Here is a 49,890-nt window from a genome sequence, read left to right as displayed (position 1 = left end):
CTTGTTGGGGTGCACGGCATATCCAAATAGCAAAAAAGCACTGGAAAACCAGTGCTAATGTTTAAAAATTTTTGGGACATTTTCATTTACGGTTGACATAGATTTACAAGTTTTTATTTTTATTAAAAGTTTTTTACATAATATGAGAAGAGGTTTAGCCACTCATTATTATATAGTCAAATCCAAAAAATATATGTATAATTTAAATATTTTTTTATGCTAGATTTTATATATCCTGTTTTAACAAAAAAAATATAAAACCGGAAGATTATCATTTCTTCCGGTTTTATAAAATAAACCTATTTAATTTTATTTCATTTCTCTACATAATTTCAGAAGTTCATCATTTTTAAATTTTTTACTATGTGAAATTACTCCTACCAGTTTGTCCTTATATTCCCAATCTACCTGATTATCTTCAGACATAATAGCTTCATTTCCGTTTATATCAACTTTCTTGATATTTGCGGCACCACCATAATATCCATTTTCTTTGCTTGCAAATCTCTGTTGTACAAATATTTCTCCATCTCCATTATCATAAATTATATCTATAATCTCAGAAGATGGATTTTTATTTTCATCTTCATATAGATAGACTTTTTTTACTTTCATATTAGGTATAGTTAAAGGTTTGAATTTCAATTTATTAGATGCCTCTTCTACTGAATTGTATAAAATCATTCCTTCTTCCTCTTGACCTTCTACCTGCATTTCTACTTTGTCAGAACCTTCTATTGTCGTAAATCCGATTATTTTTTTTCCATTTTTATCATATATTTTCCCTTCTAATTCAGGAGTAAGCCTTTTCACAACATTTCCTTTTTCATCAAAAATCTGACCTTTTAAATTTTTTGGAATTTCCATAGATGTATTTTTATTATCACCATCATATTTTTCAGAAATCATTCCTATATTTTTTAAATTGATTTCTTTAATTACAGTAAACATATCTTTTCCGTATATACTATATGTTCCAATATTTCCTGCTATAAGTACAAAAGCTATACTTGCAGCTAGTATTTTCATTATTTTACTTCTTTTATTTTTTTTCATTTTTATCTCATCTCCTATATTTTCTATATCTGTATTTATATTATTATCTTTAAAGCGAATAGTATTATAGAAATCATTTAAACCGATATTTTCATTATTATTAATATTTTCGATAACTCTGTTTTTCACTCTATTTTTAACCTCTTCATCAGGTGCAAATTCATTATCGATGTTTTCTTGTAGGAATAGATCAAAATCCTTATCAAATAAATAGTCTACTATTTCATTATCACTTTTATACTTGTTCATATCTATCCCTCCAATCTTCATTTTTATTTTCAAAGTCACAAGCTAATTGTTTTTTTAATTTTTTCATACTCCTAAATAGAACTACTCCCACATTAGAACTTGAAATTCCCATCAATTTTCCTATTTCTTTATTTTTGAGACCTGCAGCGTATTTACATGAAATTACAAATCTCTCATTTTCATTGAGTATTTCAAGAGCCTGTTGTAATCTTTTATTTTCTATTTTTTTATTCAAAATATCTTCCGGTGAATTACTATTGTCACTTATTTCTCCTATACTATCCATGCTGATTGCTTGAATATTTTTTGATCTATAATATGAATTTATTTCATTTCTTGCTATTGAAAAAATCCATATATCCATACTACCTTTTTCTTCACAGAATCTATCAATATTTCTATATACATTTTCAAATACCTTAACTGCTATATCCTCTGACTCCTCACTATTAAGAGTTTTAACTCTTATAAATTTATATACTCTGCCAAAATATTTTTCATATATTTCGTCAAAATTCAAGTAATCACCTCCCTCTTATCGCCGGCAAATGAGATTTTAATTATTCAACTATAGTTTAATACCTTTTCACATATATATACGCTCAAAACACAAATCCATTAACAAACTCTCATAAATTTATAAATTTTTTTATTACTCAAAAGTAATTAATTATGTCAATGGTATAAGATTACTTCAAGCATTTAAAATCGCTATAACCATAAAAAATACTGCAATTTTATACAAAAATCACAGTATTTTTTATAGTTATAGCATTATTCTTCTTCTATCAATCCATTCTTGCATTTCTTCAGGTGAATTTTCAGTTAAAATTTCATCTATTTCTCTCAATAGACGCTCTGTTTCACGAGGTACTATTCCCTTAATATACATAGTATTAGAGTTATGGGCAGATGATATCAATGCAGTTTTTTCAGGTTTCAAATTTTCAATTATTTCTCTCAACTCTATAAGTCTATCATATTCAGTAGCTTCTTCATATTCGCCATTAACATATAAATCCCATAATTCTGTTCCAGGAACTAGTGTAACTGACATTGGAAAAATCCCTCTACAATTAACTTTACTCAACATTTTTCCAGTCAATTGACCATTCTCTATAGCTTTATCTATTCCTTTTCCCATCAGGCCTGTAAGTATCATAGCATAATAATTATAATCAAATTTATCAAGTCTTTTCATTTCTCTTATAGCTTCTTCCACTGTATTACCTTTATTAATAAACTCAAGAGCTTTTTGATTTCCTGATTCTATACCCAAATATAAATCATTATATCCTGCTTTTTTTAATAATTCCAACTCTTCATCCGTCTTCATTTCTATATCTTTAATAGAAGAATATGTAGTAATAACTTCTATCTTTGGTAAATGCTTATGAATTAATTCGGCTATTTTCAACAATCTTTCCGTTTTCAACACAAATGGATTTCCATTTAACAGAAATATTCTTTTTGAATTTTTATAAAAAGGATGCTGACTTGCCTCTATAATATCCTTTTCTATTTGTTCTAAACTTTCCATTTTAAAGGTTGTATATCTATACATTCCACAAAACTTACATTTATTATGAGTACACCCACTCGTAACTTGTAGTAGTATTGATTTATATTCCTTTGGCGGTCTATATATTTGTGCATCATATTTCATTTTTACTACCTCCATTTACTTCTCAAAGCAATTTGTAAATTTGCATATATTTAAGTATCTTGCTTACCTATTACTAATTTTAAATCATATTCACCTCCAAAACAACAAAAAGTGGGAAATTAATGATAAAACATATAATTTCCCACTTTTTGTTGTTAAAGTTTATATTATTAATAATTCTTTCTGTATAAAATAACTTCTTCTATTTATAATTTTAAATAAATATTCTCTTATAGTTTTTCTATCGCTTCTGTTAGAGCTTTTCCTAATCTCTTAACCCCTTCTACTATCTTATCTTCAGGCATACAAGAGTAATTCATTCTAAAGTGATTAGCATTTCCGCCATTTGGATAGAATGGTTCGCCTGGTACATATGCAACATTATTTGGAAGAACAACATCTTTCATCAACTGCGCTGCATCTATACCTTCTGGAAGAGTTACCCATGTGAATAATCCACCATCTGTTCTAGTGAATGTTACACCTTCTGGGAAATATTTATCCATTGCATCTAGCATTACTGTTCTTCTATGTCCATATACTTCTTTAATTTTTTCAACATGAGCGTCTAAATCAAACATTTCAATATATTTAGCAATTTCCATCTGAGAAATTGTAGATGCCTGTAAGTCAGAAGCTTGCTTAGAAATATTGAATTTTTCAAGTATTTTAGGTGAAGCAGAAACCCAACCTAATCTGTATCCTGGGCAAAGAATCTTAGAGAAAGTTCCAAAGAAGCAAACTAATCCCTTTGTATCATAAGATTTTAATGATGGGAATATTTCTCCTTCAAATCTTAATTCACCATATGGATTATCTTCTGCAACCGGAATTTCATATTTATTTATAATTTCCATAAATTTTTCACGTCTTTCGATTGGCCAAGTTCTTCCTGATGGATTTTGGAAATCAGGAATTACATATATAAATTTAACGTCAGGATTTTCTTCAAGAGCTTTTTCAAGTTCTGACATTATCATACCATCGCCATCTGTAGGTATTTCTATAAACTGTGGACCATAAGCCTTAAATGCATTTAATGCTCCAAGATAAGATGGACTTTCAACTATAACCTTGTCACCTTCGTCAAGAAATACTCTACCCATAAAGTCTAGACACTGCTGAGAACCGTTAGTTACAAGTATGCTATCAGCTGTCACATTAGTATATAACTTTCTATTCATTCTTTCTGCTATTGCTTCTCTTAGTGGTGGATAACCATCTGTAGCAGAATACTGCATAGCAGCTCTACCTTGTTCTTCCATTACTGCAACCGCTACTTTTTTCATTTCTTCAACTGGGAATAATTCAGGAGCTGGTAGTCCACCAGCGAAAGATATTACTTCCGGATTTGAAGCTAACTTAAGGATTTCACGAATTGCAGAACCTTCTGCTTTTTCTAGTCTTTTTGCAAATTTAATTGCCATAATAACGCACCTCCAATTAATTTAAACAAAATAATTATTTATTTTTAATTTAAAAATAGACGATATATTCATTATTAATTTATTGCAATAAAACATAATAATGAATCATTCCTAATTAAAAGTCTATTTCCAAATTATCGACATAATATTTGCTAATTAAAGCCCTTACTAATAATCATAATAAAGAAAATACATTCTTCTCTATTCTACTAGTATTTTCTTTACTCGCTTTTCGGCAGTCTCTCTATCCAACATTATAATTCTGCCACAATTATTACACTTAAACTTAACATCTGCACCTGTTCTAATTATTGTAAATTCTTTACTGCCACAAGCATGTTGTTTTTTGAGCTCAACAACCTTACCAACACTTAAGTCTAGAGGCATATTTGCCTTCCTCCTTGTAATTAATCTTGAATTTTTATTGCTTCTCTTTTAGATTCCTTTTTAAAAATATGATAAATTCCTCTTCTCTCAATAGAATTATCTTTCATAATACTATTAATCACTTCAATATCATTAAATTCGAACTTTATAGAAAGCCCACAACTAGCTGCTATTTCTCTCGGAGTAGGCAAGATCATAACACTTAACCCAGCCTCCACCAATAATTTTTCAGCCCTTATTGCATGATGAGTTGAATTAAATGAAATAATATAAAAATCATTCATAAAGCTACCTATCCTATTGTAATTAATTTTGAAGAAGATTTCATATTTTCGACTATAGTATACATATTTGTTATAGAACCTACTTTTAATTCCTCTTTAAGGCCATAATAATCTAAACATGTTCCACAAGAAAGAATTTCAACTCCTAATTCTTCAAGTTTTTTAACATGTTCTACTGTAGCTTCATTTTTAGTTGTCAATTCTACACCGCCATTTAGAAATAAAATAGCTTTTGGAAGCGGATTAGATTCAGTAAGTGCAAATAAAAATCCCTTTATTAAAACTCTCCCTAATTCATCGTTTCCATTTCCCATTTTATCACTCATTATAGCGATAACTTCATCCCCTATATTATTATCAAATGTATCACAAGTTATATCTTCATCAGGTATTGATACTTTATTATTTTTCACTTTTTCTATGGAGATAACGATTTCTCCCTCTTTATTTTTTAGTACTTCGGCTTTACAATTAATAGATTTTGCGAATTTTAAAATATTTTCTTTAGGAACATTATTGTCAACAACCACTTCAACAGTTCCTTCAACAATACTTTCTAACGCTTTTTTAGTTTTTATAACCGGCATAGGACAAGCCAATCCCTTTGCATCAACTTTTACACTCATCTAATTATTCCTCCATTTCAAGAATGTGAAATATACTTACATTTATATAATATCATATTATTAGGTTTAATAACACCTACTAATTTTAAAATTTTTAGGTAATATCTGTAAAAAACAAATTCTAATATTAATATTTATATGTTTAAAAATATATAATACATATTTTTTTTGTTTTTTCATATTATAATGCCAATAAAATTTAGGTTTTTCTATTTTTTTAACCTACTATATTTATTTTTTTATATACTATTAATTAAGGTAGTTATGGTATAATATTAAAAGAATTTTGTTTACGCATTTTATAATAATATATTCTTAATTGCTTAAAAATTAAAGGAGGAATAAATATGATAAAAAGAAAAATAATTGCTACAATAACTATAGGTTTATTAGTATCTTCATCTTTGATAGGTTGTTCAAAAATTGACAACAGTTCTTCTTCAAAAGATGATAAAAAACAAAATCAAAGTGTAGAAACTGATAATAAAAATTCCAATGATAATGAAGATAAGGACAAAGAATCTAAAGAAAGAAAATCTGAGGATAAAAATTCTCAAACAGATAAAAAAACGGTAGAAATAACATATTACACATATGATATAAATTCCGAAGAGCTTACTGAACACAAAAAAAAGGTTGATGATTTGAGTGTTGGAAACATTATAAAAGAATTAATTAAAGAAAATGTCCTTCAAGAGGGAACTGATGTAAATAAGGCAAAAGTGGAAGAAATAGATGGAGTCAGAACTCTTATAGTTGATGTAAATGGTAAATTTGTAAATTCTCAACTTGGTTCAACTGCTGAATCATTGATGTTACAATCATTTACAAACAGTGTGATAAAGACTTTCAAAGTAAAGCAGGTTAAACTTACTGTTGATGGAAAAAATTACTCAAGCGGGCATATATATATTGAAGATAATGAATACCTAACATATAAGTAAAAGATCGGAGGAGTTAGTGTGATTTATTTAGACAATGCGGCAACAACTTTTCCTAAGCCAGAATCTGTATATAATGCTATGGATTATTGCTCTAGAAATTATTGTGCTAATCCAGGCAGATCAGGACATAAGATGGCAATGGAATCTGCAAGAACGGTTGAAGAAACAAGAGATATAATAGCCAGGCTATTCAACATAAAAAATCCGATGGAAGTGGTCTATACTTTCAATGCTACCGATTCTTTAAATCTCGCAATAAAAGGATTTCTTAATTCTGGTGATCACGTAATTACAACAACAATGGAACATAATTCCGTATTAAGACCTATAATGGAATTAGAAAAAAACGGTGTCGAACACACATTTGTTCAAGCAAATAGTGAAGGAAAAATAAATCCATCAGATATAGAAAATTCTATAAGAGAAAATACTAAATTGATAGTTACTACTCATGCTTCGAATGTTACAGGTACTTTAGTAGACATAGATTCAATTGGGAAAATTGCAAAAAAACATAACGTAAAATATTTAGTAGATGCATCCCAATCGGCCGGTGTCTATTCCATCGATGTTCAAAAGAACAATATAGATATGCTTGCAATGCCTGGACACAAAGGTCTTCTTGGACCTCAGGGAACTGGTATTTTGTATGTTACAGATATTATTAGATTAAAAAGTCAAAGAGAAGGTGGAACCGGAAGTAAATCCGAAGAGATTACTCAACCGGATCTATATCCTGATAAATATGAATCCGGTACTCATAACACTCCGGGAATAGCCGGTTTAGGAGCTGGTATAAAATTTATTTTAAATACAGGAATAGATAATATCAGAAAACATGAAGAAGAACTTACTCAATATATGATAGACAGACTTTCAGAAATTCCAAAATTAAAATTATATGGACCAAAATCATCAAAGGAAAGATCTGCTGTTATACTAATAAATATAGATGATTTAGATTCCGGAGAAGTAACATTTAGATTGGATTCCGAATTTGATATTGCAACAAGATCAGGAATACATTGTGCACCTTTAGCACACAAAACAATTGGTACTATAAATCAAGGTGGAGTTAGATTCAGTCTTGGATATTTTAATACAAAAGACGATATTGATAAGGCTATTGAAGCATTAAAAATTATTGCAAAAGATGTTGAATAATAATATTAAAAATCCACTTTAAATTAATTTAAAGTGGATTTTTTGACGGTTTACCTGCTTTTCTAGGATATTTTTTAGTTGTTTTTTCCAGTTTTTTAAATACCAGTATATTATGTTTTAATTCTTCATCAGGAAGTTGTACATCTATTTTTTCAACCAGCTTTACACCTAATATTTTCATTGCATTTTTAGATTCTTCAATTTCATTTTCTACATTCGGACCTTTAAGACATATAAAAAAACCGCCTACTTTTATATATGGAACACATAATTCCAATAAGACAGGAAGACTTGCTACGGCTCTTGCTGTAGCAATGTCATGTTTTTCCCTGTAGTTTAAATTTTGTCCAAAATCTTCTGCTCTGCCATGTATATATTCTATATCTTCAAATCCAATTGAGCTTCCTACCTCTTTTAAAAAATTAATCCTTTTTTTCAGGGAATCTAAAAGTGTCAACTTTATATTCGGGTTACAAATTTTATATGGAATTCCCGGAAATCCTGCCCCTGTACCGACATCTATAATAGATATATCATCCATTATATATCCATTTTTAAAAATCGCTACCGAATCCAAAAAATGTTTTATATAAACATCTCTTTGTTCTGTTATGCCTGTTAAATTCATATATTTGTTATATTCAACAAGTACTTCTCTATATTTTTCAAATCTATCAAGCATATTGTCATCTACATCTATTTTAAAATCAATTAGACCTTTTCTCAGTAATTCTCTATTTTCTATCGACACGATTACCTCCTATTTAAAATTTCTTCTTTTTTGCTCCAAATATATCAAAAGAACAGATATGTCTGATGGAGATACCCCGGAAATTCTTGAAGCTTGCCCTATTGATGTAGGTTTAATCGCATTTAACTTTTGTCTCGCCTCTAATCTAAGTCCGTCTATATTATTATAATCTGTATCATCGGATAATTTTTTCTTCTCAAGCTTTCTAAACTGATCTATCTGTTTCATTTGCTTGTCTATATATCCTTCATATTTAATCATTATTACAGCTTGTTCCTTAACTACATCGGGAATACAATCCACTCCTGATTTTCCAATCCTTTCAAGAATTGAATAATCAATTTCGGGTCTTTTTAAAAACTCATAAAGAGAAAGTCCGTTATTTAAATTAGAAACCCCAAGCTCTTCAAGAATATAGTTTACTTCGTTAGGAGTTACCCGTTCATTTTTTAATCTATTTATTTCCTCTTGCACTTGATTTTTCTTCTTTATAAATCTATCATATCTCTCTTGAGTTACTAACCCTAAATCATATCCTTTCTGTGTAAGTCTCATATCTGCGTTATCTTGTCTTAAATATAGTCTATATTCGGCTCTTGAAGTCATCATTCTATAAGGCTCATTAGTTCCTTTCGTTACCAAATCATCTATCAATACTCCGATATATCCTTCAGATCTATCCATTATAAAAGGCTCTTTGCCTTGTATTTTTAAAACTGCATTTATACCTGCAATTAGTCCTTGAGCTGCTGCTTCTTCATATCCCGAAGTTCCATTAAACTGACCTGCAGAAAATAGATTTTCAACTCCTTTAATTTCAAGATTTTGTTTTAATTGGGTAGGATCTATACAATCATACTCAATTGCATATGCCGGTCTCATTATTTTAACATTTTCTAATCCCTTAATAGTTCTGTACATCTTTAGTTGCATATCAACGGGAAAACTTGTAGAAACTCCCTGCACATACATTTCCTTTGTATCAAGTCCCTCCGGCTCAATAAATAACTGATGCGTTTCTTTATCTGAAAATTTAACTATTTTATCTTCAATTGAAGGGCAGTATCTAGGACCCGTTCCCTCTATATTACCACTATACATGGCACTTCTGGTTATATTTTCCTGAATAAGAGTTTTAGTTTCCGGGGTAGTTCTTGTCAAATAACAAAGTATTTGTTCTTTTTCTATATTATCACTCATAAATGAAAATGGTTTTACTTTTTCATCCCCGGACTGTATTTCCATAACTGAAAAATCTATACTATCCTTATGAACTCTGGCAGGTGTTCCAGTTTTAAATCTTCTCATTGAAAGACCTATTTCTATTAAGCTCTTTGTAAGACTTTTAGCATATGCCATACCGTTTGGACCTTCTTTAAAGGTATCATGACCAATAAATATTGTAGATTCAAGGTAAACCCCTGTGCATAATATTGTCATTTTTGAATTATATATACTCCCAAGTCTTGTTGCTACGCCTTTAACTACTTTACCCTCATGTATAATTTCCTCTACTTCGTCCATTATTATATCTAAATTTTCTTGATTTTCAACAGTTTCTTTCATAACCCTATGATATAAATTTTTATCCGTTTGAGCTCTAGATGAATGAACTGCCGGCCCTTTTGCGGTATTGAGCATTTTACTTTGTATATAAGTTTTATCTATATTCAGTCCCATTTCTCCGCCAAGAGCATCTATTTCTCTCACAAGCTGACCTTTTCCAGTACCTCCAATCGATGGGTTACATGGCAATGCAGCTATTGCATCTAATGACAGGGTAATCATCAATGTTTTCATTCCCATTCTTGCTGAAGCAAGTGCCGCTTCACATCCTGCATGACCTGCGCCAACTACTATAACATCATAATTTCCGGCTTTAAATCTTTCCATAAAATTCCTTTCCGCTTATTAAATATTTTTTATCAAAATTAACCATTAAATTCATTTTTTATTACTTTATTTTCCTATACAGAAATTACTAAATATTGTATCTAACAAATCTTCTGAAACAGTGTCTCCATTAATGTATCCCAAACTACTCCAGGCATCTTTTAAATCAACTTCAATAAAATCATAAGACATTTGTTGCCCCAATGAATCCAGTGCATCATTTATAGATGTCATAGCTTTATAAATTGCATCTTTATGTCTGGAATTTGTTATCATAATATCTGATGTATTAGATATTTCGCCGCTAAATACCATATCTTCAATTCTATCGTGAATCAATTCAAGGCCTTGATTTTTAAGAGCTGAGATACTAATAATATTTTTTTCATCTATATACTTCTCAATAGTTTTTAAATCTACTTTTGATTTCAAATCTATTTTGTTAAGAATAGCTATTGTCTTTGATTTATCAACACTTTGAAGTATTTCAATATCTTCATCATCAAGTTCCCTGGATGTATCTATGACTACTAAATTTAAATCTGAAGATTTTAAATGCAATTTAGATTTTTCAACTCCTATTTTTTCTACAATATCATCTGTATCTCTAATTCCTGCAGTATCTACTATTTTCAATGGTATTCCTTTTATATTAACAAATTCTTCAATTACATCTCTTGTTGTTCCGGGTATATCAGTCACTATAGCTCTATTCTCTCCAAGTATGGAATTCATAAGAGATGATTTTCCTACATTTGGTTTTCCTAATATAGCTGTCTTTAATCCCTCTCTAAAAATTTTTCCTGTATCCGCTGTTTTATACATATTAATTATCTCTTTTTGTATGCATTCTGTTTTTTCTATAAGCTCTTTATATGTAATAAACTCAATATCTTCTTCAGGATAATCGATAGCAACCTCTACCTGTGTAAGTACTTCAGTCAATTTAAATCTCAATTCTTTTATTTTTTTAGAAAGATTTCCCTCCAGTTGATTTTGGGCTATAATATGAGACTGTTCCGTCTTTGCATTAATAATATCTATTACTGCTTCCGCTTGAGATAAATCTATTCTACCGTTTAAAAATGCTCTTTTTGTAAATTCCCCCGGTTCTGCTAATCTGGCCCCGTTTTTCAAAGTCAATTCAAGGATTTTCTTCACTGAAATAAAACCGCCATGACAATTTATCTCTATTACATCTTCAGCAGTATATGAATTTGGACCTTTCATAAATGCCAAAAGAACCTCATCTATTATACTATCACCATCAAAGATATTACCATAGATAAGAGTTCTATTGCTATAGTCATCAATAGAATTTTTATAAAATGGTTTAAATATCTTATTCGCAATTTCAATAGATTTATTTCCACTCAATCTTATTATACCTATTCCACCCTCACCAGGAGCTGTGGCAATGGCTGAAATTGTATCATCTATAAACATATATAATATAACACTCCTTTTTTATCTAAAATTTTCTTCATTAATCAATATACTATTATATCATAAAAACGGTCGTTATATTAGTATATTCCCCATGTTAATATACCTACACAAAAATATTATTTTATTAATTTTAAAATATGTTTACCAATAAACTATAACTTATCATAAATATGTAATATAATAATTATAGAAAATCATAATTTAAACATTAGATTACAAAAACATATCAAAAATTGGAGGACACTATGTTAAAAAATATTATAATTAATTTAGAAGTAATTGAATCTATGCTTTACTATTGGAGTTCAGTAGTAGATAGAGAAAAAGTTACAGAAAGCTTCTTTGTAGATGTAGCGAATATGGATGCTATGAAACTTATACAAACAAATGAATTTTCATCAGAATCTATTAGAAAAGTACTAAGTTCCATACAAAATAGAGAACTGCTATCAGGAGCTACAAAGCCTGAAAAAAGATTCTGGAGTAAAAACATGTGGATAGCAGAGGATGTGAATTTAGCCAATAAAATGGCCCAGCCTATTAAAATTCTAAATGTTGACGACCTTGTCAATCAGTTAAATGAAAAATATAGTGATATAAAGCAAGAAAGGATAGTTGTACACATTGCACCTCTTCACCTTGATCCATACTATATAAAAGATGGGAATTTAATAATAAACTTCTTTATGATATATTTTGATGAAAACGAAAATGTATTAATAGATGGAAAACCTATCAAAGAATATATTTTTGAAAGATTATGCGAATTAATAGAAGGGTAAGTGATAAAAATTAAAGTATTTATATTTGACATTGACGATACATTATATGATTTAGAATACCCATTTAAGCTAGCATTTTACTCCATGTTTAAAGTCATTCCCGACAATATACATTCAATATTTCTTGATTTCAGAAAATATAATAATGAAATATATGACAAGGCATTAAATGGAAAAATTACTATGGAGGAATTATGCATATATAGAAGCAAGAATGCTTTTAGGGATCATGGTATTTTTATTGATGATGATAAAGCTATAGAATTTCAATTAACTTACCTAAGAGAAAAGAAAAACATAACTCTTGAAAATAATGTAGAAAATATTTTAAAAATACTAAAGAAAAATAATTATACATTATCTATAATTTCAAACGGACCTCATAAAGAGCAGTTTGAAAAATTCAATTATTTAGGTTTAGAAAAATATATAGATAGTAATCTGGTTTTTATTTCGGAAGATATTGGTATACATAAACCTAATACAGGTATATTTGACTATGCTAAAGAAAAAATACTTGATTATTTAAATATATCCGATGAAAAATACGTTGATTTTTACTATATTGGAGATGCATATTTAAATGACGTTATAGGTTCAAAATCTTCAGGTATGAAATCAATATGGATTAATCATAGGGGATACAAACCTGAAAACAGTAAATATAAACCTGATTTTATAGCAAACAATTTTAAAGAATTATATGAAATAATAGAAAAAATTATAAAAAAATAAGGGCTAATTAAAAATTTGCCTCTGGAGATTAAATCTAAAATTTAACAAGTGTTTACCTTTTTTCTTTTGTGATATACTTATCTTGCATTAAACAATAAATTCCTTTCATTTTTGTTAGCACTTTAATGATACCATATTTATTGTTTGATGCTCTTTTATTTATACTGACACTTTATTTTACAATTTGTAACTCAGATAGTATAATTCAAACTCCCATAAATGAAATTGATGCAGTAAAAAATATATTTTATGATAATATCAATAGAAAACTTCACAAAAACTTAATATTATCATAAAATAACAACACTTTATACAGTGTTATATTGATTTTACAAACATTATGTTGTATAATATTTATAGCTTATTTTATAATATTTATATTGCATATTATCATGAGGTTTTAAGTTACCCTAATTAACTTATTATAGTCAGAATGAGAGGTATAATTATGAAAATGAAAAAGGGATTAATACTAGCCTTATCAATAGCAGCAAGTATGTTATTTACATGTATTTCAAATGCAGAAGACAAAGAATTTATTGATGTGACAGTTACATCAGAAGCAGAATTATTTGATGCTCCTATCACATTTAAAAGCAATAATATTAGTGAAATTAATATTAGCAACTTAAATAAAATGAGAGATGATTTTATAAGATCAAACTACAATATCTATTTGGAAAAATTAGAAACAGATGCATCAAGTTTTGAAGAATATTATAATGAAATGTTAAATTCACCTTATGGAATAAGTAAGTTTTTTGAAGAAAAATATGGAAATTTAAATGACGAAGATTTATTAAAAAAAGAAATTACCTTTATTAATTTTATGAATCAAAATGATATTTGTTTTATAAATGTACAAGGTTTTATACCTAATTATTATAATACTTATGAAGGGCTTATTTTTAGAAAAAAGCATAATAAGCAAAATTTAATAAAACAAACAAAACAAATGTCTGAAAATGAATTAAAAGAATTGTTTCAATTTTATTATGAAAATATAATTGAGTATCTAAATAATGCTGATTCAGATGTAGACTTAATATTTCAAATTGTATATCCTCAGGGTATAGACAATTTAGATGATGAATTTGAAAAACAAATTAGAGAAAAGTACGAAAAAAAGCTATTAATAACAAATTTGAAAAAACTAACCAAGATAGAAATGATAATAACAAAAAAATAGAATCTTTTTTCAACTTAGTTGAAATAGATAACAATAGAAATGAAAGTGTAGATACTACTTCCTATCAAAAAAGAGGAACTTCCATAAGAAGATATACTCTTAATTATGCAAGAAAATATGGTTATACTAATGATTATGCAGGAAGTTTTAATCCACCATACCATTATTTGAATTATTCAAATAATGGTGGAGACTGTGCTAACTTTGTTTCTCAATGTTTGGATCAGGGACATATTGATTATAAATATGGTCCCACATATGACAGTAAGAGTGTATAATATTTAGCGTTGATGAGAGAATTTTTTTCTCTCTCAACGCATATTTTTTTGCAAAAAAAGAACAGCATGTCAAATCTGTTATATAATTTAATCGTCCAAAAAAAAACAAACAAGGATATATGACATGTATTCAAAATATTAATGGATTAAAGGAATTGAGTATACAGTTTTAAATTGAAATATCAGTATACAAATGGTATGGTTGAGGGCAAGAACAACAAGATTAAAGTGATTAAAAGGATATCCTTCGGATATTCCAATTTTAGAAATTTTAGATTAAGAATTTTACTTATGGAAAAATATAAAGGCAACATCCATAACGCATCATTTGTTACGGATGCTACCACATAATTTTATTGATTTAAATTATCATCAACGTCATTTGACATAGAACCTTTATATATTATACTTTAACTAATATATAAATTGTGAATTTATAATCAATAAATTAAATTATCTATTAATCTTGTTTTTCCAATGTATACAGCCATTGCTATAAGAGTGTTTTTACTTAATTTTTCAATTCTGTCAAAAGTATCGAAATCTATTATTTCAACATAATCTATCTTTGCTAAAGGTTCTGAATTTATACTATCTACAATGACTTTTCTTATCTTTTCAACATTTTTCTCGCCATTATCCATAAATTCTTTGCCTTTTAAAATACTTTTTCTGAGAATTATTGCCGCTTTCCTTTCTTCTTCATTTAAATACGTATTTCTTGAACTTTTCGCCAATCCGTCCTCTTCTCTAATTATTGGACATCCGTTTATATTCACACCTAAATTAAGATCTTTTACCATTCTTCTAACTATAGCTAATTGCTGAATATCTTTTTCACCAAAATAGGCGTTATCCGGATTTATAATGCTAAATAATTTTGTTAAAACTGTACAGACCCCTCTAAAATGACCCGGTCTTGTAATTCCACATAAAATATTAGTCATCTTTTCACCGGGAATTACAAATGTAGAATAACCATCTGGATACATTTCATCAGGTTCCGGATGGAATATGTAATCTACTCCCTCCATCTGGCAAATCTTTGAATCATGTTCCAAATCCCTTGGATAACTTTCATAATCCTCATCAGGTCCAAATTGAGTCGGATTTACAAAAATACTTACAGTTACAATATCATTATTTTCTTTTGCACATTTTATTAAACTTTTATGTCCTTCATGAAGAAATCCCATAGTTGGAACCATTCCCAATGACATACCTTTACTTTTTATTTCTTTTGAAATAATTTTCATCTCTTCAATGTTTCTTATTATTTTCATATTTTCACCTGCATAAAATCTTTATTAATATAATTTTTCTATTACTTCTCTATCTATTTTAAAAGTATGTTTTTCCTCTGGGAAATTACCATTTTGAACTTCTTTTATATACTCTTTTATTCCACTTCTCATTACTTCGCCCACATTGGCAAATTGTTTTACAAACTTAGGTACAAAATCATTATACAAACCAAGCATATCTTGATAAACAAGCACCTGTCCATCACATCCTGCACCCGCACCTATACCAATTGTAGGAATATCCAACATATTGCTTACTTTTTCTGCCAATAATGCCGGAACACACTCAAGTACAACAGCAAATGCTCCAGCTTCTTGAACTGCTAAAGCATCTTCAATCAGCTTTTTTGCAGATTCTTCATCCTTACCTTGGACTTTAAATCCACCTAAAGAATTTACTGCTTGCGGCGTAAGACCTATATGGGCACACACCGGTATTTTAGCTTCAACTATTGCTTTTATAACATCGCTTATTTCTTTTCCACCTTCAAGCTTAACACAGTTAGCTCTTCCCTCACTCATAAGTCTTCCGGCATTTATAACCGCATCCCTGATTCCGGTATTATAAGACATAAAAGGCATATCTCCAACTACTAATGCATTTTTTGCACCTCTTGCAACAGCTGCAGTATGATGTATCATATCTTCCATAGTCACACTAAGGGTATCTTCATATCCGAGCATAACCATACCTAAAGAATCTCCAACTAATATGGAATTTACACCTGATTCATCTACTATTTTAGCCGTAGTATAATCATATGCAGTAAGCATAGTTAATTTTTCACCTTTAATCTTAGCATCTCTGAATGTTAAAACAGTATTTTTCATAATTAAATTCGACTTATTACTAAAGTCTCTCCTTCCTCAATAAACCTTTTAAATTTTTATAGTCTCTATCTTTATGCTTTTTTTCGGCAACTTTGATAATTTCTAAACTAAGAAGCCTATAAATTTTATCCACATCAATATAATTATCTGAAGATATTGATTTTAAGTGATTCTCAATAGTACCAATATCATTTCTTTCCACCGGACCTGTTATTGAATCTACAACACCTTTTTCAAAAAAATTCTTTAAATTACCAATGGCTAAACTAGAAAATGCATTCAATGCATCCTTTTCGTCAAACCCATATTCTTCAAGCAATCCTAAAGAAATATTCCCCAGTGAAAGGACTAAATTACTTAAAAAAACAGATGCTAAATGATATTTAATTTTATCCATTGTATGTATAATTTTATATTGATTATTTTTAGATATAAGTAGCTTTTCAATAACCTCTATTGCCTTTTTATCACCTTCTAAAGTGAAAAAAGTATTATTCATATCTTTATAAGAATTTTCTTTGCTACTTATAGCCATTAGTGGATGAAGAGAGCAACCATGTGCTCCTTTTGAAGATATATCGAAGAAAATTTCTGATGACAATGAGCCACTACAGTGGCATATTATCTTATTTTGAATATTAAAATGAGACACTTTCTCCCAAACTTCAGAAATACTATCATCGGGAGTAGTAATAATCAAAATATCACTTTTATTAACAAGCTTTTCTAAATTATTAAATTGAGCAGAATTAGTCATCTTTGAAGCATATTTTATACTATCAAGGGATTTACTATAATAACCGGATATCTCGAATTCATCTGTATTAAAAAAATATAGACCTACTGAAATTCCAACCTTACCTGCTCCTATTATACCAACTTTGTACATAGCATCACCTCACAAAACCAATTTGAATGACTCCTATGCAACCAGAAAATGTGTAGTTTCTTCGAATACCACCAATCTAAAATTATCACAATTTACTTAAAAATACAATATATATTTAGAAACTAAATTTTATTATTTTTTATACCATTATAAAATCAAAGTAAATGTTAGTTAATTTCAAAAATTCATAAGTTAAATAATATAATTGATAGTATTCATTTCAACAGCAAATCTGCAAAAGCATTAGCAAAAGCTATTGATTGTAAAATAAAAAAGATGAATGATATATAGATAACGTCATCCATCTTTTTATATTTTATTAATTATTTTTTATATTCTATTACTACTCTTCTATAAGGATCTGTTCCTTCACTATAAGTAATCACATATCTATCATTTTGAAGAGCAGAATGAATTATACGTCTTTCATAAGGATTCATATAATCAAGTTTTTTGGTTCTTTTAGTTCTAGCAACTTCTCTTGCAGCTTTATAGCAGTATCTTTTTAAAGACTCTTCTCTCTTACTTCTATAATTTTCTATGTCTACAAAAACCCTTGTATTTGAATCTTTATTTACTTTGTTTAACGCAAGACCTGTCAAAAATTGAATGGCATCAAGAGTATCGCCTCTTCTACCGATTAAACAACTGGCATCATCGCCCAATATTTTAACCTTTATCAGACCATCTTCAACTTTGACATTTACCTTTGCATCTACATCTGCATTTTTCAATAATTCTTCAACGAAATTTTTAGCAATTTCAATTTCTTCTTCCTCTGTTACGTTTACATCTTTACTATCAATTTGTTCACTTTCAATTTCATCGCTTTTATCAACGGATTTATTTTCTTCCACATTTGAATCGGAAGCTACTACTTCATCATTTTTTTCATCTTTTTTATCTAGTAAATTGTATTTAATTTCATAAACGCCATCTTTAGCGCCTATTCCTAAGAATCCCTTACTCGGTTTTTCTTTTACTGTTATTTGAATACTTTCTTTATCTGCATTTGTAGATTTAAGTAGTTGTTCAACAGCTTCATCTGAATTTTTGGCATACAATATTTTTGATTCCACTATACTAACCTCCTACAAACTTATTTTCCTTTTATATTTGATTTTTGTTTTTCTGCTTCCAATTTAGCTTTTAGAGGTTTCGTTATAACATAAAACTGGAATACAGAAAAAACATTACTTATTGTCCAATAAAGCGTAAGTGCTGCCGGAAAAGAGAACCCCCAAATAAGCGACATACCCGGTAATAAATATGTCATCATCTTCATAGGACCTTCCATCTGTTCCTTTGGTGTCATGACTATTTGCATAAAATAGGCACTTAAACCTGATAATACAGCTAATATATAATCCGGTTTAATTAAAGACTTTATCCATAAAAAGTTTCCATTTGCTGCCAAAAACTCTGCTTTTGTAGCAAATACACCGTGTGCAACCGGATCTCTAAATACATAGAATAATCCAAACAATATTGGCATTTGTATAAGTAACGGTAAACAACCTGCCATTGGATTGAATCCTGATTCTTTATACAATTTAGTAATTTCTTCGTTTTGTTTTTCCGGTTTATTTTTGTATTTTTCCTGTATTTCTTTAATTTTAGGGTTTATTTCAGACATAGCAAATGTAGACTTAGTCTGTTTAACCGCCAGCGGAGTAAGAATTACTTTGATTATAACGGTAAATACGATAATCGATAGACCATAGTTTCCTATTACTCCATATATTGATTTTAAAATCATCCCTAATGAACCTGTAATAAAACTCATTAATACCTCCTAAAAATAATATCTCAACTTTTGAGATAAACCTTCTACTTTAAAGGGTCGTAACCACCTGGGTGAAAAGGGTGACATTTACTTACTCTTCTTATAGTCAACCACAATCCCTTTAGAAAGCCATATTTCTTAAATGCCTGAATAGAATATTGAGAACAAGTTGGATAAAATCTACACCTAGGTCCTAAAAGCGGTGATATAAACTTTTGATAATATCTTATTAAAATAATACACATTTTTGCTAAGATAATGCTAAGTTTACAAAATATATTTTTAATAAAATTCACAGTTAATCACCTTCTTTATCTAACTTTACTTTTTATTACATCTATTAGATAAATTATTAGTTCTATTTTTTTTATCAGAATTTTCTTCCTTTGAAACATTGTTTAAAAGATTTGTTTTTCTTGATATATATTTAATAGAACGTTCTATATCTTTATACTCAGAGTTTTTGCTGTTAATTCTAGCTATAAACACAATATCATATCCACTTTTCACATGAGGATCTATATTTAATCTGTAAGCTTCCTTTATGTATCTTCTTATTTTATTTCTTACATTAGCTTTTCCAACCTTCTTAGATATAGAAATACCTATTCTAGATTTATTTCTATTATTCTTCAATAAGTATATCACTAAATTTCTATCCGCAAAAGATTTACCTTTCTGATAAACCTTTCTAAAATCAGAATCTTTCTTGATTCCGTCGGTGTTATTAAAATTCATCAATAACCTCCATTCTTTACAATGATTTTACAAAAAAAACCACTTGGAAAAGTGGCTTTTTATTATCATTAACTAAGCTCTTGTAAAAATATATTAGTGAGTTAATCTATTTCTACCTTTAGCTCTTCTTCTTTTTAAGACATTTCTTCCATTTGAAGTTTTCATTCTCTTTCTGAAGCCATGTTCTCTTTTTCTTTGTCTTTTCTTTGGCTGATAAGTTCTCTTCATACTTGAACACTCCTTTCATAATCATAATTGTAAACATAACAATAATATTATAAATACTTTCTGTATAAAAGTCAATTGATTTTTGATTATTTTTTGATTAGAAATCAAGTAATTACAATGTTCTATAGAACATTCATAAAATAAAAAAATGTAAATGTAACTTAATAAAAAAAATTTTGTATTTTTTTTTATTTTTTTCTAAAAAATGCACAAACGACATACAGATAATTTTTTGATATTTTTCCACAGGTTATACAATATATAGAACTGTTGAAAATTTTTTATAAAGTTATCCACAAAATGTGAATAACTTTGTGGACAAAAAAGAATAAATTCAATATATAATATCTCTATAACGTTAATTTTGTTGTGTTTTTTTGTATGGTTAATCTGTTGATAAAATAACGTAATTATAAACATTTTTTACACATATTTATTATAACACTATATTTACTAAGTTTTATGTACTTCAATTTTAAACATAAATATTAACATAAAATCAACATAATTAAAAAGAATGGAGGGAAGATAGATAAATGAACACAAATAATATAGACGCCCAAAAACTTTGGATTATGACGGAAAAAAAATTAAAGGGCATAGCATCCAGTCTAGATTACACAATTTACTTAAAAAAAATTATACCTCTAGAAATAAAAGACAATGTTTTTTATTTTAAAGGAGACGATATGACAAAACAATTTATAGAAAAAAGATCGAAAGATTCTATATTAGAGATTTTCAGCGATCTTGCCGCAAATATTAATGATGTGGTCGTACTTACAGATAAAGATAGTAATTTATTTGAGAATAATTCATCAAATAAAGAAGATGAAAAAAAATCACTTATTACAAAGGCAAAAAGTCTCTCAAATGCAAACTTAGTTCCTAAATACACATTTGATACTTTTGTCCAGGGCGATACAAACAGAGTTGCCGTAGCAGTATGTATGAGAGTCGCGGAATATGATGAAACATCTAATGATAATCCATTATTATTATACGGAGGTGTTGGTTTAGGAAAAACACATCTAATGAATGCTATTGGACATAGAATATTAGAAAGAGACCCTTCAAAGAAAATTCTTTACGTTTCTTCAGAAACTTTTACAAATGAGTTTATCACAGCTATAAAAGAAAAAACCAACGATGAATTCAGACAAAAATATAGAAATGTAGATGTTTTAATGGTAGATGATGTACAATTTTTCTCTAATAAAAACTCAGTTCAGGAAGAATTATTCCATACATTTAACCACCTTTATGCGGCTCAAAAAAAGATAATCCTTACAAGTGATAGAGCTCCAAAAGAAATTCCTCAATTAGAAGATAGATTAAGAAGCAGATTTGTATGGGGTATGATGGCAGATATACAACCTCCTGATTATGCAACAAAAATGGCTATACTACAATTTAAAGCCGAAAGTGAGAATGTGAATATTCCGCAAGAAGTATTCGATTATATAGCGGAAAATGTAGTTTCCAATATTAGAGAATTAGAAGGTGCTTTAAATAAAGTAATTATATTTGGAGATTTAACATCCAAGCCAATTACATTAGAAACAGCCAAAGAAGCCTTAAAAGATATCCTAATTTCATATACTACAAAAGAAATAAACGTACTTAGAATAAAAGAAATGGTAGCAGATGCATTTAATGTAAGTATTGATGAATTAGAATCTAAAAAAAGAAGTAAAAACATAGCTTTTGCAAGGCAAGTAGCAATGTATTTATCAAGAAATTTATTAGATATGTCCTATCCTAGTATAGGTAAAGAGTTTGGTGGAAAGGATCATAGTACTGTAATGCACGCTACAGGAAAAATAGAGGATGAAATTGAAAAGAATGAAATAATGAAGATAAAAATTGAAAAAATAATATCCGATTTAAATTCATAGTTATTAACAATACTCTTGTTGAAAAACTGTATATAAAATGTTAATAAAATAATGATTTAATTTATCCACATTTTATAAAGAAAGTGTGCATATACTTACCAACATTATTTTACACATATTAAATCTGTAGTTTTTTAATATTTCTGTATACTTTTCAACAATATAAACATATTCTACTACTAATACTACTACCTTATTTAATATATATTTATATATATTAGAAAAAAACTTATACACAGAAAGGAAAAAAATAATGAACATATTATGTAATCAGAAAAAATTAGCTAATGCAATTACTAATGCACAAAAAGCTATTAATAATAAAACAACTATAGAACTTTTAAAAGGTATTCTAATTACAGCTAAAAATAATAAATTGACCATTACCGGATATGATAACGAAATAAGTATTGAAACTTCTGTTGAGTCACAAATAAATAAAGAAGGAACTATTGTTGTTAATTCAAGACTTATGGGAGATATAATAAGAAAACTTCCTGATACTTTTGTATCTATAGAAACGGACGAAGATTACAACGTATTTATAAATTGCCTTAATTCAAGATTTAAAATTAAAGGACTTCCTGCTGATGAATTTCCAAAACAAGAAGAATTATCTATGGACAATATGATTAAATTTAATCAAGCCGAGTTGAAAAATATGATAAGACAGACAGTTTTTGCTACTGCCATAGAACCAATAAATCCTACATTAGCTGGTGAATTATTAGATTTAAATGGCGATAAAGTAAATTTAGTTGCACTTGATGGATATAGATTGGCAATTAGAAAATCAAATCTAGAAGAAAGTATTGATAGCGATATTAATGCTATTATTCCTGGGATAACTCTAAACCATATAAATAGTCTTCTTAGCGATGAAGGGAATTTGTTTGTTGGATTGGATTCTAAAAATATTATATTTATTATAGGGGATACTAAAATAGTTGCCAGATTAATAGATGGAAATTTCACTAAGTACGAAAGCCTTTTGCCTAAGGAATACATTACTAAAATTCAGGTTAATACAAGAAATCTTCAAGAGTGTATAGAGAGAGCAGCTCTTTTATTTACATCTGCTAAAAATAATTTAATAAAAATATCTATTACTGATGGATTAATGGTAATTACTTCAAATAATGAAAATGGAAATGCATATGAAGAAGTTTCTATTGAATTTGAAGGAGAAAATATCGATATAGCATTTAATTCAAAATATTTATTGGAAGGAATAAAAAATATCGATAGCGAGTTTATAAATATAGAATTTGGTGGTTCGGTAAATCCTGCCATAATAAAACCGGTAGATGGTCCAGAATATATTTATTTGCTTTTACCAGTGAGATTAGGCAATTAATATTAAAAAAAGCTTATAAAGCCTGTGAAATGCATTCACGGGCTTTATTTAACTGTTAAAATAAATGGATTTATGTTATAATAGAGTAGTTGGATTATGCAATTTTCATTTAGACTGAAATAGATGTCTAAATTTGACTATATTTTTGAGAGGGATTATATGGAATATATAGAAATAAGTTCCGATTTTATAAAATTGGATCAATTTTTAAAGTTGGCCAATATTGTTATGTCGGGAGGAGAAGCCAAAGTTATTATAATAAGTGAGGAAGTTCTTGTAAATGGAGAAGTTTGCACTCAAAGAGGAAAAAAATTAAGAAGTGGCGATATAGTGCAAGTAAATGGAAGAAAAATATCGATAAAATAAAGTAGGTGTTAGGTTGTATATTAAAAGTTTGAAATTAATGAATTACAGAAACTATGAAAATTTAGTGATTGATTTTAATGAAAATATAAATTTAATAGTTGGAAGTAACGGACAAGGTAAAACTAATATTGTAGAATCTATAACCCTTATGTCTATAGGTAGATCTTTTAGGACTAATAAAGATAGAGAATTGATTAAATTTGGAGAAAAGAACCTATATTCAAGTTGTTATTTTAATAGAAATGGGCTAGATAAAAAAATAGAAGTAGTCATTACTAAAGAAAAAAAAGGTATTAAAGTAAATGGTGTATCAATAAAATCAATACATGATTTATTGGGAAATCTTAATGTAGTTGTTTTTTCACCAGAAGATTTAAAACTTGTAAAAGATGGACCAAAAGAAAGAAGGGCTTTTCTTGATAAGGAAATAAGTCAAATAATGCCAAGATACTATAATTTGCTTACTAGTTATAATAAGATTATAAATCAAAGAAACAAATTACTTAAATCAGGAATAATAGATAAAAATTTGTTAGATGTATATGATGAAAATTTAATTAATTTTGGTAGTGAAATATATATTATTAGATGTGAGTTTATAGAAAAAATATCAAAAATAGCAAATAGACTTCATAGAAGTTTAACATCTAATAGAGAAAATTTAAAAATAACATATAAAAGTCAAATAGATTTATCTGAAAAAACAGATATTTTTAATATTAAAAAAGAATTATGGAACAAATATAAAGAAAATAGAGATAGTGATATTTTCAATAGAAATACCAAAATAGGTCCTCATAAAGATGATTTGGGAATATTTATAAATGATATTGATGTTCGATTTTATGGTTCTCAAGGTCAGCAGAGGACGGCTTCTATTTCTCTTAAATTATCTGAAATAGAGCTTATAAAACAAGAAATTGGAGATTATCCAGTATTGATATTGGATGATGTATTCAGTGAATTAGATCAGGATAGACAAAAAATGTTGGTTGAAAAATTAAAAGATATACAGATGTTTGTTACATCAGCAGATCCATTCCATATTAATATATTGGATAGTGATGACTACTCTGTATTTCATATAGATGCAGGCAAAGTAGTCGGCATAGAGAATGGAGGTAAATAGATGACAAAACACGAATATGGTGCAGATCAAATTCAAGTTTTAGAAGGGTTAGAAGCGGTTAGAAAAAGACCTGGTATGTATATAGGTTCAACAGGTCCTAGAGGATTACATCATTTAGTATATGAAGTAGTTGATAACAGTATAGATGAAGCGTTAGCAGGTAATTGTTCAGAGATATATGTATCTCTAAATAATGATGGTAGTGTAACTGTAAAAGATAATGGTAGAGGTATACCAGTAGAGGTTCATCCAAAGACAGGGCTTTCTACTCTTGAAACTGTATTAACAGTTCTTCATGCAGGTGGAAAATTTGGTGGAGGCGGATACAAGGTATCAGGAGGACTTCATGGAGTTGGTGTTTCAGTAGTAAATGCCCTTAGTGAATGGTTGATTGCAGAGGTAGCAAGAGATGGTAATGTATACAGACAAGAATATAAGAGAGGTATTCCAACTACTAAGTTAGAAGTTGTTAGAAAAGCTACTATAGAAAGTGGTACTTCTATTACATTTTTACCTGATGCTACTATATTTGATGAAGTTGAATTTAGTTATGATACTTTGGAATATAGATTTAGAGAACTGTCGTTTTTAAACAGAGTTATAAAAATTCAATTTCAGGATAAAAGAGAAGGAAGAGAAAAAGATAAAACATTCCATTACACAGGTGGTTTGAAAGAATATGTTAAATATCTAAATAAGTCTAAAAATACTATTCATGAACAAATAGTATATATAGATAAAATAGCTGAAGATTGTACTATAGAATTAGCACTGCAGTATACTGATAATATTAGAGAAAATATATATTCATTTGCAAATAATATAAATACTCATGAAGGTGGATCTCATTTAGCAGGATTTAAAAGTGCTCTTACAAAAGTTATGAATGAGTATTCAAGAAGAAATAACATCTTAAAAGATAAAGATGAGAATTTATCAGGAGAAGATGTAAGAGAAGGGCTTACAGCTATTGTATCTGTAAAACTTCCTGAACCGCAATTTGAAGGTCAGACAAAAACTAAACTTGGAAATACATTTATGAGAGGATTGGTAGATAGCATTACTTCAGAAGAAGTGGGAGCATTTATGGAAGAAAATCCTTCTGTGGCAAGGATAATTATTGATAAATGTTTAAGGGCACAAAGAGCAAGAGAAGCTGCTAAAAAGGCAAGGGAACTAACAAGAAGAAAAAGTGTATTGGAAAATACATCATTACCTGGAAAACTTGCAGATTGTTCAGAAAAATCTCCAGAAAAAAGTGAAATTTTCCTTGTTGAGGGAGATTCGGCAGGTGGTTCTGCAAAAGGTGGAAGAGATAGAAATATTCAAGCCATACTTCCGCTTAGAGGTAAAATTTTAAATGTTGAAAAATCAAGATTGGATAAAATATTATCTTCTGATGAAATAAAAAATATGATAACAGCATTTGGATGTGGTATAGGTGATGATTTTGATATTGAAAAATTAAGATATCATAAAATAATAATAATGACCGATGCAGATGTCGATGGGGCTCATATTAGAACTTTATTGCTAACATTTTTCTTTAGATATATGAGACCTTTAGTGGAGCAAGGATATGTATATGCAGCTCAACCTCCTTTATTTAAAATAAAAAAAGGTAAGAAAGAAGATTATGCTTTTTCAGATGATGAGCTTAATAATAAATTAAATGAAATGGGAAGAACGGGAACAGAAGTATCTCGTTACAAAGGTCTTGGTGAAATGAATGCTGAGCAGCTTTGGGAAACTACAATGGATCCTGAGTCTAGAACTCTATTACAGATAAATATAGATGATGCTATTATAGCCGATGAAGTATTTTCTATGCTAATGGGAGATAAAGTAGCTCCGAGAAGAGAATTTATTGAGGCTAATGCTCAATTTGTAAAAGATTTAGATATATAGGAGGTTGGCTGAATAAATGGAAAATAATATAAATAAAAAAATAATATCAAAAGAAATTTCTGAAGAAATGAAAAAATCATATATGGCCTACTCTATGAGTGTTATTGCTGGTAGAGCTTTGCCTGATGTAAGAGATGGACTTAAGCCTGTTCATAGAAGAATACTATATTCAATGAATGAGCAGGGAATAACACCGGATAAACCCTATAGAAAATCAGCACGTATAGTAGGTGATGTACTGGGTAAGTATCATCCACATGGAGATAGTTCTGTATATATGGCCATGGTTAAAATGGCACAGGATTTCTCTACAAGAGGTCTTTTAGTAGACGGGCAAGGTAACTTTGGTACTGTTGATGGAGATAATCCGGCAGCAATGCGTTATACTGAAGCAAGAATGAGTAAATTAGCTCTAGAATTATTAAGAGACATTGAAAAAGAAACTGTAGATTTTGGACCAAACTTTGATGAATCTTTACAGGAACCGAAAGTTCTTCCTTCCAGATATCCTAATTTACTGGTAAATGGTTCTAATGGTATAGCTGTTGGGATGGCTACGTCTATACCACCGCATAATTTAGGGGAAGTAATAGATGCTACTGTACATTATATAGATAACCAGGAATGTGAAGTTGACGAGCTTTTAAATTATATAAAGGGACCTGATTTCCCAACGGGAGCTACTATAGTAGGTACTGAAGGAATTAAAGAGGCATACAAAACCGGTAGAGGAAAAGTAAAGGTAAGAGCCAAAGCAGAAATAGAAGAATTACCAAAAGGAAAGCAACAGATAGTTATTACAGAAATTCCATATCAGGTGAATAAAGCCAGATTAGTAGAAAGAATAGCAGAACTTGTAAAGGAAAAAAGAATAGAAGGTATTTCTGATTTAAGAGATGAAAGTAATAGACATGGAATGAGAATTGTGGTTGAATTGAAAAAAGATACAAATGCCAATATAGTTCTTAATAATATGTATAAACATTCGCAATTAGAAGATACTTTTAGTATAATAATGCTTTCCCTTGTAAATGGAACACCTAAAATATTGAATTTAAAAGAAGTAATTTATCACTATGTTCAGCATCAAAAAGATGTTATAACAAGAAGAACACAGTTTGATCTAAAAAAAGCTGAAGCAAGAGCACACATACTAGAAGGATTAAAAATAGCGCTAGATAATATAGATAGAGTTATAACTATAATCAGAAGTTCTAGTAATGGTCAAATAGCTAAGGAAAGATTAATAGAAGAGTTTGATTTTACTGAAATTCAAGCTCAAGCTATATTGGACATGAGACTTCAGAGATTAACAGGTCTTGAAAGAGAAAAAATAGATAATGAATATAACGAATTGATGAAAAAAATAGAATATTTATCAAGTATTTTAGCAGATGAATTAAAACTATATGGTGTAATAAAAGATGAAATGTTAGCTATAAAGAATAAATATGCCGATGATAGAAGAACTGACATAGTTCCCGCTGAAGGAGAATTTGATGTAAGAGATCTATTTGAAGAAGAGGATATAGCAGTAACACTTACTCATTTAGGGTATATAAAAAGACTTCCGGCAGATACATACAGAAGCCAAAAAAGAGGTGGAAGAGGGATTTCTGCCCTTACGACAAGGGAAGAAGATTTTATAACAGATTTAATAACTACTACGACACATTCTATCATGTTGTTCTTTACAAATAGGGGTAGAGTATATAAATTAAATGCTTATGAAATTCCTGAAGGAAAAAGAACTGCAAAAGGAACTGCAATAGTAAATTTATTGCAACTTAATCCTGGTGAAAAAGTAGCTAGAATTATTACATTTAATCCTGCTGAAGATATAAATAGCGAATATAAATATCTACTAATGGCTACTAAAAATGGTATTGTTAAAAAGACATTGATTGAAGAGTTTAAGAATATAAATAAATCAGGGCTTATTGCGATAAATTTAAAAGATGGTGATGAACTTATCGGAGTTAAAATGACTGATGGAAATGAAGAAGTTATGTTAGTAACTCAAAATGCAATGTCAATAAGATTTGATGAAAAAGATGTTAGAGCTATGGGAAGATCAGCTACCGGTGTAAAAGGTATCTCACTTTCAAAAGGGGATATAGTAGTATCTATGGATTTAACAAGTGAAGGTACAGATTTATTGGTTGTAAGTGAGAATGGATTTGGTAAGAGATCTGATATTGAAGAATATAGAAAACAGATTAGGTCCGGAAAGGGAATAAAAACATATAATATAACTTCTAAAACAGGTAAATTAGTTGGAGCTAATTTGGTAAATGAAGATGATGAAATAATGATGATAAATTCTGATGGTGTATTAATTAGAATCAGAGTAAATGAAATTTCAATTTTTGGAAGAATTACTAGTGGTGTAAAACTTATGAGAACTGATGAAGAAGTAGAAGTGGTATCGATAGCAAAAATAAAGACTGAAGATGAAATAGACTAGTAAGGAGGCTTTATATGTCAATAGATATAATTTCAAATTATAAAGAAGAATCTGAAAGTTGGATTGTAGAACTTTCAGGTGAACTTGATGTATCTTGTGCGGATAAGTTAAAGAGCTTGGTAAATGACAATATTGAAGAAAAGTTTTCAAATATTGTTCTGGATATGAAAGATTTAAGTTATATAGATTCAACTGGTATCGGGATTATAGTTGGAATTATGAAGAGGTTAAGAGAAGATGGAAAAGATATTTCTTTATTGAATACAAAAGATAATGTAAAGAAAATATTTAAAATAACTGGTCTAGATCAGATAATAAATATGGAGGGATAGCGATGGAATGCGAAAAAATAAGCATAAATTTATCCAGTAATCCAAATTTTGTTTCGGTAATAAGATTGACTACATCTGGAATTGCCAGCAAAATGGGATTTACATTAGATGATATAGAAGACTTAAAGGTATCTATATCAGAAGCTTGTACAAATGCTATCAAGCATAGTAAAGAAAGTGAATTTTATTTAACTTTTTATGTATATGAAGATAGATTAACTATTGAGGTAAAAGATAATGGTATTGGTTATGATGAAGAAGCTGTTGAAGATCCAGATCCTAATAATCCAAAAACAAGTGGTTTAGGTTTATTTATCATTAAAACTTTAATGGATGATGTTGAAATAAAAACTTGTGATAAATGTGGTACTATAATAAAGATGACTAAAATGGTTGGAGTTGATAATTAATGAATGTATTGGCCTCAGAAAAAGAATTTGAGAAGATGGAAACAAAAGAACTCTTCGAAGTTTTTTCTGAAGATAAGAGCAACACAACTGTTAGAAATATATTAATCGAAAGGAATTTATATTTAGCAAAGATATTATCGAGAAAATATATTAATAAAGGTGTCGATTACGAAGATATATATCAAGTTGCTTCACTAGCTCTTATCTATGCTATTGATAGATATGATATATCTAAGGGGTTTGAATTTTCGAGTTTTGCAACTCCTACAATAGTTGGAGAAATAAAAAAATATTTTAGAGATAAAGTATGGACAATGAGAGTTCCTAGAAGAATCCAAGAATTGAGTAAAAAAATAAGTAATGCGAAGATATATTTAGAACAAGAAAATAAAAAGAGTCCAAGACCATCTGAAATTGCCGAATATCTAGAAATAACTGAAGAAGAAGTTCTTGAAGCTATGGAAGCTTCTTATGGTTATCAGCCTATTTCTTTAGATACTCCTAGTAATGATGATTCAGAAGATAAAGATATGACATTGGGAGATAGAGTTGGCAGTGAAGAAAAGAAGTTTTCTCAAATTGAAGAAAGAGATTTCTTGGAACATTTTATGAAAAATTTAAATGAACTTGAAGTAAAGATAATTGAAGGAAGATTTTTCAATAATAAAACTCAATCTGTAATAGCGGAAGAGATAGGAATATCTCAGATGACTGTATCCAGGCTTGAGAAAAAAATAATAGAAAAATTGAAAAAAGAATATTTAAAAGCTGTGTAGAACGAAGGTTGGCTTAAGGTCTTAATTTTTGATAAGATTTTTAAGTCAGCCTTTTTTTTATAAAATTAGTTGTAATAACAACATAATTAACATGTTGATATATATATAATACTAATTAACATAAAGAATGAAATTTAAATAAATTTAATTAGTATTATATTGGAGGTTTTATTATGAAAGATATTACAGGAGCAATGTTTTGTTATCAATGTCAAGAAACAGCAAGGGGAACAGGATGTACAAAAATAGGTGTATGTGGAAAAAATCCCACAGTCGCTGCCTTACAAGATTTATTGATATATATTTCTAAAGGAATTTCAGAAATAGTCATAAAAGGTGATATAGATGTAAATTCTATTTCAGAAATAAATAAAGAAATATTAACAAGTCTATTTATAACAATTACGAATGCAAATTTTGATTCTGATGCAATTGAAAATCAGATTAAGAAAATGATTAAAATAAGAGATAATTTATTAAAAAAGGTAGATTTAAAAAATCCTCACGATTCAGTAGTTTTTAGAGTAAAAAACAGAGATGAAATGTTGGAAAAGGCAAAAGGTATAGGTGTGTTATCCACTCAAAATGAAGATATAAGATCCTTGAGAGAATTAATAATATATGGTTTGAAAGGAATGGCAGCGTATGGTGAACATGCATTAAATATTGGTATGGAAGATAATTCTATATATCAATTTATATATAGAGCTCTATCTTCTACATTAGATGATGGTTTAGGTATTGATGAATTAGTAGGATTAACCTTAGAAACAGGAGAAAATGGAGTAAAGGTAATGGCATTGCTTGATAAGGCAAATACTACTAAGTATGGTAATCCTGAAATAACAACTGTAAATATAGGGACAAGAAATAATCCTGCTATATTAATATCCGGACATGATTTGGTAGATTTAGAACAATTATTAGAACAGACAAAAGGTACCGGAGTAGATGTATATACACATGGTGAAATGCTTCCAGCTAATTATTATCCTGCATTTAAAAAATATGAAAATTTGGTAGGAAATTATGGTAATGCTTGGTGGAAACAAATTACGGAATTTGAAACTTTCAATGGACCAATTCTATTTACTACTAACTGTATAGTACCACCTAAGAGTGAAGAAGTGAAAAATAGAATATTTACTACAGGTGCGTCCGGATTTCCTGGATGTATTCATATAGAAGCTGATGAAAATGGAAAGAAAGATTTCTCTCAAATAATAGAAATGGCTAAAAAATTACCTTCTCCAGAGGAAATAGAGAATGGAAAAATAGTTGGAGGATTTGCACATAATCAAGTTATTTCGCTTTCTGATAAAATTGTAGATGCAGTAAAGAGTGGTGCCATCAAAAAATTCTTTGTGATGGGCGGTTGTGATGGTAGAATGAAAGGCAGAAGTTATTATACTGAATTTGCCGAAAAATTACCAAAAGATACAGTTATTTTAACAGCAGGATGTGCAAAGTACAGATATAATAAGTTGAATTTAGGAGATATAAATGGTATTCCTAGAGTATTAGATGCAGGTCAGTGTAATGATTCATATTCTCTTGCAGTAATTGCATTAAAATTAAAAGAGGTATTTGAATTGGAAGATATAAATGAGTTACCAATAGCTTATAATATAGCCTGGTATGAGCAAAAAGCTGTAATAGTACTATTGGCCCTATTATTTTTAGGTGTTAAAAACATACATCTAGGACCGACATTACCGGGATTCCTTTCTCCAAATGTAGCAAATGTACTAATAGAAAACTTTGGTATATCAGGTATTGGAACAGTTGATGAAGATTTAAAACTATTTTTATAGTTCATGCCATTAATATTCTTTGAAATTTTGGGGATATTCAGGTATAATAGTATATAAACATAATTTAGTAAACATATTATCGTTTATCATATTATTGTTTATCATATTTAAAATTCATTAATATTGATATGTTTTGAAAGGAGTTGATATTATGGGAATTTTATCATGGATTATTATAGGTGGTTTAGCAGGATGGATTGCCAGTAAAATTATGGGAACTGATGAATCACAAGGTATACTAGGCAATATAGTAGTAGGAATACTAGGTGGTGTTATAGGTGGTTGGATAATGTCATTTATTGGAAAAACAGGAGTTTCCGGATTTTCATTATGGTCTTTTATAGTGGCACTTATTGGTGCGGTAGTATTGCTTTGGATATTAAAGCTATTTAAGAGGGAAAGATAAAAAATATCATTTAATTAAAGTTATTTATTTATCTTAATGATACTTATAGATAATTAGAAGAAAATTTATATGGTCGTATCTGATATATAAGAAATGTCAGATACGACTATTTTTTGTAGTATATAAAATTATTTGTGAAAATATATTGGGAATAATTTCAAGAAAATATAAAAATTTAGAAAAAATTAATTAAAAATTAATAAATAGTTTCTATTATATTAATTTTATTATGATATATTAAGATAAAGATTTATTTTATATGATAAATAAATTAAGTTTTTTTATATAGGAGGTAGAATATGAAAAATAAAAAAATTATCAAAAAAATAGGTTTGTCTATTATGATTACACTTATTGCAGTTGGATCAATATCACAAAGTTCATTTGCCGTATTACAAAATAATGAATTTGAAAATATAAAATTAGCTGATAAATCTCAAAATATTATTTTAACTGTCGAAGTTATAAATGGCTTATATTATCATAAAGATACAGATTCACTAAATAAGCCAGGAGCTATACCAGAGGATGATAAAAAAATAAATATATCTAATGATGAAAAATGGGAATATATAAGTAAAAGAATACAAAATCCTGATTTGAATAATGGTTTAGGATTTGATAAGAAGAGTATTATCAGACCGGATAGAGGATATAAAAACGAAGTAAAATTTTATAAAAAAATGACAAAAGAAGGTAATTACGAAGATGAAATTAAGTTAACAGATACCTTCTCAACAAATACAACTATATATGCAGTATTTCAAAAAGATCCATCTCAGTATTTTAATATAGATATTTTAGGAAGACCGGAAGGATTTTATAAGTATAAAAATGATAATAAAAATTTAGAATTACTGATAGGTACTCTAAAGTGGTATGATATAATCAATACGGTAAATGAAATAGTTGAACCATTTGATTCGCACTATATTAGATCAAAAGAAAATATTTATACTTTAGATTTGGAAGGGAATGAAAAAATAAAAGAAGATGAAACAATTTCTTCTTTAGCAAATAGAAAAATAAAAAAAGTATATGTAAGATTTGAAAGAGATAATAGTAAATGGTGTGTAATAAAAGTACATCCTGGAAAATCTGCAAAGTTTAAAAGTGAAATAAATGATGGAAATGAATATGGAAAAGATAAGAAAGGAAACAAGATATTTATTCCTTTAAAATTAAAATCAGATGGGAGTATCGAAAATAATCAAGAGAAAATATATGAGTCAATAAAAGACAAATATAGTGATATAATAGAACCTAAAATTTCTGAAAATGAAAAAGCGAAATTTAAAGGAATATCGGATGTAGCCGATGGAAAAAATATTGATGGGCAGCTTGAAGCCAAAGAAATAAATGTTTATGTAAATTACGAAACTGAAGTAATCAATAAACCTGATAAAGATAAAGAAAAAAGAGAACAGGAAAAGAAGAAACAAGAAAAGAGAGAACAAGGAAAGAATAGAGATCAGGAAAAGAAAGAAGACAATGTAAAAAGAACTACTATAAGAATAAATGGTTCTAATAGAGTTAAAACAGCTATAGAAGTAAGTAAAAAAATATATCCCAAAGGATCGGAAAATATCATTTTAGCAAATATGGAAAAATATTCCGATGTATTGACAGCATCGCCTTTTGCTAACCAAGTTAAAGCACCTATATTGTTTACAAATAATAAAGTTTTAAATAATGATACAAAAGAGGAAATAAAGAGATTGGGGGCTAAGAGTGTCTACATAATTGGTGGAAATCAATCTGTATCTGAGTCTACAGAAGCGGAATTAAAAAAAGATGGTATTAATGTGACAAGAGTAAGTGGTATTGATAGATATGAAACGGCTAGAAAAATAGCTATCAAGGTTAGAGAAAAAGGTAACAAGGATACTTTAGAAATTGCTTCAGGTGAAAGTTTTCCAGATGCACTATCAATGAGCTCTTTAGCTATAAAAGAAAATGCTCCGATTTTACTTTCTAAAAATAACGAATTGCCTAATATTACAAAAAAATCTATTTCCGATTGGAATATTAAAAATGTAAATATAGCAGGTTCCAACAAAACTATTTCAAATAAAGTTGAAAGTGAAATAAAAAATAATTCTAAGAATTCTATAAATATCAAGAGATATGGAGGTAAGGACAGATATGAAACATCTGTTATCATTTCAAAAGCTGCATTCCAAAAATCAGATAAAGCGGTTTATACGAGTGGAGAAAATTTTGCAGATGCATTAGTATCAGGAAGTTTTGCAGCACATAAATCAGCACCGGTTCTATTGGTTAAAAAAGAAATGGTACCTTTTACGGTAAAAGAATATACTGAAAAAATGAAAGTAAAGGATGTATTTATTATTGGTGGAAAATCAATGATAGATGATAAAATACTTGATATGATAAATAAACCTATAAAAAAATAGATCTTAAGATTTAAATTTATAACATAGATCTAAAAGTATTGTTAAAAAATTTTCCTATAAAAAAATAATTATAAAACTGATTAATAACATATTTTTCACGAAAAGAAAGTTTAAAAATTATGTTTTTAATCAGTTTTTATTTGTTTTCGTATTCTGAAAAAGAGAGTTGGATTATTTACCTTAGTTTTGGTATAATAAATATTAGATTTTTTATATAGAGATGGGAGGTATATTATGGATAATACGATAGAGAAACAGACAAGTATTTTAAGTAAATATTTTAATATGTTCATAGATAAAATTCCGGAAATAATTTTGGCATTTATAATTGTAATAATTGGCATAATTATAGCTAAAATCACAAAAAAAGTATTAAATAAAGTGCTGGCAAAATATAAAAATAGTAGTGGTTTAATAGGTTTTTTAATAAACTTTATACAATTTATAATAATTATACTAGCTATAATGCAGGCTTTCACAAGTCTTGGTATGAATACTACATCACTAGCTGCAATGCTCGGTGCTGCCGGATTTAGTATAGGTCTGGCATTTAAGGAAATATTATCTAATTTGGGAGCAAGTATGATAATATTATTTTTTAAACCTTTTAATATAGGAGATTTTATAATGTGTGAAGGACTTGAAGGTGAGGTAAAAGAAATACAGATGTTTTCTACAACTATTAGAACTGTAGATAATAAACATATAATAATTCCTAATTTTAATATTACATCAAATCCGGTAATAAATTATACATCACAAAATATAAGAAGGATAGACTTTATGTTTAATGTTGAGTATGGAACAGATGTACAAAATTTATATTCTATAGCGAATAGATTGTTTAAAGAAGATAAAAGAGTTTTAGATAGTCCGGAAGCATTGATTGGTATAGATTCTATGAATAATGATATGATAAAGTTTATAGCCAAACCTTGGGTGAAAACGGAAGATTATTGGCAAACTTATTATAGTTTGATGGAAAAATTCAAGGAAGAATTTGATAAAGAAAAAATTAATATGGCAAAGGTAAGTGTAATTACACCTATTTAGATAAATATTTATATAGATATCAAATTTTAATGTATATAACATCAAAAAAATACTCTTGATAATATTTTTTTGATGTTATATAATGTAGTCATAATAAGCAATGACGGAACTTAGTAAGTTGATTGATGTATTTAGAGAATGGATGGTTGGTGAAAATCCATTACATTATCTTCTGAATCTACTCCAGAGCTTCTAGTTTGAAACAGTACTAGACGTATTACCTGCGTTAGAGGTTTTGAGGTGGATTTAATATAAATCAACTAGGGTGGCAACGCGGAATATTACTTTCGTCCCTTATTAGGGATGAAGGTATTTTTTTATACAAAAAAGTTGTTTGTATACTAAGTAATGTTAAAAGGAATTATAAAATTTTAGAAAAGAGGTAAAAATTATGCTTGATGTAAGAAGAATAAGAGAAAATCTTGAAGAGATTAAAGTTTTAATGGGAAGAAGAGGCGAAGGAGAATTTAATCCAAAGGATTTAGACGAAGTTATAGAATTAGATGATAAAAGGAAGGATATATTAAAAGAAGTTGAAGTTTTAAAAAATAAATCTAATGTTGATTCTAAGAAAATACCTAAAATGATGAAAAATGGAGAAAATACAGATGCTGTCAAAGCGGAATTAAAAGAATTGTCAGATAGAATAAAAGTGTTTGATGTTCAATTAAAAGAAGTAGAAGAAAAATTACAGTACAGACTTCTTAGAATACCTAATGTGCCAAATCCGGATGTACCACAAGGAGAAACAGATGAAGATAATGTAGAAATTAGAAAATGGGGAGAAATACCTGAATTTAATTTTGAATATAAAGCACATTGGGATATTGGTACGGATTTAGATATTTTAGATTTTGAAAGAGCAGGTAAAATAACAGGCTCAAGATTTACTTTATATAAAGATAAAGGTTCAAGATTAGAAAGGGCTTTAATATCATTCTTTTTAGATTATCATACTGAAAATCACGGCTATATAGAAGTAATGCCACCATTTATGGCCAATTCAAATAGTTTTATGGGAACTGGACAGCTACCAAAATTTGCTGAAGATATGTTTAAACTTGAAGATTCAGATTATTTTCTTGTACCCACAGCAGAAGTTCCGGTAACAAATATATATTCTGGAGAAATTCTTGATTTTGATAGACTTCCAATAAAACATTGTGCATACACTCCTTGTTTCAGATCAGAAGCAGGTTCTGCAGGCAGGGATACGAGAGGTCTTGTAAGACAACATCAATTTAATAAGGTAGAATTGGTAAAATTTGCTAAACCGGAAGATTCTTATGAAGAGTTGGAAAAGTTGACTAATGATGCGGAAAAAATGCTTCAATTATTAGGACTTCCTTATAGAGTAGTAAAGATTTGTACTGGAGATTTAGGATTTACTGCTGCTAAAAAATACGATTTGGAAGTTTGGATGCCAAGTTACAATAGATATGTAGAAATTTCATCTTGTTCAAATTTCGAAGATTTTCAGGCAAGGAGAGCAAATATAAGATTTAAGAGAGACAGGAATTCTAAAACAGAGTATGTTCATACTTTAAATGGTTCAGGACTTGCAGTAGGAAGAACTTTTGCTGCTATACTTGAAAATTATCAGCAGGAAGATGGTAGTGTAATTGTTCCGGAAGTTTTAAGACATTATATGGGATGTGATATAATAAAAAAATAGTGATTTCCTATTGTTTTTTATTAGAAAATATAGTAAAATGCATTTAGAGTGTTGATTATGTTCGCACGAAGGGGGACACCACCAAGGGTGTCACTTTCCTTCGTGCGTTTTTTTTTCGAAAAATATAAAACAAAAAAGAGGTGAAAAAAATGATAAAGGTAAACGGTGAAAATTTAAATATAAACAATATTAAACTTTCGGATTTTCTTAAAAAAGGTGGTTTTGATGAAAATAGAGTCGCAGTTGAATTAAATGGCACAATTATTAAGAGGGGGAGTTATGGAGATTATATCTTAATAGAAGGTGACAAAGTGGAAATAGTATGTTTTGTGGGAGGAGGTTAAATATAAAAATGGAGCAAAATTTAATAGAGATAAATGGAACGTTTATCAACGAAAAATGTATATACTCCAGGAATATTGAAAATTCATATGAAAAGCTAAAAAATTCAAGGGTTTGTATTTTAGGACTAGGAGGATTAGGTTCTAATATTGCAAATAGTCTTGCAAGAAGTGGAATTGGAAATTTAAAAATTGTTGATTTTGATAAAGTAGAAGTTAGCAATTTAAATAGACAATTGTACAGATTGATTCACATAGGAATGAAAAAAACAGAAGCGTTAAAATCTATTATAGAAGAAATTAATCCTTTTATAAATATAATATGTGATAGTAGAAAAGTAGACACAGAAAATATCCTGGAGATTGTAAGAGATTATGATATTATAGTAGAAGCATTTGATAGTGCTGAATCAAAAGCCATGGTTATATCTGAAATACTATCAGATGATGAAAAAAAATATATAGTATCGGGTTCAGGTATGGCTGGAATAGAAGATTCTAATAAAATAAAAACAACGAAAAAATTTAAGCACTTATTTGTTTGTGGAGATGAATATTCAGATTTTGATAAGTATAATGCAATAATGTCTCCAAGAGTAAATATCTGTGCAGGTCATCAAGCTAATATGGTTTTGAAAATATTATTGGAAGAAATGTGATTATAGGCCATAACTATAATATGAATAATAGTCTAATTTAGTGATTATAAAAAATAATCATAAAGTGATAAAAATCAAAAATAGGAGGTAATATTATGGAAGATAAATTGGTAATTGGTGGTAAGGAGTTCAATTCTCGTTTTATATTAGGATCTGGAAAATATTCATTAGAGTTGATTAATAATGCTATAGAATATGCAGGTGCCGAGATGGTTACATTAGCATTGAGAAGAGCAGTGGGAGGAGATATTGAAAACATATTGGATTATATACCGGAAGGAATAACTTTACTTCCAAATACATCCGGTGCAAGAAATGCAGAAGAAGCAGTTAGAATTGCCAGGTTATCTAGAGAATGTGGATGTGGAGATTTTATAAAGGTAGAAGTTATTAGAGATTCAAAATATCTTTTGCCTGATAATGAAGAAACCATAAAAGCTACAGAAATTCTTGCTAAGGAAGGATTTATTGTTATGCCTTATATGTATCCGGATTTAAATGTTGCAAGAGACTTAAAAAAAGCCGGAGCTGCTTGTATTATGCCTTTAGGTTCCCCAATTGGATCAAATAAAGGACTGGCTACAAAAGAATTTATACAGATATTAATTGATGAAATAGATTTACCTGTCATAGTAGATGCAGGGATAGGTAAACCATCTCAGGCTTGTGAGGCCATGGAAATGGGAGCAGCAGCTGTGATGGCAAATACTGCTATAGCTACTGCAGGAGATATACCAATGATGGCCGAAGCTTTTAAAAAAGCTATAGAATCTGGAAGAAAAGCCTATATTGCAAAATTAGGAAGAGTTATTGATAGAGGAGCGGTTGCCTCTTCGCCTCTTACAGGTTTTTTGGAAGATTAGGGAGGATATAGAAAATGAACAATAGAACTAATCATATGGAATATATGCCGGATATGCAAGTAATAGATGAAAGTGTTATGAATAAAGTGATAGATCAAATGGAAAAATATGATTATTCCGAATTTAGAGAAGAAGACGTAAAAATTGCTTTAGAAAAGGAAATTCTCACTCCAAGGGATTTTCAAAGTCTTTTATCCCCAGTTGCCGAGAAGTTTTTGGAAGAAATAGCTCAAAGAGCAAGAATTGAAACCAGAAAGCATTTTGGTAATTCTATATATATGTTTACTCCACTTTATATATCTAATTATTGTGAAAACTATTGTGTATATTGTGGATTTAATTCACATAATAAAATTAATAGATCTAAACTTAATATGGAACAAATAGAAAAAGAATTAAAGGTAATCTCTAAAACAGGGCTAAAAGAAGTTTTAATTCTTACAGGTGAAAGTCGAAAGCATTCAAATATAGAATATATAGGTGAAGCTTGTAAATTAGCAACAAAATATTTTAATGTTGTAGGTGTGGAAATATATCCTCTGAATGTGGATGAATATTCTTATTTAAATTCATGCGGTGTGGATTATGTAACAGTATTTCAAGAAACATATAATTCAGATAAATATGAAACTGTTCATCTTGCAGGTCATAAAAGGATTTTCCCATATAGATTAAATGCCCAGGAGAGAGCCTTAATGGGAGGTATGAGAGGAGTTGGATTTGCAGCTCTTTTAGGTCTTGATGATTTCAGAAAAGATGCTTTTGCAACGGGATATCATGCTTACTTATTACAGCAGAAATATCCACATGCCGAGATAGCTATTTCATGTCCTAGATTAAGGCCTATAATTAATAACGAAAAAATTAACCCTAAGGATGTTCATGAAACCCAACTTTTACAAATTATATGCGCTTATAGGATATTTCTTCCTTTTTCCAATATAACCATATCTACAAGGGAAAGTGCAAAATTCAGGGATAATGTAATCAAAATAGCTGCCACAAAAATATCAGCCGGTGTTAGTACGGGTATAGGGAGTCATTCTGATGAAGTTGAGGAAAGCAGAGGAGACGAACAGTTTGAAATATCCGATATCAGAACGGTCGACGAAGTTTTTTATTCTATAAAAAATAAAGGACTACAGCCGGTTATGAGTGATTATATAAATTTAACACAAAAATAAAATAATGGATTTTAGGGGCTTTATAGCCCCTTTAAATAATGTTATATTTTTATATAGAGGTATTAGAAAAAATTGGGGAGATATGTATGAAAGAAATTAATTTAAAAATTGTTTCAAATAGAAAATTATGTAAAGTTAATTTAAAAGATAGATTAAGTGAAGTATATGCAAAATATGTAAAAGGAGTTTGTTTAGAAGGATTTCATATTGATTCTCTTATATTGAGAGAAAAAGATTTATCAGAAAATGAATATGAAAAATTATTACTTGAAATTATCGATATTAATAAAAATCACTCTATAGATTTAATACCACATACTTTTTGGAAATTATGTATTAAACACAAGATAAATAGAGTGCATCTTCCATTAAAAATATTTCAAGATTTATATAATGAAAAAAATGCTGAATTCCTATCGTTTTTCGATATATTAGGGGTTTCTGTACATACGGTTGATGAAGCCATACTGGCTGAAAAATTAGGAGCTACATATCTTGTATTTGGTCATATTTTTTCTACTGACTGCAAAAAAAATCTTGAACCCAAAGGTATCGAAAATTTAAAATATATATGTGAGTCTGTATCAATACCCGTATATGCAATAGGTGGAATAGATGAAACTAATGCTTATATCACTATAAAAAATGGAGCTTACGGCGTGTGTATGATGTCAAATATTATGAAAAAAGTTTAAATGTTAAGTGGAGAAAAAAATGAAAGAATATTATATGATGGAAGCCTATAAAGAAGCCAGAAAGGCCTATGCACTTAAAGAAACTCCCATCGGTGCTATTGTAGTTTTTAATGGAGAGATTGTAGGTAGGGGTTATAATCAAATAGAATTAACCAATGATCCTATAAATCATGCAGAAATAGTAGCACTTAAAAATGCTGCAAAAAATTTGAAAAGATGGAGACTATATGATTGTGAAATTTATATAACTATGGAGCCGTGTATAATGTGTGCTGGTGCCATTGTTAATTCGAGAATTAAAAAAATATATATAGGAGCAGGTCATAAAAAAAATCATATTGTAAATAAACATAATGAATATAAACTGGATATTTATAGAGATAGCAAGATTGAGTATGAATTTGGGATACTTGAAGAATTATGCTCATCTATATTGACTAATTTTTTTAAAGAAAGAAGAAATTTATATTAATTATATGTTTTCAGAAATATATTTTTAAAAAAATATATTTAATACTTTACTAAAGCCTTTTATATGTGGTATATTACTTTTGGAGAGGTGTCCGAGTTGGTTTAAGGGGCTCGCCTGGAAAGCGAGTGTGTGGGAAACTGCACCGAGGGTTCGAATCCCTTCTTCTCCGCTTTTTTGTATGTATTTATTTATAATATATGTATTTGTTTTATTTTGGAGGGAGTCATGGAAAAAAATACTAAAATCAGTGGGAAAGCTCTAATTCCATTTGGGGTATTTATAGCCATATACCTTATCACAGGAATAGTGCTTAATTCTCAAGGAGTTGAGATGGCATTTTATCAATTACCTTCTCCGGTTGCCGTAATGGGAGGTATAATAGTAGCATTTTTAATGTTTAAAGGAAGTATAAATGATAAGTTTAATATTTTTATTAAAGGATGTGGAAATGAGAATATAATAATCATGTGTATTATATTTTTGTTAGCGGGGGCATTTACCACTGTTTCGAAACAGATGGGAGGTGTAGATTCCGTAGTAAATTTAGGAATGTCTTTTATAGCTCCTCAATTTATAACGGTAGGTATTTTTATAATATCTTCATTTATAGCTATTTCAACAGGTACATCAGTTGGAACGGTTGTTGCTGTAGCACCCATTGCATTAGGGTTTGCAGAAGCTGCGGGGCTTAATCAAATGATGGTTATAGGAGCTACAATTGGTGGAGGTATGTTTGGAGATAACTTATCTATAATTTCGGACACTACTATAGCTGCTACCAGAACCCAAGGAGTAGAGATGAAGGATAAATTTAGAGCTAACTTTGCAATTGCACTTCCTGCCGCACTGGTCACAATAGTTTTATTGTTAATTTTTGGTAGACCTGAAGTGATTCCAGAATCTACTGCATATTCTTATAATATCATTAAAGTTCTTCCATATATATTTGTTTTAGTAGCCGCATTAATGGGGGTAAATGTATTTGTCGTTCTTACAGGAGGAATTATTTTTTCAGGAATTATAGGTATAGCTGACGGTTCGTTTACGACATTAGTTTTTACTCAACAGATTTTCGAAGGATTTAAGGGGATGTTGGATATATTCTTGCTTTCTATGTTTATGGGAGGTCTGGCTGCCATGGTTGAAAAAGAAGGTGGAATAAACTGGATATTGCTAAAAATAAAAAAGATAATAAAAGGGAAAAAATCTGCAGAGCTTGGAATTGCAGCTATGATTTCACTTACAGATATGGCTACTGCAAATAATACAGTCGCTATACTTATAAATGGGCCTATAGCAAAAGAAATCAGTGAAGAGTATGGTATAGAACCAAAGAGAACGGCTTCAATACTGGATATATTTTCATGTGTATTTCAGGGGATAATACCATATGGTGCCCAAGTACTATTTGCTTGTGCTACTATTAAAGGATTAAACAGTCCATTTGATGTAATTTATTTATGTTGGTATCAGTATGTACTTGCTATATTTGCTTTGATTTCAATATATATTCCTTATACGAGGTATTTAGATAAAAATAAAAAATAATTCTTTATATTGAATAATTATGATCATTATGTTATGATTAGAATTACGTAATGCACCTTGGTGCAATTGTTTAATTATATTGTTTCAATTTTGTTATTAACTTAGATTGAAATTAAATATGTTGATTACATTAGGTTATAATTTTTCTGTACTAGATGGGGAGATAGCGGTGCCCTGTAACCCGCAATCCGCTTTAGCGGGGTTGAATTCCATCCTGAGGTGATTTTTCTGTGATGCAGTCTTATGCAAGTAGTGTTGATTGATGGGTCCCAAGCAATGAGAGCTCATGAATCCCGTCAGATTCGGAAGAAAGCAGCGGTAAGTGATAACTTTCATGTGACTTGGGGATGCCTATAGGGAGCCAACTACATAGGCAACGGTTGGAGAAGGTTATCGAAGGATGGTGTACAGTTTAAACATATAAATTTGCAATCCCAGTTAATGGGGTTGTTATTTTTTTTGGAGGAGTAAGATATGCATAAGGCTTTATATAGAGAGTATAGACCTGTGAAGTTTGATGATGTAATAGGTCAGGAACATATAATCAGAACTTTAAAAAATCAAATAAAAGAAAATAATACAAGCCATGCTTATCTATTTTGTGGTACTAGAGGAACAGGAAAGACAACTACTGCAAAAATACTTTCAAGAGCTATAAATTGCGAAAATCCGGATGGAAATAATCCATGCAATAAGTGTAAAAGTTGTAAATCTATATTAGATGGATCTAACTTAGATGTTGTAGAAATAGATGCTGCGTCTAACAATAGTGTAGATGACATTAGAGAATTAAGAGATACGGTAAAATATACTCCTAGTAATTCTAAATATAAGGTATATATAGTTGATGAAGTCCATATGTTGTCTCAAGGGGCGTTTAATGCACTTTTGAAAACATTAGAAGAGCCTCCATCATATGTCATTTTTATACTTGCAACTACAGAACCTAATAAAATACCGGCTACGATATTATCAAGATGCCAAAGGTTTGATTTTAAAAGAGTATCTATACAGGTACTAACCGATAGAATGAAGTTTATATGTAGTAGAGAGGATATTGAGATAGATGAAGATGCACTTAGAATAATTGCTAGAAATGGTAATGGTTCTGTAAGAGATTCATTAAGTATTCTAGATAAGTGTATATCTTTTTCTGATGGAAAACTGACATCAAAAGAAGTTTTAGATTTATTAGGAGCAGCTGATCCTACCCAGCTTTTTGAGTTAGGGAAATCTATAATAGATTCTGATATGGGGCTTTCTATGAAGTTGATAGACGATTATTTTGTATGGGGAAAAGACTTAAAAGTATTAGCTCAAGATTTAGTTCAATTTTTTAGAAGTATAATGATGATAAAAATTTCCGGTTCAGCAGAGCAATTAATAGATATTTCTTCTGATTTTATGGAAAGATTAATAGAAATATCAAAAAATATAAATATGGAAGAGATAATTAATATTTTAAATATACTTTCTGAATTATTGGATAAATTAAAATATTCTTCTGATCAAAGAATGTCTTTCGAAATATATATAATGAAACTCTCTTCTCCATCAATTGATTATGATTCTGATAGACTTGTCAAGAGGATAGAAAAAATAGAAAAAATTGTGGAAGATGGTAAAATAAATATATTATCTAATACTCCATCAAATATTACCATAAGTCCAGCATTGGAACATCATAGTGTCACAAATAAAAATAAAATGGAAAATAATCCTGATGAAGATAGAAGTACAGATGTTTTAAGTAAAATAGAGGATGATGAATATATTGAAATAATAAAATCAGGGTGGAATAAATTGCTTAATCAATTAGAACATGATAAAAAAGTTCCACTGAGAGTTTTTTTGTCAAATTATTATGATATTAAATTTAAAAATGGAATATTATATATAATAATAGATGATGATTACTCATTTTCAATAGAAAGACTAATGGAAGAAAGTAATTTTAAATACCTAAATGATACTATTAGGAAAATATTCAATTCTGTTGTAGAGTTAAAATTCATTTTAAAGGCAGATGTTCCTGATATTGATTTAGGAATAGTTGAGAATAAAGAAGAAGATAATATTTTATTATCTACTCTTGAAAAAAAATATCCTCATATGGTAGAGTATGAAGAGGATGATAAAGTATAATTGATATGAAATATATTTGAAGTTTTTTAAAGTAAAGAAATATAATTATAAAAAATAATTAATTTAGGAGGAATAATTATGGCTAAAAAAGGTGGATTTGGCGGAGGAATGCCAGGTGGTATGAATATGAACAATTTATTAAAGCAGGCTCAAAAGATGCAGGCTGATATGCAAAAAGCTCAGGAAGAATTAGAAGCAAAGGAGTTAGAAGCTTCAGTTGGCGGTGGTGCAGTTGTTGTAAAAATAAATGGTAAAAAAGAAATAGTAGATATAAATATTAAACCTGAAGTAGTAGATCCGGATGATGTAGAAATGCTACAAGATTTAGTAATGAGCGCAGTTAATCAGGCTATAAGAGATATTGATGAAATGCAAAAATCTCAAATGAACAAATTGACAGGGGGAATGAACCTACCATTCTAGGTTGATTTTTATGGAAAATTACAGTGAACCAATAGATAGATTAATTAATGAATTTTCAAAATTACCGGGTGTTGGTAGAAAAACAGCCCAAAGATTGGCTTTTCATGTTATAAATATGAACCCCTCAGATGTAGCAGGACTGGCTAAAGCTTTAATCGATGTTAAAAATGAAATCAAATATTGTAATATATGTTGCAATATATCTGATTCTGATATTTGTTCAATATGTTCTAATACACATAGAGATTCAACCACTATTTGTGTAGTTGAAGATCCTAGAGATGTAGCCGCTATGGAAAGGACTAAGGATTATGATGGAAAATATCATGTTCTAAATGGAGTAATATCTCCTATGGATGGAATAGGACCTGAAATGTTAAATATTAAAGAACTTATGTCAAGATTAGGTGATGGACAAGTAAGGGAAATAATAATGGCTACAAATCCTACAATAGAGGGAGAAGCAACAGCGATGTATATTTCAAGGCTGGTAAAACCAATGGGAATAAAAGTAACTAGAATTGCTCATGGGTTGCCGGTTGGCGGTGATATAGAATATGCAGATGATGTAACTATATCAAAGGCCTTAGAAGGAAGAAGAGAAATATAATTCTCAAAAGGATGATTAAATGGATAATTTTTATGACGAAAATAAAGCATTAGATCTTATAACGAAAAAGAAATTTAATAAAAAGAAGATAAATATATCTAAAAAAGGTTCTCGTTATAAAAGGGTGAATGATAACAGTGTATATAGAAATAATGCCAGAAATTTTCAATACGACTATGAAGAAGATTTTTATGAACCGAAAATAGATGGATAATATACAATATTTGAAAAGTTATAACTAAAAATTGTTTTTAATGAATAAAAAACCATCATATATTTCATACAATTTTGTATGTTTATATGATGGTTTTGCTTATATTACGATTATTAAATGCAATATTGCTTATTTTATAAAAAATTCAATTCAGATTTCAAAACCTGTGCATTTTCTTCTAGTTTTTCAAAAACAGTTTTTTTAGTGCATAAAAGTGTATAGTCTACAGTATAGTTATTAAATATTTCAAGAGATAAATTTGCAATATTTTCTGCAGAATTCAATTTTTTTATAAGCCTAATATTATCTTTCATTCTCTCAATTCTGTCCGGATTATCAAGTAATACTTTAATGACGGATTTAATAGAAAATTTATTTGTAGTTCTAACGGCTACACCACAATTAGTTAAAAAATCTAAATTTTCTTCTTCCTGTCCCGGAATATAGTAAGGAATAACCATAGGAACATCTTTTAATAAAGCTTCTGTAGTTGTAAGACCACCCGGTTTTGTGACTAAAATATCTATAGCAGGGAGAATATCATTCATAATATTCGTAAATCCAAGTATCTTGATATTTATATTTGTATTATAATCTAGAATTCTATTTTTCAATGAAAGTTCTAGAGATTTATTTCTACCGGTGATTACCAATACTTGAAAATCTCTTTCTATTGAAGCTATATCATCTAGTGTACCCTTTATATTTCCGGCACCGAAACTTCCGCCCATAAGTAGCACTGTTTTTTTTGCAGGATCTAAGCCTAACTCTTCAATTACGATATCTCTAGTTCTATTTTCCAAAAATGATCTTTCAACCGGAATGCCAAATGGTTTTATCTTTTCTGAAGGTATACCGTCTTCTACCAACAGTTCTTTAACATATTGATCGCCACAAATATAGTAATCAATTTCATCTTGAAGATAAGCTAAATGAGCAGTATAGTCAGTTAATACAGAAATTAATGGTGGAAAAGAATGAGTAATTTCATCTCCTGTTTTTACAAATTCTGAAAAATCTCCTTCCAGACTTTCGCCTCTTGCTCCTTTTTTTAATCTACTTAGAGCTACTAATGGAAATGCATGAGTACCTATTATTAAATCTGGTTTCTCTTCTTTAAGTAATTTTTTGAATTTTCTAGCCATCAAAAGAGAGAGAGGATTATTTTTAAATTCATTAACTGAAAAAAATTTCTTGTCTGAAATTGTATAAACCTTTCCGTATGCTTTAGGAGTATATTTAGCCGAAATTTCATAACCTTCCGAAATAACCTTGTCTATTGTTTGATTAATAAGTTTGAAACTATCTATAATCTTGCATTCTATCTTTTCGTTTTTAAAAGTTCTTTTTTCGAGCTCTTCTGCAATAGCTTTTGCAGCTCTATTATGTCCACCACCAGTAGATGCAGTCATTATCAATACTTTTTTCATTACGACCTCCTTTTATAGTGTTGTACTACTAAAAATAAATTATAAAACAAAATTGGATTAAATTGAATAGATTTCTTAAAAATGATACTATTTTTAAGAAATCTATTCAATTTAATTCTGATAAAAATGTATTATGTATATATTATATTAACTATACTTTAAAATAAATTTAAGTTTGATAAAAAATATGAATAAATAAATAAAATTGTATTGACTTTTGATTATAAGTTTGATAATATAATACTTGTTCAATGGGAGCAGGAAATTTATTAATATGTTTTAAACACGCGGGTGTAGCTCAATGGTAGAGTTCTGGCCTTCCAAGCCAGCTGTGAGGGTTCGATCCCCTTCACCCGCTCCAAAGTGGGAGTATAGCTCAGCTGGGAGAGCATCTGCCTTACAAGCAGGGGGTCACAGGTTCGAGCCCTGTTACTCCCACCAAGAAAAATATAATGCGGCCTGGTAGTTCAGTTGGTTAGAATGCCAGCCTGTCACGCTGGAGGTCGAGGGTTCGAGCCCCTTCCAGGTCGCCATATTATCTAGAGGATTTTAGTATAAATAATTCTAGAAAAGAAAGTAAAAAATATGCTGGTGTGGCTCAACGGTAGAGCAGCTGACTTGTAATCAGCAGGTTGTAGGTTC

50 protein-coding genes, 4 tRNA genes, 1 other RNA gene, 1 pseudogene and 1 other annotated feature are annotated in these 49,890 nt (G+C 29.0%); of the genes and pseudogenes, 37 read left to right on the top strand and 19 right to left on the bottom strand.

Annotation, left to right across the window (positions count from 1 at the left end; all coding sequences use genetic code 11):
• Positions 1–309: 309 nt before the first annotated feature.
• From HLB29_RS08255 to yedF, 7 genes are all read right to left on the bottom strand, one after another.
• Positions 310–1,305 (bottom strand): hypothetical protein, encoded by a 996-nt coding sequence (locus tag HLB29_RS08255; RefSeq protein ID WP_185624694.1) that lies wholly within the window; start codon positions 1,303–1,305, stop codon positions 310–312.
• Positions 1,292–1,825, bottom strand: a complete 534-nt coding sequence (locus HLB29_RS08250) for an RNA polymerase sigma factor (protein ID WP_185624693.1) — start codon at positions 1,823–1,825, stop codon at positions 1,292–1,294. The genes HLB29_RS08255 and HLB29_RS08250 overlap by 14 nt, the downstream gene beginning before the upstream one ends.
• A 246-nt stretch (positions 1,826–2,071) precedes the next feature.
• Positions 2,072–2,971 (bottom strand): radical SAM protein, encoded by a 900-nt coding sequence (locus tag HLB29_RS08245; protein WP_185624692.1) that lies wholly within the window; start codon positions 2,969–2,971, stop codon positions 2,072–2,074.
• A 230-nt stretch (positions 2,972–3,201) separates the two neighbouring features.
• On the bottom strand, positions 3,202–4,398 hold the full coding sequence (locus HLB29_RS08240; protein WP_185624691.1) for an aminotransferase-like domain-containing protein: 1,197 nt from the start codon (positions 4,396–4,398) through the stop codon (positions 3,202–3,204).
• 201 nt (positions 4,399–4,599) lie between these two features.
• Positions 4,600–4,785, bottom strand: a complete 186-nt coding sequence (locus HLB29_RS08235) for a DUF951 domain-containing protein (protein WP_185624690.1) — start codon at positions 4,783–4,785, stop codon at positions 4,600–4,602.
• A 20-nt stretch (positions 4,786–4,805) separates the two neighbouring features.
• Positions 4,806–5,069, bottom strand: coding sequence for a putative Se/S carrier protein (locus HLB29_RS08230; protein ID WP_185624689.1), 264 nt, complete (start codon positions 5,067–5,069; stop codon positions 4,806–4,808).
• Positions 5,070–5,077: 8 nt separating this feature from the next.
• Positions 5,078–5,695 carry a sulfurtransferase-like selenium metabolism protein YedF gene (gene yedF / locus HLB29_RS08225; RefSeq protein WP_185624688.1) on the bottom strand — a complete coding sequence of 206 codons (618 nt, stop codon included), beginning with the start codon at positions 5,693–5,695 and terminating at the stop codon, positions 5,078–5,080.
• A gap of 347 nt (positions 5,696–6,042) precedes the next feature.
• Here yedF and HLB29_RS08220 point away from each other — a divergent pair, with 347 nt between their 5' ends.
• A complete protein-coding gene (locus HLB29_RS08220) occupies positions 6,043–6,639 on the top strand; it encodes a GerMN domain-containing protein (protein ID WP_185624687.1) in 597 nt (198 codons plus the stop codon).
• Between the two features lie 18 nt (positions 6,640–6,657).
• Positions 6,658–7,803, top strand: a complete 1,146-nt coding sequence (locus HLB29_RS08215; protein WP_185624686.1) for an aminotransferase class V-fold PLP-dependent enzyme — start codon at positions 6,658–6,660, stop codon at positions 7,801–7,803.
• Between the two features lie 28 nt (positions 7,804–7,831).
• Here HLB29_RS08215 and rsmG read toward each other — a convergent pair whose 3' ends face one another.
• The 3 genes from rsmG to mnmE form a co-directional block, all read right to left on the bottom strand.
• On the bottom strand, positions 7,832–8,548 hold the full coding sequence (rsmG, locus tag HLB29_RS08210) for a 16S rRNA (guanine(527)-N(7))-methyltransferase RsmG (RefSeq protein WP_185624698.1): 717 nt from the start codon (positions 8,546–8,548) through the stop codon (positions 7,832–7,834).
• Positions 8,549–8,563: 15 nt separating this feature from the next.
• The gene (mnmG, locus tag HLB29_RS08205) at positions 8,564–10,447 is read right to left on the bottom strand and encodes a tRNA uridine-5-carboxymethylaminomethyl(34) synthesis enzyme MnmG (RefSeq protein ID WP_185624685.1); all 1,884 of its coding nucleotides are present in this window, start codon (positions 10,445–10,447) and stop codon (positions 8,564–8,566) included.
• A 66-nt stretch (positions 10,448–10,513) separates the two neighbouring features.
• Positions 10,514–11,893: a tRNA uridine-5-carboxymethylaminomethyl(34) synthesis GTPase MnmE gene (mnmE, locus tag HLB29_RS08200; protein ID WP_185624684.1), complete on the bottom strand. Its 1,380-nt coding sequence runs from the start codon at positions 11,891–11,893 to the stop codon at positions 10,514–10,516.
• A 248-nt stretch (positions 11,894–12,141) separates the two neighbouring features.
• Between mnmE and HLB29_RS08195 the strand changes: the two genes are divergently transcribed.
• The 5 genes and pseudogenes from HLB29_RS08195 to HLB29_RS08175 all read left to right on the top strand — a co-directional run.
• Entirely contained in the window at positions 12,142–12,678 is a 537-nt protein-coding gene (locus HLB29_RS08195) for a TDE2712 family protein (RefSeq protein WP_185624683.1), read from the top strand.
• Positions 12,679–13,413 carry an HAD family hydrolase gene (locus HLB29_RS08190; protein WP_185624682.1) on the top strand — a complete coding sequence of 245 codons (735 nt, stop codon included), beginning with the start codon at positions 12,679–12,681 and terminating at the stop codon, positions 13,411–13,413.
• Between the two features lie 448 nt (positions 13,414–13,861).
• Entirely contained in the window at positions 13,862–14,602 is a 741-nt protein-coding gene (locus HLB29_RS08185; RefSeq protein ID WP_185624681.1) for a hypothetical protein, read from the top strand.
• A complete protein-coding gene (locus HLB29_RS09850; protein ID WP_185624697.1) occupies positions 14,545–14,880 on the top strand; it encodes an amidase domain-containing protein in 336 nt (111 codons plus the stop codon). The genes HLB29_RS08185 and HLB29_RS09850 overlap by 58 nt, the downstream gene beginning before the upstream one ends.
• A gap of 186 nt (positions 14,881–15,066) precedes the next feature.
• Positions 15,067–15,231 (top strand): annotated as a pseudogene (locus HLB29_RS08175) (transposase); the annotation flags it as partial.
• Between the two features lie 89 nt (positions 15,232–15,320).
• Here the strand turns inward: HLB29_RS08175 and panC are convergent.
• The 8 genes from panC to rpmH all read right to left on the bottom strand — a co-directional run bounded on the left by panC (position 15,321) and on the right by rpmH (position 20,656).
• Entirely contained in the window at positions 15,321–16,163 is an 843-nt protein-coding gene (panC, locus tag HLB29_RS08170; protein ID WP_185624680.1) for a pantoate--beta-alanine ligase, read from the bottom strand.
• 24 nt (positions 16,164–16,187) lie between these two features.
• On the bottom strand, positions 16,188–17,015 hold the full coding sequence (gene panB / locus HLB29_RS08165; RefSeq protein WP_185624679.1) for a 3-methyl-2-oxobutanoate hydroxymethyltransferase: 828 nt from the start codon (positions 17,013–17,015) through the stop codon (positions 16,188–16,190).
• 19 nt (positions 17,016–17,034) lie between these two features.
• Positions 17,035–17,904: a Rossmann-like and DUF2520 domain-containing protein gene (locus HLB29_RS08160; RefSeq protein WP_185624678.1), complete on the bottom strand. Its 870-nt coding sequence runs from the start codon at positions 17,902–17,904 to the stop codon at positions 17,035–17,037.
• Positions 17,905–18,227: 323 nt separating this feature from the next.
• Entirely contained in the window at positions 18,228–18,983 is a 756-nt protein-coding gene (jag, locus tag HLB29_RS08155) for an RNA-binding cell elongation regulator Jag/EloR (protein ID WP_185624677.1), read from the bottom strand.
• Positions 18,984–19,003: 20 nt separating this feature from the next.
• A complete protein-coding gene (locus HLB29_RS08150) occupies positions 19,004–19,690 on the bottom strand; it encodes a YidC/Oxa1 family membrane protein insertase (protein ID WP_185624676.1) in 687 nt (228 codons plus the stop codon).
• 44 nt (positions 19,691–19,734) lie between these two features.
• On the bottom strand, positions 19,735–19,935 hold the full coding sequence (gene yidD / locus HLB29_RS08145) for a membrane protein insertion efficiency factor YidD (protein ID WP_185624696.1): 201 nt from the start codon (positions 19,933–19,935) through the stop codon (positions 19,735–19,737).
• Positions 19,936–20,011: 76 nt separating this feature from the next.
• Positions 20,012–20,428 (bottom strand): ribonuclease P protein component, encoded by a 417-nt coding sequence (rnpA, locus tag HLB29_RS08140; protein WP_185624675.1) that lies wholly within the window; start codon positions 20,426–20,428, stop codon positions 20,012–20,014.
• A gap of 93 nt (positions 20,429–20,521) precedes the next feature.
• On the bottom strand, positions 20,522–20,656 hold the full coding sequence (gene rpmH, locus HLB29_RS08135; protein ID WP_091994402.1) for a 50S ribosomal protein L34: 135 nt from the start codon (positions 20,654–20,656) through the stop codon (positions 20,522–20,524).
• A 536-nt stretch (positions 20,657–21,192) separates the two neighbouring features.
• On the opposite strand from rpmH, the gene dnaA reads away from it, so the two are divergent.
• The 27 genes from dnaA to HLB29_RS08000 all read left to right on the top strand — a co-directional run bounded on the left by dnaA (position 21,193) and on the right by HLB29_RS08000 (position 47,818).
• Positions 21,193–22,554, top strand: a complete 1,362-nt coding sequence (gene dnaA, locus HLB29_RS08130; protein WP_207719546.1) for a chromosomal replication initiator protein DnaA — start codon at positions 21,193–21,195, stop codon at positions 22,552–22,554.
• A gap of 253 nt (positions 22,555–22,807) precedes the next feature.
• Positions 22,808–23,911, top strand: coding sequence for a DNA polymerase III subunit beta (dnaN, locus tag HLB29_RS08125; protein ID WP_185624674.1), 1,104 nt, complete (start codon positions 22,808–22,810; stop codon positions 23,909–23,911).
• A 159-nt stretch (positions 23,912–24,070) separates the two neighbouring features.
• Positions 24,071–24,277, top strand: coding sequence for a S4 domain-containing protein YaaA (yaaA, locus tag HLB29_RS08120; RefSeq protein WP_185624673.1), 207 nt, complete (start codon positions 24,071–24,073; stop codon positions 24,275–24,277).
• A 13-nt stretch (positions 24,278–24,290) separates the two neighbouring features.
• Positions 24,291–25,406: a DNA replication/repair protein RecF gene (recF, locus tag HLB29_RS08115; RefSeq protein ID WP_185624672.1), complete on the top strand. Its 1,116-nt coding sequence runs from the start codon at positions 24,291–24,293 to the stop codon at positions 25,404–25,406.
• Positions 25,407–27,314 carry a DNA topoisomerase (ATP-hydrolyzing) subunit B gene (gene gyrB, locus HLB29_RS08110; RefSeq protein WP_185624671.1) on the top strand — a complete coding sequence of 636 codons (1,908 nt, stop codon included), beginning with the start codon at positions 25,407–25,409 and terminating at the stop codon, positions 27,312–27,314.
• Positions 27,315–27,330: 16 nt separating this feature from the next.
• Complete coding sequence (gene gyrA / locus HLB29_RS08105; protein ID WP_185624670.1) at positions 27,331–29,781, top strand: DNA gyrase subunit A; 2,451 nt, start codon at positions 27,331–27,333, stop codon at positions 29,779–29,781.
• Between the two features lie 14 nt (positions 29,782–29,795).
• Positions 29,796–30,113, top strand: coding sequence for an STAS domain-containing protein (locus HLB29_RS08100; protein WP_185624669.1), 318 nt, complete (start codon positions 29,796–29,798; stop codon positions 30,111–30,113).
• Between the two features lie 2 nt (positions 30,114–30,115).
• Complete coding sequence (locus HLB29_RS08095) at positions 30,116–30,523, top strand: ATP-binding protein (protein ID WP_185624668.1); 408 nt, start codon at positions 30,116–30,118, stop codon at positions 30,521–30,523.
• The gene (locus HLB29_RS08090; protein WP_185624667.1) at positions 30,523–31,299 is read left to right on the top strand and encodes a SigB/SigF/SigG family RNA polymerase sigma factor; all 777 of its coding nucleotides are present in this window, start codon (positions 30,523–30,525) and stop codon (positions 31,297–31,299) included. Before HLB29_RS08095 ends, HLB29_RS08090 begins: the two co-directional genes overlap by 1 nt.
• A 173-nt stretch (positions 31,300–31,472) precedes the next feature.
• On the top strand, positions 31,473–33,113 hold the full coding sequence (gene hcp / locus HLB29_RS08085; protein WP_185624666.1) for a hydroxylamine reductase: 1,641 nt from the start codon (positions 31,473–31,475) through the stop codon (positions 33,111–33,113).
• Positions 33,114–33,264: 151 nt separating this feature from the next.
• Entirely contained in the window at positions 33,265–33,519 is a 255-nt protein-coding gene (locus HLB29_RS08080; protein WP_185624665.1) for a GlsB/YeaQ/YmgE family stress response membrane protein, read from the top strand.
• 299 nt (positions 33,520–33,818) lie between these two features.
• Positions 33,819–35,936: a cell wall-binding repeat-containing protein gene (locus tag HLB29_RS08075; protein ID WP_185624664.1), complete on the top strand. Its 2,118-nt coding sequence runs from the start codon at positions 33,819–33,821 to the stop codon at positions 35,934–35,936.
• 234 nt (positions 35,937–36,170) lie between these two features.
• Positions 36,171–36,989, top strand: a complete 819-nt coding sequence (locus HLB29_RS08070) for a mechanosensitive ion channel family protein (RefSeq protein ID WP_185624663.1) — start codon at positions 36,171–36,173, stop codon at positions 36,987–36,989.
• A gap of 91 nt (positions 36,990–37,080) precedes the next feature.
• Positions 37,081–37,287: a binding site (T-box leader), on the top strand.
• 93 nt (positions 37,288–37,380) lie between these two features.
• Positions 37,381–38,664, top strand: coding sequence for a serine--tRNA ligase (serS, locus tag HLB29_RS08065; protein WP_185624662.1), 1,284 nt, complete (start codon positions 37,381–37,383; stop codon positions 38,662–38,664).
• 149 nt (positions 38,665–38,813) lie between these two features.
• Entirely contained in the window at positions 38,814–39,008 is a 195-nt protein-coding gene (gene thiS / locus HLB29_RS08060) for a sulfur carrier protein ThiS (RefSeq protein WP_185624661.1), read from the top strand.
• 8 nt (positions 39,009–39,016) lie between these two features.
• Complete coding sequence (gene thiF, locus HLB29_RS08055) at positions 39,017–39,664, top strand: sulfur carrier protein ThiS adenylyltransferase ThiF (RefSeq protein ID WP_185624660.1); 648 nt, start codon at positions 39,017–39,019, stop codon at positions 39,662–39,664.
• A 95-nt stretch (positions 39,665–39,759) separates the two neighbouring features.
• Positions 39,760–40,527 carry a thiazole synthase gene (locus tag HLB29_RS08050; protein WP_185624659.1) on the top strand — a complete coding sequence of 256 codons (768 nt, stop codon included), beginning with the start codon at positions 39,760–39,762 and terminating at the stop codon, positions 40,525–40,527.
• Between the two features lie 14 nt (positions 40,528–40,541).
• The gene (gene thiH, locus HLB29_RS08045; RefSeq protein ID WP_185624658.1) at positions 40,542–41,711 is read left to right on the top strand and encodes a 2-iminoacetate synthase ThiH; all 1,170 of its coding nucleotides are present in this window, start codon (positions 40,542–40,544) and stop codon (positions 41,709–41,711) included.
• Positions 41,712–41,797: 86 nt separating this feature from the next.
• Positions 41,798–42,406 carry a thiamine phosphate synthase gene (locus HLB29_RS08040; RefSeq protein ID WP_185624657.1) on the top strand — a complete coding sequence of 203 codons (609 nt, stop codon included), beginning with the start codon at positions 41,798–41,800 and terminating at the stop codon, positions 42,404–42,406.
• A 19-nt stretch (positions 42,407–42,425) separates the two neighbouring features.
• Entirely contained in the window at positions 42,426–42,878 is a 453-nt protein-coding gene (locus tag HLB29_RS08035; RefSeq protein WP_185624656.1) for a nucleoside deaminase, read from the top strand.
• Between the two features lie 81 nt (positions 42,879–42,959).
• Positions 42,960–43,047, top strand: a tRNA-Ser gene (locus tag HLB29_RS08030).
• A gap of 56 nt (positions 43,048–43,103) precedes the next feature.
• Positions 43,104–44,426, top strand: coding sequence for a Na+/H+ antiporter NhaC family protein (locus HLB29_RS08025; protein WP_185624655.1), 1,323 nt, complete (start codon positions 43,104–43,106; stop codon positions 44,424–44,426).
• Positions 44,427–44,572: 146 nt separating this feature from the next.
• Positions 44,573–44,837, top strand: an RNA gene (ffs, locus tag HLB29_RS08020) — signal recognition particle sRNA large type.
• A 63-nt stretch (positions 44,838–44,900) separates the two neighbouring features.
• Positions 44,901–46,571, top strand: coding sequence for a DNA polymerase III subunit gamma/tau (gene dnaX, locus HLB29_RS08015; RefSeq protein ID WP_185624654.1), 1,671 nt, complete (start codon positions 44,901–44,903; stop codon positions 46,569–46,571).
• 78 nt (positions 46,572–46,649) lie between these two features.
• On the top strand, positions 46,650–46,994 hold the full coding sequence (locus HLB29_RS08010) for a YbaB/EbfC family nucleoid-associated protein (RefSeq protein ID WP_185624653.1): 345 nt from the start codon (positions 46,650–46,652) through the stop codon (positions 46,992–46,994).
• 10 nt (positions 46,995–47,004) lie between these two features.
• Positions 47,005–47,604 carry a recombination mediator RecR gene (gene recR, locus HLB29_RS08005; RefSeq protein ID WP_185624652.1) on the top strand — a complete coding sequence of 200 codons (600 nt, stop codon included), beginning with the start codon at positions 47,005–47,007 and terminating at the stop codon, positions 47,602–47,604.
• A gap of 19 nt (positions 47,605–47,623) precedes the next feature.
• Positions 47,624–47,818, top strand: a complete 195-nt coding sequence (locus HLB29_RS08000) for a hypothetical protein (protein ID WP_185624651.1) — start codon at positions 47,624–47,626, stop codon at positions 47,816–47,818.
• 134 nt (positions 47,819–47,952) lie between these two features.
• Here the strand turns inward: HLB29_RS08000 and HLB29_RS07995 are convergent, their stop codons facing one another.
• Positions 47,953–49,248 carry an MGDG synthase family glycosyltransferase gene (locus tag HLB29_RS07995; protein WP_185624650.1) on the bottom strand — a complete coding sequence of 432 codons (1,296 nt, stop codon included), beginning with the start codon at positions 49,246–49,248 and terminating at the stop codon, positions 47,953–47,955.
• Between the two features lie 287 nt (positions 49,249–49,535).
• Between HLB29_RS07995 and HLB29_RS07990 the strand changes: the two genes are divergently transcribed.
• The 3 genes from HLB29_RS07990 to HLB29_RS07980 all read left to right on the top strand — a co-directional run bounded on the left by HLB29_RS07990 (position 49,536) and on the right by HLB29_RS07980 (position 49,781).
• A tRNA-Gly gene (locus HLB29_RS07990) sits at positions 49,536–49,609 on the top strand.
• 4 nt (positions 49,610–49,613) lie between these two features.
• Positions 49,614–49,689: transfer RNA gene (locus tag HLB29_RS07985), tRNA-Val, on the top strand.
• A 15-nt stretch (positions 49,690–49,704) separates the two neighbouring features.
• Positions 49,705–49,781, top strand: a tRNA-Asp gene (locus tag HLB29_RS07980).
• The last annotated feature ends 109 nt before the right edge of the window (positions 49,782–49,890 follow it).

Origin of the sequence: Peptostreptococcus canis (genome assembly GCF_014229965.1) — a bacterium.
Classification (GTDB): Bacteria; Bacillota; Clostridia; order Peptostreptococcales; family Peptostreptococcaceae; genus Peptostreptococcus; species Peptostreptococcus canis.
The sequence above is the reverse complement of the archived record's forward strand: the minus strand, read 5'-3'. Positions and strand labels throughout refer to the sequence as shown.

Bases quoted from the DNA above. Each gene is read 5' to 3' on its own strand.
- HLB29_RS08255 (WP_185624694.1), bottom strand. From the start codon at position 1,305: ATGAACAAGTATAAAAGTGATAATGAAATAGTAGACTATTTATTTGAT.
- HLB29_RS08245 (WP_185624692.1), bottom strand. From the start codon at position 2,971: ATGAAATATGATGCACAAATATATAGACCGCCAAAGGAATATAAATCA.
- HLB29_RS08240 (WP_185624691.1), bottom strand. From the start codon at position 4,398: ATGGCAATTAAATTTGCAAAAAGACTAGAAAAAGCAGAAGGTTCTGCA.
- HLB29_RS08235 (WP_185624690.1), bottom strand. From the start codon at position 4,785: ATGCCTCTAGACTTAAGTGTTGGTAAGGTTGTTGAGCTCAAAAAACAA.
- HLB29_RS08230 (WP_185624689.1), bottom strand. From the start codon at position 5,069: ATGAATGATTTTTATATTATTTCATTTAATTCAACTCATCATGCAATA.
- yedF (WP_185624688.1), bottom strand. From the start codon at position 5,695: ATGAGTGTAAAAGTTGATGCAAAGGGATTGGCTTGTCCTATGCCGGTT.
- HLB29_RS08220 (WP_185624687.1), top strand. From the start codon at position 6,043: ATGATAAAAAGAAAAATAATTGCTACAATAACTATAGGTTTATTAGTA.
- mnmG (WP_185624685.1), bottom strand. From the start codon at position 10,447: ATGGAAAGATTTAAAGCCGGAAATTATGATGTTATAGTAGTTGGCGCA.
- mnmE (WP_185624684.1), bottom strand. From the start codon at position 11,893: ATGTTTATAGATGATACAATTTCAGCCATTGCCACAGCTCCTGGTGAG.
- HLB29_RS08195 (WP_185624683.1), top strand. From the start codon at position 12,142: ATGTTAAAAAATATTATAATTAATTTAGAAGTAATTGAATCTATGCTT.
- HLB29_RS08185 (WP_185624681.1), top strand. From the start codon at position 13,862: ATGAAAATGAAAAAGGGATTAATACTAGCCTTATCAATAGCAGCAAGT.
- panC (WP_185624680.1), bottom strand. From the start codon at position 16,163: ATGAAAATAATAAGAAACATTGAAGAGATGAAAATTATTTCAAAAGAA.
- panB (WP_185624679.1), bottom strand. From the start codon at position 17,015: ATGAAAAATACTGTTTTAACATTCAGAGATGCTAAGATTAAAGGTGAA.
- HLB29_RS08160 (WP_185624678.1), bottom strand. From the start codon at position 17,904: ATGTACAAAGTTGGTATAATAGGAGCAGGTAAGGTTGGAATTTCAGTA.
- HLB29_RS08150 (WP_185624676.1), bottom strand. From the start codon at position 19,690: ATGAGTTTTATTACAGGTTCATTAGGGATGATTTTAAAATCAATATAT.
- yidD (WP_185624696.1), bottom strand. From the start codon at position 19,935: ATGTGTATTATTTTAATAAGATATTATCAAAAGTTTATATCACCGCTT.
- rnpA (WP_185624675.1), bottom strand. From the start codon at position 20,428: ATGAATTTTAATAACACCGACGGAATCAAGAAAGATTCTGATTTTAGA.
- rpmH (WP_091994402.1), bottom strand. From the start codon at position 20,656: ATGAAGAGAACTTATCAGCCAAAGAAAAGACAAAGAAAAAGAGAACAT.
- dnaA (WP_207719546.1), top strand. From the start codon at position 21,193: ATGAACACAAATAATATAGACGCCCAAAAACTTTGGATTATGACGGAA.
- dnaN (WP_185624674.1), top strand. From the start codon at position 22,808: ATGAACATATTATGTAATCAGAAAAAATTAGCTAATGCAATTACTAAT.
- yaaA (WP_185624673.1), top strand. From the start codon at position 24,071: ATGGAATATATAGAAATAAGTTCCGATTTTATAAAATTGGATCAATTT.
- gyrB (WP_185624671.1), top strand. From the start codon at position 25,407: ATGACAAAACACGAATATGGTGCAGATCAAATTCAAGTTTTAGAAGGG.
- gyrA (WP_185624670.1), top strand. From the start codon at position 27,331: ATGGAAAATAATATAAATAAAAAAATAATATCAAAAGAAATTTCTGAA.
- HLB29_RS08100 (WP_185624669.1), top strand. From the start codon at position 29,796: ATGTCAATAGATATAATTTCAAATTATAAAGAAGAATCTGAAAGTTGG.
- HLB29_RS08095 (WP_185624668.1), top strand. From the start codon at position 30,116: ATGGAATGCGAAAAAATAAGCATAAATTTATCCAGTAATCCAAATTTT.
- HLB29_RS08090 (WP_185624667.1), top strand. From the start codon at position 30,523: ATGAATGTATTGGCCTCAGAAAAAGAATTTGAGAAGATGGAAACAAAA.
- hcp (WP_185624666.1), top strand. From the start codon at position 31,473: ATGAAAGATATTACAGGAGCAATGTTTTGTTATCAATGTCAAGAAACA.
- HLB29_RS08080 (WP_185624665.1), top strand. From the start codon at position 33,265: ATGGGAATTTTATCATGGATTATTATAGGTGGTTTAGCAGGATGGATT.
- HLB29_RS08075 (WP_185624664.1), top strand. From the start codon at position 33,819: ATGAAAAATAAAAAAATTATCAAAAAAATAGGTTTGTCTATTATGATT.
- HLB29_RS08070 (WP_185624663.1), top strand. From the start codon at position 36,171: ATGGATAATACGATAGAGAAACAGACAAGTATTTTAAGTAAATATTTT.
- serS (WP_185624662.1), top strand. From the start codon at position 37,381: ATGCTTGATGTAAGAAGAATAAGAGAAAATCTTGAAGAGATTAAAGTT.
- thiS (WP_185624661.1), top strand. From the start codon at position 38,814: ATGATAAAGGTAAACGGTGAAAATTTAAATATAAACAATATTAAACTT.
- thiF (WP_185624660.1), top strand. From the start codon at position 39,017: ATGGAGCAAAATTTAATAGAGATAAATGGAACGTTTATCAACGAAAAA.
- HLB29_RS08050 (WP_185624659.1), top strand. From the start codon at position 39,760: ATGGAAGATAAATTGGTAATTGGTGGTAAGGAGTTCAATTCTCGTTTT.
- thiH (WP_185624658.1), top strand. From the start codon at position 40,542: ATGAACAATAGAACTAATCATATGGAATATATGCCGGATATGCAAGTA.
- HLB29_RS08040 (WP_185624657.1), top strand. From the start codon at position 41,798: ATGAAAGAAATTAATTTAAAAATTGTTTCAAATAGAAAATTATGTAAA.
- HLB29_RS08035 (WP_185624656.1), top strand. From the start codon at position 42,426: ATGAAAGAATATTATATGATGGAAGCCTATAAAGAAGCCAGAAAGGCC.
- HLB29_RS08025 (WP_185624655.1), top strand. From the start codon at position 43,104: ATGGAAAAAAATACTAAAATCAGTGGGAAAGCTCTAATTCCATTTGGG.
- dnaX (WP_185624654.1), top strand. From the start codon at position 44,901: ATGCATAAGGCTTTATATAGAGAGTATAGACCTGTGAAGTTTGATGAT.
- HLB29_RS08010 (WP_185624653.1), top strand. From the start codon at position 46,650: ATGGCTAAAAAAGGTGGATTTGGCGGAGGAATGCCAGGTGGTATGAAT.
- recR (WP_185624652.1), top strand. From the start codon at position 47,005: ATGGAAAATTACAGTGAACCAATAGATAGATTAATTAATGAATTTTCA.
- HLB29_RS08000 (WP_185624651.1), top strand. From the start codon at position 47,624: ATGGATAATTTTTATGACGAAAATAAAGCATTAGATCTTATAACGAAA.
- HLB29_RS07995 (WP_185624650.1), bottom strand. From the start codon at position 49,248: ATGAAAAAAGTATTGATAATGACTGCATCTACTGGTGGTGGACATAAT.